The sequence below is a fragment of the Streptomyces sp. DSM 106670 genome (assembly GCF_055792845.1).
The window spans coordinates 1,426,361-1,482,865 of sequence record NZ_CM147704.1; the positions used below are offsets into that span (position 1 = coordinate 1,426,361).

Consider the following 56,505-nt stretch of genomic DNA (forward strand, 5'->3'; position numbering starts at 1 on the left):
GAGCTGTCGCCGTCGGGCAACTGGGCGCTGCTGGCCCGTGCGGTCCTGGAGGAGCTGGCCTCGGTCGGGGTGCCGGTGCTGCTCGGCGTACGGCCCGTGGAGGGGCGGGTTCCGCTGCTGCTGGGGCTGCGTTCGGAGGGCGAGCGCACGGCGGTCGCGGACCGGGTGGCGGCGGCGCTGCGGGCGGGCGTGGAGCGGGCCGGTCTCGACCGGGCCGGTTCGCAGCCGCCGGTGGTCGTGGTCGGCGTACCGGGCGGCTGGGCCGCGGCGGGCGCGGGGCTGCGGCACGCGTCGGAGACGGCGACGGCCGCGCAGGGCCTGGACGACCGGCCCTGGTACGACGCCCGGCGGCTCGACATCGACCTGCTGCTGTGGCGGCTGCGGGACCATCCGGACCTGGCGGCGTTCGTGAACCGGGCGATCGGCCCGCTGCGCGAGCACGACCGCACCTCGCGCCCGCCGTTGCTCCCGACGCTCCAGGCGTATCTGGCGCACGCGGGCCGCAAGGCGGAGACCGCCCGCGAGCTGCACCTCAACCGCCAGACGCTCTACAACCGCCTCGCCCGGATCGGCGAGCTGCTGGGCACGGACCTGGACGACCCGCAGACGGTGCTGGCGCTGAGCCTGGCGCTGCGGGCCCGCCGCCACACGACCTGACGGCCGGCCGGGGCACGCAACGGCTCAGCGCGCCCGCCCCGTCGCCAGTGGCTGCGCCAACTCGTCGTAGACGCTGAGCACATGGGCGATCGTGTCGTCCTCGGTTGGCCAGCCCGCCGCCTGCACCCGTCCGGCCTCGGCGAGCCGGGCGCGCGCCGCCGGGTCGCCGAGCAGCCGCACGACCGTACGGGCGAGGGCCTCGGCATTGCCGTACGGCACCAACTCGGCCGCGCTGCCGACCAGTTCGGGCACACCGCCGACCGCGGTGGCGACCAGCGGCACCCCGGCCCGCAGTGCCTCCTGCGCCAGCAGGGAGCGGCCCTCCCAGCGGCTCGGCAGCAGGGCCAGATCGGCGGCGGCCAGCAACTCCCCCACACCGTCCCGGCGTCCGATGAGGGTGACCGGCAACTCCTCGTCCCTGATCCGCCGTTGCAGGGCGCCCCGGTCGCGCCCCTCCCCCGCGATGACGAGCAGCGGCACGGGGTCCAGACGCCGCAGGACGCGGGCCGCGTCCAGCAGGGTGTCGAAGCCGTGATGCGGTACGAGACTGCCGACGGCCATCAGCAACGGCCGGTCCACCGCGCCCAGTTCCGCCCGCACCTTGCCTTCGTCGCCGGCGGCGGAGGCGTCGGCCGGGCGCGGCGGCGGGACGGCGACCGGGGCGAACCGGGCATCGCGCGCACCGCGCTCGCGCGCCCGGTCCACCAGGTCGGAGGAGGGCGCGAGGACCACGGACGCCGCCCGTGCGGCGCGCCGTTCCAGCAGATGCAGGATCTGGCGGCGGGCGCCTTCCGCGTACCGCCGCGTGTGCCAGGTCATCACCAGGGGCACGGTGCGCCCGCTGAGCGCGAGGGCGGTGCGGGCGGCGGCGTGGAGCCCGTGGGCGTGGACGACGTCCGCGCCCGTGCAGGCCGCCCGCAGCGCGGCGACGGCGGCCGGGTCGCTGCGCCGGGGCACCGGAAGGAAGCGGGCGCCGGTCGCCGTGAAGTCGTAGGCGCGGTCCACGGCGGACGGGGCGCAGACGGTCACCTGCACTCCTCGCGCCACCAGCCCGGCGGCCAGCGAACCGACGTGCGCGCTGCTGCCCGCACTTCCGCCGCCCAGGACTTGGACCGTACGCAGCTGTGACACGTTGATTGGCTCCCCGGGGCTCCGGAGTCGGCGGTAAGGACAGCGCCAAGGATGCCAGTCCGTACGCACGTTCCGGGACCGCCGTAACGTTGCTGCCCCACACGCGGCGACAACCGACCGCACCGCACCACCCTCACGGGTGAACCAAAAGGCGCAAAGTTGCCGCCAGGCGGTCGTCCGCCGACCTCACCCGACCCGCTTCCCGCGCCCCCGCCGCCACGCCGGATCGGGTCGGCGCGGCGCGGCGGCGCAGGAGGCCCTGCCATCCCGGCGGCCACACCGAGCCGCCGGCTCACGGCCTCACCCGTCCGCGCGGGCCGTGGCCAGCAGCTCCTCCGCGTGCGCTCGGGCCGTCTCGGAGTCCTCCTGGCCCGCCAGCATCCGGGACAGCTCCCGGACCCGGTCCTCGCCCTCCAGGACGGTGACCCCGCTGCGGGTCACCGAGCCGTCCACGGTCTTCTCGACCAGCAACTGCCGGTCGGCGAAGGCCGCCACCTGCGGCAGATGGGTCACGACGACCACCTGCGCGGACTTGGCGAGCTTGGCGAGCCGGCGGCCGACCTCGACGGCCGCCTTGCCGCCGACGCCCGCGTCGACCTCGTCGAAGAGATACGTCGGTACGGGGTCGGAGCCCGCGAAGACGACCTCGACCGCGAGCATCACCCGGGACAGCTCACCGCCCGACGCGCCCTTGGCGATCGGCCGGGGCTGGGCGCCCGGGTGCGGGGCGAGCAGCAGTTCCACCTCGTCCGCGCCCGAGGGGCCGTAGACGACGCTCCGCCCGCCGATGTCGATGCCGGACGCCTCGTCCGCCGCCTCGGTCTGCCGGATGGCGAAGGAGACCCGGGCGTGCGGCATGGCGAGCGAGGCCAGCTCCTCGGTCACCGCCTCCGCGAACCGGGCGGCCGCCTCCGTACGCGCGTCGGTCAACGCCTGCCCGAGCACGGACAGTTCGGCGCGCAACGCGTCACGCTCGACGGTCAGCTCGCCGATCCGCTCGTCGTCGCCCTCCAGCTCGGTGAGCCGGCCCGCGCCCTCCTGGGCCCAGGCCAGCACGGCCGCGATGTCCTCGCCGTACTTACGGGTCAGGGCGGTCAGCGCGGCCCGGCGCTCCTCCACGGCGGCCAGCCGCAGCGGATCGGCCTCCAGCTGATCGGCGTACCCGGCCAGCTCGCCGGACACATCGGCGATCAGGATGGAGATCTCCCCGATCCGGTCCGCCAGCGCGGCCAGCGCCGGGTCATGGGCCCGGACCCCGTCCAGGGCCTGCCCGGCGGCGGCGACCACGGTGGTGGCGTCGACGCTCTCCGGATCCTCCGGGTTCCCCGCCAGCGCGGTGTGCGCGAGGGAGGCGGCGGAGGCGAGGGACTCGGCGTGCCCGAGCCGCTCCGCCTCGGCGGCCAGCTCGACGTCCTCGCCCGGCAACGGCTCCACGGCCGCGACCTCGTTCAGGCCGAACCGCAGCAGATCCGCCTCCTGGGCCCGCTCCCGGGCCCGGGTGGTCAGCTCCTCCAGCTCCGTGGCGACGGCGCGCAGCCGCCGGTAGGCCGCCGCGTATTTGGCGTGCGGAACCTCCACCCCGTCCCCGGCGTACCGGTCCAGGGCGCCCCGCTGCCGCGCGGGCTTGAGCAGCCCCTGCTGGTCGGTCTGGCCGTGCACGGCGACGAGTTCGTCCGCCAGCTCGGTCAGGACCCCCACCGGCACGGATCTGCCGCCGAGATGGGCCCGTGAGCGCCCTTCGGCCGAAACGGTACGGCTGATGAGCAGCGCACCGTCGTCGAGTTCCGCCCCGGCCTCCTCGGCCCGCAGCGCCGCCGGGTCGCCCTCGGACACCGTGATCCGGCCCTCGACGACCGCGGCCTTGGCCCCGACCCGTACGAGAGCGGGATCCGCACGTCCGCCGAGCAGCAGCCCGAGGCTCGTGACGACCATGGTCTTGCCCGCGCCGGTCTCACCCGTGACCGCGGTGAAACCGGGTGACAGCTCCACCACCGCGTCGTCGATGACTCCGAGCGACCGTATCCGCATCTCCTCCAACACGGACATGACCTTACGAGGTCCCGGGCCGGACGCGCGACGGCCCCCGCTCCCGGATTCACTCTCCCGGGTAGGACGGGGGCCTCCGGCGCTCCCGGTGACCGTCAGTGGGGCGCGCCCCGCCACCCCGATACGGGCAGTGCGAACTTCGCCACCAGACGGTCGGTGAACGAGGCCTGGTGCAGCCGCGCCAGCCGTACGGGCACCGCACCGCGCCGCACCTCGACCCGGGCGCCGGCGGGCAGCTCCACGGTCCGCCGGCCGTCGCACCACAGCACCCCGTGCGGGGTGTGCGGCTGGACCTCGACCGCGAGGACGGACCTGGGCGAGGTCACCAGCGGCTTGGCGAACAGCGCGTGGGCGCTGATCGGGACCATCAGCAGCGCCTCGACCTCGGGCCAGACGACGGGCCCGCCCGCCGAGAAGGCGTACGCCGTCGAACCGGTCGGGGTCGCGCAGACGATCCCGTCACAGCCGAACCCGGTCACCGGACGGCCGTCGATCTCCAGGACGACTTCGAGCATCCGCTCGGGCGACACCTTCTGCACGGCCGCCTCGTTGAGCGCCCAGTCGGTGTGCACGACGTCGCCGTTGCTGTGCACCAGGACGTCGATCGTCATGCGTTCCTCGACCTCGTAGTCGCGGGTGACGACCCGGGAGACCACCTTGTCGAGGTCGTCGCGCTCCGCCTCGGCGAGGAAGCCGACGCGTCCGAGGTTGACGCCGAGCATCGGCACCCCGGAGGCGCGGGAGAACTCCGCGCCGCGCAGCAGGGTGCCGTCACCGCCGAGGACGATCAGCAGCTCGCAGCCGTCCACGGCGGCGGGGCTGGTGTCCGTGACGGTCTCCACGGTGTCCGGCAGCGGCAGATCGGCCGCCTCGGTCGCCAGGACCCGTACGCCGAGCCCGTTGCGCAGCAGACCCTGCACGACGAGCTCCGCGCTGCGGATCGCGGCCGGACGGCCGGTGTGCGCCAGAAGGAAGACTGTTCGTGCCGTATCGGTCGTCACATTCGTCGTCACATTCGTCGTCAACGAGGCCCCTCCGCCACTGCACGGTCGACATCCGCGGGATCCGGCTCGGGTGCGCCGGCCCGCAGCCACAGAAAGTACTCGACGTTGCCCGAGGGTCCGGGCAGCGGACTGGCCGTCACCCCGCGTACGCCGAGCCCGAGCGCCCAGGCCCGGCGCGCCACCTCCCGTACCGCTTCGGCGCGCAGCTCCGGGCTCCGCACCACTCCGCCGCTGCCGAGCCGCTCCTTGCCCACCTCGAACTGCGGCTTGACCATGAGGACCAGGTCCGCGTCGGGCGCGGCGCACCGGGCGAGGGCGGGCAGCACGAGGCCCAGCGGAATGAAGGACAGATCCCCCACCACCAGGTCGACCGCCTCCCCGTCGATGTCCTCCAAGGTCAACTCCCGTACGTTGGTACGGTCCTTGACGACGACCCGTTCATCGGACCGCAGCGACCAGGCGAGCTGCCCGTAGCCGACGTCCACGGCGACGACCTGCCGGGCCCCGGCCCGCAGCAGCACATCGGTGAACCCGCCGGTCGACGCCCCGGCGTCCAGCGCCCGCCGCCCCTCGACGGCCAGCCCGAGCGGCACGAAGGCGGCGAGCGCCCCGGCCAGCTTGTGACCGCCGCGCGAGACGTAGTCGGGGTCGTCGTCGTCCTTCGTGACGACGATCGCGGCGGCCGTCTCGACCTGGGTGGCGGGTTTGGTCGCGGTGGTCCGGCCCACGGTGACCCGCCCCGCGGCGATCAGCTGGCTCGCGTGCTCTCGCGAGCGGGCGAGCTTGCGGCGTACCAGCTCGGCGTCGAGGCGGCGACGTGCCACTCCTGCCACGTTGGGTTCAGCTCCTGTTGTCGTGACGCGTGTCGTGCGTGCGGTGCGAAGGCGTGGGTACGGGCCCGGGTACGGCCGCCGGACGTTCGTCCAGCGAGGTCAGCTCGGACCGCAGCCCACGGTGTACATCCTCGTACACCTCGACGTGCCCGTCCGCCGGGAGGTGGTCCGCATCGGCCAGCCGCTCCAGCCGGGCGTCCACCGCGGCGTGACCGGTGGGGGTGCGCACGACACCGAGGGGCGTGGGCTCGGCGGGCTCGAAGGAGGGCCCATCGGCGGCCGGCTCCACGGTCACCGGCTCATCGGGCGTGCTCGCGGGCGGTGTCCCCGCCTCCGGTGTCCAGTCGCTCATGCCGAAACGCTACATCGACAGGCCGGTGTACCGTCGAGCACGATGGCGACCATGGCGGAGTGCCGCAGCGCACTCGACGAACTCTCCGACAACCTCGCGGCGGCCGAGGGCGATGTGCGCGGCGCCGCCGCCCTCGACCGCTCGCTGAGCTGTCACATCAGGGATCTGGACATCACCTTCACCGGCCGGCTGACCGACGGCCGGATCACGGTGCGGGACACGGTCGAGGGACCGCCCCGGGAGAAGGCCGAGATCAGACTCGCGATGACGAGCGACGACCTGGTGGCACTGGTGAACGGCGACCTGAACTTCGCGAAGGCGTGGGCATCGGGCCGCGTACGCCTGGAGGCAGGCTTCAGGGACCTGCTGAAACTGAGATCACTGCTGTAGGAAATCAAGCCCGGCCACATCAAGCCCGTCCGGCGATTGAGGACAAAGCCTTTCAGGCGGCGACCTTCCGCGCCTTGCGCGCGGCCGGCACGACGAGCGGCGTCCCCGTCTCCGGATCATCGATCACCTGGCACCGCATCCCGAACACCCGCTCCACCAGCTCCGCGTCCACGACCTCCGAAGGCGGCCCCTCCGCGACGATCGCCCCGTCCCGCATCGCGATGAGATGCGTGGCGTACCGCGCGGCGTGGTTCAGGTCGTGGAGCACGGCGACCAGCGTCCGCCCCTGCGTCTCGTGCAGCTCCGCGCACAGGTCGAGGACGTCGATCTGGTGCTGGATGTCGAGGTACGTCGTCGGCTCGTCGAGCAGCAGCAACGGCGTCTGCTGGGCCAGCGCCATGGCGATCCAGACCCGCTGACGCTGACCGCCGGACAGCTCGTCGACATAGCGGTCGGCCAGCTCGGCGACGCCCGTGGACTCCATGGACTCGTCGACCACCCGCTCGTCCTCCGGCGACCACTGCCGCAGCAGCCCCTGGTGGGGGTACCGGCCGCGGGCGACGAGGTCGGCGACGGTGATCCCGTCCGGGGCTATGGAGGACTGCGGCAGCAGCCCCAGCGTCCGGGCGACCTTCTTCGCCGGCAGCTGGTGGATGGTCTGCCCGTCCAGCAGCACCTGCCCGTGGCTCGGCTTCAGCATCCGGGCGAGCGCCCGCAGCAGGGTCGACTTGCCGCAGGCGTTGGGACCGACGATCACGGTGAAGGAGTTGTCGGGAATCTCCACCGAGAGATTCTCGGTGATGACCCGCTGGTCGTAGCCGAGGGTCACCGATTCTGCGGTGAGGCGCTGCATGGTCGTACTCCCGGAGTCGGTGAGGTGGAGCGGCACGGCGCGGGGCACGGGCAGACCACCGAGCAGCACCAGGTTAGGTTAACCTATCTTCCTCTTGACGCCACGGGTCCCGGTTCGCCGCCCCACGCTTCCAGGACCCTCAACACCCTCGCGGGCAAAGGGCGTCGGGCGGCGCCGGGACCGTCTCAGAGCCCGAGCCCGGCGAGGGCCTTCCCCGCCTTCAGCTCGCACACACCCGCGCCGGCGAAGCTCCAGGCGGCCGCGCAGAGCGCCCGCAGCCCGTCGAGCGCGTCGCCCTCGCCCTCGCCCTCGCCCTCCAGGGTCAGCGCGTCCGCACGCACGGCGGCCGTCCAGCCCCCGCACCGGTACGCCTCACCGGCCGGCACCACCTCGGGCTGCCCGGTCAGCAGCCCCCGCAGATCCCGGTCCACATAGGTCGGCCGGTGCTGCGGCGGAGCGGCGAGGAGCTGGGCCGCGTCGGTCACCCCGGTCAGCACCAGCAGCGAGTCCACGCCGCCGTTGAACGCGCCCTCGATGTCCGTGTCCAGCCGGTCGCCGACGACGATCGGCCGCTTCGCCCCGGTCCGCAGCACGGTCTCGCGGTGCATCGGCGGCAACGGCTTCCCGGCGACCTGCGGCTCGGCGCCGGTGGCGATCCGTACGACCTCGACGGCGGCCCCGTTGCCGGGCGCGATGCCCCGGGCGCCGGGAATGGTCAGGTCGGTGTTGGACGCGAACCACGGCAGCCCGCGCCGGATCGCGTAGCTCGCCTCGGCGAACCGCCCCCAGGTCATGTCCGGCCCGCCGTACCCCTGGACCACGGCGGCCGGGTCGTCGTCCGCCGACTCCACGGGCACCAGCCCGCGCTCGCGCAGCGCGACCCGCAGCCCCTCGCCGCCGATCGCCAGCACCCGTGCCCCGGGCGGCAGTTGATCGGCCACCAGCCGGGCGACGGCCTGGGCGGAGGTGATCACGTCGGAGGGTTCCGCGGGCACCCCGAGCTCCGTCAGGTGCTCGGCCACCGCGTCCGGCGTCCGCAGCGCGTTGTTGGTGACATAGGCGAGGTGCATGCCCCCGGCCCGTGCCTCGGCCAGCGATTCCACGGCGTGGGCGATGGCCTCGCCGCCCGCGTACACGACCCCGTCGAGGTCGAGGAGAGCCGTGTCGTACGCCTCGCTCAGGGCCGTACCGCTTCCCGCCGGCCGGACCCTGTCCTGCTGGTGGCTCATATGACTCGCTCCTCTTTGCTCTGCATCTGCCCCGATCATCGCGTATGCCCCCTGCACACATACGATGCCCTGATGAACACTTCAGGTCCCGTCGACCAGGGGCTGCGGCTGATCCCGTTCCGCGGACTGCGTTACGTCCCCGAGCGGGTCGGCAGCCTTGCCGCCGTGACCTCGCCCCCGTACGACGTGGTCGTCCGGCCCGACGGGCTGCACCACCTGGAGTCCGCGGATCCGCACAACATCGTGCGCCTCATCCTCCCTCAGGCCGACACCGCGCGGGACCGGCACCGGCAGGCGGCCGCCACCCTGGAGCGCTGGCAGGCCGAGGGGATCATCGCCCCGGACCCGGAACCGGTGCTGTACGTCTACGAGCAGCGCAACGACGAGATCCTCCAGCGGGGCCTGATCGGCGCCCTGGCCCTCTCCCCCGCCGCCGAAGGCATCGTGCTGCCCCACGAGGACGTGATGGACGACGTCGTCGCGGACCGCGCGGAGCTGATGCGTACGACGGAGGCCCATCTGGAACCGCTGCTGCTGACCTACCGCGGCGACGAGGGTGCGCCGACGGGGGCGGCAGCGGTGATCGAGCGCACGGTTCTGCGGGAGCCGCTGCTCGCCACCACGACGGAGGACGGCTTCCGGCACCGGCTCTGGGCCGTGACGGACCCGGCCGAACGCAGCGAGATCGAGACAGACCTCGCCCGGCACCAGGCGCTCATCGCGGACGGCCACCACCGCTGGGCCACCTATCTCCGGCTCCAGCGGGAACGGACCGCCCCCGGGCCGTGGGACTACGGCCTCGTCCTCCTCGTCGACACGGCCCGCCACCCGCTCCAGGTCCGCGCCATCCACCGGCTCCTGCGCGGCCTGCCGGTCGCCCGGGCCCTGGAGGCGCTGACCGGCCTCTTCCGCGTCCGGCCGGTCGAAGGGCCACTCGCCAAGGCCCTCGAAGCGCTGGCGGAGGCCGCGGCCGGGGGCAACGCGTTCCTCCTCGCCGGCGACGGCGGCTTCCACCTGGTGGACCGCCCCGACCCGGCCCTGCTGGCCCGCACCGTCCGGGCGGACCGCCCCGACGCCTGGCGCACCCTGGACGCGACGGTCCTGCACTCCGCGCTGCTCGACGAGGTGTGGAAGATCCCCGACGCGCCCGAGCACATCGGCTACATCCACGACACCGCGGCCGCCGTCGAACAGGCGGAACGCCTCGACGCCACGGCGGTCCTGATGCATCCCGTACACGAAGAGGTCGTCCGGGACCTGGCCCGGCAGGGCGTCACCATGCCCCGCAAGTCGACGTCGTTCGGCCCGAAGCCGGCCACGGGCCTGGTCATGCGGAGCCTCACCCTCGACTGAGCCGTCGGGCGGAAGCCCCGGACACGAAAAAGAAAAGAGGGGCGGCACTCCGGTTGGAGTGCCGCCCCTCTTCGTCAGCAGCTAGGCCTTGGCGGAACCGTCCGCCGGACCGTCCCGGTCGACGTCGTCCTCGTCGTCACGCACATCGGACCGGTCCTCGGCACGGGGCGCGACCTCGTCGGCCGCGTCCGTGTCGTCGTCACCGAGGACGTCGACGAACTCGACGCCGTCGAGCTCGGCGAGCCGGTCCGACGCGTCGGTGGAACCGTCCTTGTCGGCCTCCAGCGCCTTCCCGAACCACTCCCGCGCCTCGTCCTCGCGGCCCGCCTCCAGCAGGGCGTCCGCGTACGCGTAGCGAAGACGCGGCGTCCACGGCTGTACGGAGTTGGAGGCCAGCTCGGAGCTCTGGAGCGTCACGATGGCGGCGTCGATCTGACCCATGTCACGACGTGCCCCGGCGGCCACCAGCCGCATCTCGACCTGCCCGGCCTTGTCCAGCTTCTGCACCTCGGGGTCTCCGGCCATGGCCATCGCCCGCTCGGGCCGCCCGAGCCCGCGCTCGCAGTCCGCCATGACGGGCCACAGGTCCACGGACCCGGTCATCCGCCGGGCCGCCCGGAACTCGGCGAGCGCCTCGGCGTACTTCTGCGTCGCGTACGCCGCGAACCCGGCCGCCTCACGCACGGCGGCGACACGGGACGCGAGCCGAAGGGCGATCCGGGAGTACGCGTACGCCTCCTCGGGGTCCTCGTCGATCAGCCGGGCCACCATGACGAGGTTGCGCGCGACATCCTCGGCAAGGGTCTTCGGCAGGCTCATGAGCTCCTGGCGCACGTCCTTGTCGATCTCGTCGCCCGTGACGTCGTCCGGGATCGGCAGCCGCTTGATCGGCTCACGGTCGCGGTCCCGGTCCCGGTCGTCACGACGGAACCCACCACGGTCCCGGTCGTCACGCTGACCGCCGCGGTATCCACCCCGGTTGTCGTCACGACGGAAACCACCGCCGGAGCCACCACCACGGTTGTCATCGCGACGGAAGCCACCACCGGAGGGCCGGTCGTCGTCGCGACGCGGGCCACGGGGCCGGTCGTCGCGCCGCTCGAAGCCACCGCTGGGACGGCCGCCGCGGTCGTCACGCTGCTGACCACCCCGGTACCCACCACGGTCGTCATCACGACGCGGCCCACGATCACGATCCCGGTCATCACGACGGAACCCACCACCGGAACCACCGCCCCGGTTGTCATCACGACGGAAACCACCACCGGAGCCACCGCCCCGGTTGTCATCACGACGGAACCCGCCACCGGTCGGCCGGTCGTCGTCGCGACGCGGACCGCGCGGCCGGTCGTCGCGCCGCTCGAAGCCACCACTGGGACGGCCGCCGCGGTCGTCACGCTGCTGACCACCCCGGTACCCACCACGGTCGTCATCACGACGCGGCCCACGATCACGATCCCGATCACGGTCATCACGACGGAACCCACCACCGGACGGCCGGTCGTCGTCACGACGCGGACCGCGCGGCCGGTCGTCACGCCGCTCGAAGCCACCGCCGCGGTTGTCGTCACGACGGAAGCCACCGCCACCGCGGTTGTCATCGCGCCGGAAGCCACCACCGGAGGGCCGGCTGTCGTCACGACGGAACCCGCCACCGGAGGGCCGGTCGTCATCGCGACGCGGGCCACGGGGCCGGTCGTCGCGCCGCTCGAAGCCACCACTGGGACGGCCACCGCGGTCGTCACGCTGCTGACCACCCCGGTACCCACCACGGTCGTCATCACGACGCGGCCCACGATCACGATCCCGATCACGGTCATCACGACGGAACCCACCACCGGAGCCACCGCCCCGGTTGTCATCACGACGGAACCCACCGCCGGAGCCACCACCACGGTTGTCATCACGACGGAAACCACCACCGGTCGGCCGGCTGTCGTCACGGCGGAAACCGCCGCCGGTGCCACCGCCGGAAGGCCTGTTGTCGTCGCGACGGAAGCCGCCACGGTCGTTGTCGCGTCGAGGTGCGCCGGAACCGGACCGGTCGTCACGACCACCGCGGTAACCGCCCCTGTCACCGCCGTCCCGGCGACGCGGCTCGCGCTCCGGACGATCGTCGGGAGAGTTGGTGGACATGGGTGTGACTCCTGTCTTCGGGTACCACAGACATTCTCGCGCAGCCGACCATCCGACGCGCTTCGGGAAAAACAAAAGGACCCCTGGTCCCAGCATGAACGCTGGGACCAGGGGTCCTTGAAAGATTGTTCGGCGGCGTCCTACTCTCCCACAGGGTCCCCCCTGCAGTACCATCGGCGCTGAAAGGCTTAGCTTCCGGGTTCGGAATGTAACCGGGCGTTTCCCTAACGCAATGACCACCGAAACCCTATCGGGTTCTAGCGAACAAGCACACTCTTCAATTAAGTAGTGAAACTGTTCAACCGGTGCGATAACTGTTCGCAACCCGGGAACAACACAGTGGACGCGAGCAACTGAGGACAAGCCCTCGGCCTATTAGTACCAGTCAGCTCCACCCGTTACCGGGCTTCCACATCTGGCCTATCAACCCAGTCGTCTACTGGGAGCCTTAACCCCTCAAAGGAGGTGGGAATACTCATCTCGAAGCAGGCTTCCCGCTTAGATGCTTTCAGCGGTTATCCTTTCCGAACGTAGCCAACCAGCCATGCCCTTGGCAGGACAACTGGCACACCAGAGGTTCGTCCGTCCCGGTCCTCTCGTACTAGGGACAGCCCTTCTCAATATTCCTACGCGCACAGCGGATAGGGACCGAACTGTCTCACGACGTTCTAAACCCAGCTCGCGTACCGCTTTAATGGGCGAACAGCCCAACCCTTGGGACCGACTCCAGCCCCAGGATGCGACGAGCCGACATCGAGGTGCCAAACCATCCCGTCGATATGGACTCTTGGGGAAGATCAGCCTGTTATCCCCGGGGTACCTTTTATCCGTTGAGCGACAGCGCTTCCACAAGCCACTGCCGGATCACTAGTCCCGACTTTCGTCCCTGCTCGACCCGTCGGTCTCACAGTCAAGCTCCCTTGTGCACTTACACTCAACACCTGATTACCAACCAGGCTGAGGGAACCTTTGGGCGCCTCCGTTACTCTTTAGGAGGCAACCGCCCCAGTTAAACTACCCATCAGACACTGTCCCTGATCCGGATCACGGACCCAGGTTAGACATCCAGCACGACCAGAGTGGTATTTCAACGACGACTCCACAACCACTGGCGTGGCCGCTTCAAAGTCTCCCACCTATCCTACACAAGCCGAACCGAACACCAATATCAAACTATAGTAAAGGTCCCGGGGTCTTTCCGTCCTGCTGCGCGAAACGAGCATCTTTACTCGTAGTGCAATTTCACCGGGCCTATGGTTGAGACAGTCGAGAAGTCGTTACGCCATTCGTGCAGGTCGGAACTTACCCGACAAGGAATTTCGCTACCTTAGGATGGTTATAGTTACCACCGCCGTTTACTGGCGCTTAAGTTCTCAGCTTCGCCAACCCGAAAGTCAGCTAACCGGTCCCCTTAACGTTCCAGCACCGGGCAGGCGTCAGTCCGTATACATCGCCTTACGGCTTCGCACGGACCTGTGTTTTTAGTAAACAGTCGCTTCTCGCTGGTCTCTGCGGCCACCCCCAGCTCAAGCAGCAAGTGCTATCACCAGTGATGGCCCCCCTTCTCCCGAAGTTACGGGGGCATTTTGCCGAGTTCCTTAACCATAGTTCACCCGAACGCCTCGGTATTCTCTACCTGACCACCTGAGTCGGTTTAGGGTACGGGCCGCCATGAAACTCGCTAGAGGCTTTTCTCGACAGCATAGGATCATCCACTTCACCACAATCGGCTCGGCATCAGGTCTCAGACTATATGCACGACGGATTTACCTACCGTGCGTCCTACACCCTTACCCCGGGACAACCACCGCCCGGGCTGGACTACCTTCCTGCGTCACCCCATCGCTTACCTACTACAAGTCTGGTTCATCGGCTCCACCACTACCCTCAACTCCGAAGAGATCGGGCCGGCTTCACGGACTTAGCATCGCCTGATTCAGTACTGGGCGTTTCAAAGCGGGTACCGGAATATCAACCGGTTGTCCATCGACTACGCCTGTCGGCCTCGCCTTAGGTCCCGACTTACCCTGGGCAGATCAGCTTGACCCAGGAACCCTTAGTCAATCGGCGCACACGTTTCTCACGTGTGTATCGCTACTCATGCCTGCATTCTCACTCGTGAACCGTCCACAACTCGCTTCCGCGGCTGCTTCACCCGGCACACGACGCTCCCCTACCCATCCACACAGGCGTTGGCCCTATATGTGTGAATGACACGACTTCGGCGGTACGCTTGAGCCCCGCTACATTGTCGGCGCGGAATCACTTGACCAGTGAGCTATTACGCACTCTTTCAAGGGTGGCTGCTTCTAAGCCAACCTCCTGGTTGTCTCTGCGACTCCACATCCTTTCCCACTTAGCGTACGCTTAGGGGCCTTAGTCGATGCTCTGGGCTGTTTCCCTCTCGACCATGGAGCTTATCCCCCACAGTCTCACTGCCGCGCTCTCACTTACCGGCATTCGGAGTTTGGCTAAGGTCAGTAACCCGGTAGGGCCCATCGCCTATCCAGTGCTCTACCTCCGGCAAGAAACACACGACGCTGCACCTAAATGCATTTCGGGGAGAACCAGCTATCACGGAGTTTGATTGGCCTTTCACCCCTAACCACAGGTCATCCCCCAGGTTTTCAACCCTGGTGGGTTCGGTCCTCCACGAAGTCTTACCTCCGCTTCAACCTGCCCATGGCTAGATCACTCCGCTTCGGGTCTAGAGCGTGCAACTCAAACGCCCTATTCGGACTCGCTTTCGCTACGGCTTCCCCACACGGGTTAACCTCGCTACACACCGCTAACTCGCAGGCTCATTCTTCAAAAGGCACGCAGTCACGACTGACAGCACAAGTGCTGCCAGCGACGCTCCCACGGCTTGTAGGCACACGGTTTCAGGTACTATTTCACTCCGCTCCCGCGGTACTTTTCACCATTCCCTCACGGTACTATCCGCTATCGGTCACCAGGGAATATTTAGGCTTAGCGGGTGGTCCCGCCAGATTCACACGGGATTTCTCGGGCCCCGTGCTACTTGGGTGTCTCTCAAACGAGCCGTTAATGTTTCAGCTACGGGGGTCTTACCCTCTACGCCGGACCTTTCGCATGTCCTTCGCCTACATCAACGGTTTCTGACTCGTCTCACAGCCGGCAGACTATAAAAGAGAGATCCCACAACCCCGCATGCGCAACCCCTGCCGGGTATCACACGCATACGGTTTGGCCTCATCCAGTTTCGCTCGCCACTACTCCCGGAATCACGGTTGTTTTCTCTTCCTGAGGGTACTGAGATGTTTCACTTCCCCTCGTTCCCTCCACACTGCCTATGTGTTCAGCAGCGAGTGACAGCCCATGACGACTGCCGGGTTTCCCCATTCGGAAACCCCCGGATCAAAGCTTGGTTGACAGCTCCCCGGGGACTATCGTGGCCTCCCACGTCCTTCATCGGTTCCTGGTGCCAAGGCATCCACCGTGCGCCCTTAAAAACTTGGCCACAGATGCTCGCGTCCACTGTGCAGTTCTCAAGCAACGACCAGCCACCCATCACCCCGTCCTTACAGACGAGTTCACTGGGGCCGGCGTCGAAGGCAGCCTTTCGGCCGTACCTTCAGACACCCAACAGCGCGCCCAGTACCCGGAATTCATTCGGTTCGCTTTCCACGCTCCGAGGAGCAGTACTCACGTCCCGGCTGAACCACCAGGTACTGAATAGTCAACGTTCCACCCATGAGCTGACCACCGTCGAACATTTGCCGACGTAGTGGCTCTGGATTCCTTGCGGAATCTAGATGCTCCTTAGAAAGGAGGTGATCCAGCCGCACCTTCCGGTACGGCTACCTTGTTACGACTTCGTCCCAATCGCCAGTCCCACCTTCGACAGCTCCCTCCCACAAGGGGTTGGGCCACCGGCTTCGGGTGTTACCGACTTTCGTGACGTGACGGGCGGTGTGTACAAGGCCCGGGAACGTATTCACCGCAGCAATGCTGATCTGCGATTACTAGCAACTCCGACTTCATGGGGTCGAGTTGCAGACCCCAATCCGAACTGAGACCGGCTTTTTGAGATTCGCTCCGCCTCGCGGCATCGCAGCTCATTGTACCGGCCATTGTAGCACGTGTGCAGCCCAAGACATAAGGGGCATGATGACTTGACGTCGTCCCCACCTTCCTCCGAGTTGACCCCGGCAGTCTCCTGTGAGTCCCCATCACCCCGAAGGGCATGCTGGCAACACAGAACAAGGGTTGCGCTCGTTGCGGGACTTAACCCAACATCTCACGACACGAGCTGACGACAGCCATGCACCACCTGTATACCGACCACAAGGGGGGCACCATCTCTGATGCTTTCCGGTATATGTCAAGCCTTGGTAAGGTTCTTCGCGTTGCGTCGAATTAAGCCACATGCTCCGCTGCTTGTGCGGGCCCCCGTCAATTCCTTTGAGTTTTAGCCTTGCGGCCGTACTCCCCAGGCGGGGAACTTAATGCGTTAGCTGCGGCACCGACGACGTGGAATGTCGCCAACACCTAGTTCCCAACGTTTACGGCGTGGACTACCAGGGTATCTAATCCTGTTCGCTCCCCACGCTTTCGCTCCTCAGCGTCAGTAATGGCCCAGAGATCCGCCTTCGCCACCGGTGTTCCTCCTGATATCTGCGCATTTCACCGCTACACCAGGAATTCCGATCTCCCCTACCACACTCTAGCTAGCCCGTATCGAATGCAGACCCGGGGTTAAGCCCCGGGCTTTCACATCCGACGTGACAAGCCGCCTACGAGCTCTTTACGCCCAATAATTCCGGACAACGCTTGCGCCCTACGTATTACCGCGGCTGCTGGCACGTAGTTAGCCGGCGCTTCTTCTGCAGGTACCGTCACTTTCGCTTCTTCCCTGCTGAAAGAGGTTTACAACCCGAAGGCCGTCATCCCTCACGCGGCGTCGCTGCATCAGGCTTTCGCCCATTGTGCAATATTCCCCACTGCTGCCTCCCGTAGGAGTCTGGGCCGTGTCTCAGTCCCAGTGTGGCCGGTCGCCCTCTCAGGCCGGCTACCCGTCGTCGCCTTGGTAGGCCATTACCCCACCAACAAGCTGATAGGCCGCGGGCTCATCCTTCACCGCCGGAGCTTTTAACCCCGTCCCATGCGGGACAGAGTGTTATCCGGTATTAGACCCCGTTTCCAGGGCTTGTCCCAGAGTGAAGGGCAGATTGCCCACGTGTTACTCACCCGTTCGCCACTAATCCACCCCGAAAGGCTTCATCGTTCGACTTGCATGTGTTAAGCACGCCGCCAGCGTTCGTCCTGAGCCAGGATCAAACTCTCCGTGAATGTTTACCCGTAATCGGGTGCACACATCACGAGAGCGGAACAACCGGTCGGAATAAGACCCGTTGTTCACAGCGTCCTCGCTGTGTTATTGCCTACCGCCACCCACAAGGAGCGGAACGGCAGGACTTTCAAAGGAACCACCAACCTGCCGAAGCAGGCCGGGGTATCAACATATCTGGCGTTGACTTTTGGCACGCTGTTGAGTTCTCAAGGAACGGACGCTTCCTTCGGTCCCGTTTCACCGGGGCCCTCCGGGCGCTTCCCTTCGTTCTTGCGTTTCCGACTCTATCAGACTCTTTCGTGTCCGATTCCCGGTCGAAGCGGGGTGCTTTCGAGGTTCTTCGCTTTCGCGTTTTCCCTTTCCGGCGGTTCCAACTTTACCAGACTCTTTTTCGTTCCGTTTCCGGTCCGAATTCGATTTCCGGTGGCCTGTGGAGTGGCCTTGCCTTTCGGCGTGTTCACTACGTTAGCCGATTCCCTTGGCAGCTCATAATCGAGCCGATGAGGCGAATTACGGGCATGCCGAATTCGCACCCGCCAGGGTGAGTCGTAGGTAGTGGTTTGGCCACTTCGGGTGGCTCGGTGCGGTCCGATGGACCGTGCCGACAGCGGTACCCGTGTCAAGCGGCTCGGACTACATTAGGCGTCCGCCGAAGGTGCGTCAAGTCGTCTTGCGGCTCGGCCGACGGCGCGGTGCGTGGGCACGGTACGGGCTGACGGTGGGGTCGCCCTCGATCCAGAAGCGCCACGGCTGGTGGGCCCCGTCGCCGCCCACCCCGGTGCGGGGGCCGCTGCGTACGAGGGCACGGGGTGGCGGGGTGCCGTGCAGTACGGACAGCGCCGGGGCGGGGCCGTCGAAGAGGTCGCTGCCGTTCAGCTCGCGGTCGACGTCGAGAGCGGTGGCGAGCCGGGCCGGGCCCTTGGCCAGTTCCTTGTCGTTGCGGGCCGAGACGCGTCGGTGGCGGGCCAGGCCGGCGCCGACCTCGATCTCACCGGCCCGGAGCAGGACCCCGCTCGCTCGGCCTTCCGGGCCGCAGACCAGGTTGAGGCAGTGCCACATCCCGTACGTGAAGTAGACGTACGTATGACCGGGCGGTCCGAACATCACGCCGTTGCGGGCAGTACGGCCCCGGAAGGCGTGCGAGCCCGGGTCGACCTCGCCCGCGTACGCCTCCACCTCGGTCAGGCGCAGCTCGATCGTGCCCTCCTCGGTGCGTCGTACGAGCGTGCGGCCCAGGAGGTCGGGGGCGACTTCCAGTACGGAGCGGTCGAAGAAGTCGCGTGTCAGTGGGGTGCGGTCCGGGCGGTTGGTCATGGCGCCCGAGGGTACTGGGATCGCCCGGACGGGAACCGGCTACCGTCGTGGCGCGTATGTAGGGGTCAGGACCTAGAAGGAGTGACTATGGGCTTCAAGCGACTGCTCGCGAGCATGGGTGCCGGCGGTGCCTCGGTGGAGACCGAGCTCACCGAGGTGAACGTCGTCCCCGGTGGGGTCGTCCAGGGCGAGGTGCGGATCCAGGGCGGGTCGGTCGCCCAGCAGATCGAGGGGCTGAACGTCGGGCTCCAGGCGCGGGTCGAGGTCGAGAGCGGGGACCAGGAGACCAAGCAGGACATCGAGTTCACCAAGCTGAACCTCGGCGGCGCGTTCGAGGTGCAGGCGGGCGCGGTGCACGTGGTGCCGTTCGGCCTGGAGATTCCGTGGGAGACGCCGATCACGATGTTCGGCGGCCACCAGCTGCGCGGGATGAACATCGGGGTGACCACCGAGCTGGAGATCGCCCGCGCGCTGGACTCCGGTGACCTGGACCCGATCAACGTGCACCCGCTGCCGGCGCAGGAGGCCATCCTGAACGCCTTCGGCCAGCTGGGCTTCGGCTTCCGCAGCGCGGACATGGAGCGCGGTCACATCCGCGGTACGCGTCAGCGGCTGCCGTTCTACCAGGAGATCGAGTTCATTCCGCCGACGCAGTACCGCGGGCTGAACCAGGTGGAGCTGACGTTCGTCGCCGACGACCGCGAGATGGACGTCATCCTGGAGATGGACAAGAAGCCGGGACTGTTCAGCGAGGGCAGCGACTCCTACCGCGCGTTCAAGGTGGGGCTGCACGACTACCAGCAGACCGACTGGGCGGCGTACCTCAACCAGTGGCTCGCCCAGGTCGGCGGACAGCGCAACTGGCTCTAGCGAGTGGCCGCCGCCCCCTAGAGTCGGGCGGGAAGGCAGACGAACCGATCAGGAGAGGTGCGAGACGTGACCGAGCCGAAGAGGGCCCCGCTGCCGCACGACTTCCATCCGGAGGTTCCGGCGTTCACGGTGGTGAGCGACGATCTCGCGCCGGGGGCGGTGCTGGGCGATGCCCAGGTGCTTGCGGGTGGGAACGTTTCGCCGCAGCTGCGGTGGGAGGGTTTCCCCGAGGGGACCAAGAGCTTCGCCGTGACGTGTTTCGACCCGGACGCCCCCACGGGCAGCGGGTTCTGGCACTGGGTGCTCTTCGATCTCCCGGTGTCGGTGACCGAGCTGCCGGCGGGTGCGGGCAGCGGCGCGTTCACGGGGCTGCCGGAGGGGGCCGTTCAGGCCCGTAACGACTACGGCTCCAAGGAGTTCGGCGGTGCGGCGCCGCCGGCCGGGGAGCGGCACCGGTATGTGTTCACCGTGTACGCGGTGGACACCGAGAAGCTCGGGATCGACAGCGATGTGTCTCCCGCGGTGGCCGGATTCAATCTCCGGTTCCACACGTTGGGGCGTGCGCAGCTGATCGGTGAGTACCAGGCTCCCGCCGACGATTAGTTCGTTTGCTGTTTGCCCTGCTCTGGTCTTGGAGAGATCAGAGCAGGGCATTTTTTATTGCGTTGTCCATCGCGGCCTGCCCAGCCAGAGTTGATCCGGGCCTGCCAGGGGGCGGGCGGCACACGGGAGGTGGGCAGGATGCGTGACACGCTGGTTCTCAACGCGAGCTTCGAGCCGCTGTCGACAGTGACGCTCAACCGTGCGGTGGTCCTGATCCTGACGGACAAGGCCGTCGTCGAGCAGTCGCATCCCGAGCTCCGTATGCGTGGTGCCGCCGTGGACATTCCGGCGCCCCGGGTGATCAGGCTCTGCCGGTACGTACGGGTGCCGTTCCGAAGACAGGCGCCGTGGTCCAGAAGGGGTGTGCTGATACGGGACCAGCACCGGTGCGCGTACTGCGGGCGGCGGGCGTCCACCGTCGACCACGTGGTGCCGCGTGCCCAGGGCGGGCAGGACACCTGGCTGAACACGGTGGCCTCCTGCGCCGAGGACAACCACCGCAAGGCCGCCCGGACGCCGGAGCAGGCGGGGATGCCGCTGCTGAAGCAGCCGTTCGTCCCCTCCCCCGCCGAGGCGATGCTGCTGGCGATGGGGGCCGGCGACCGCTCGGCGCTGCCCGAGTGGCTGGACCGGGCAGCGGCCGCGTAGGGCGTGGCGGCGGTCCTGCGATGCGGCCGCGGGGAGCCGTGACGTAGTCGGCGTACGTCTGGTGATGTATGCGTGGGCCCGTCCCTGTGAGGGGGCGGGCCCACGTGTGTCAGCGGAGCAGCAGCTGGACGATGGCCACCGTGCCGACGGCCACGATGAGGGTGCGCAGGACGGTGGGGCTGAGGCGGCGGCCGACCTTGGCGCCTATCTGGCCGCCGATGGCCGAGCCGACCGCGATGAGGAGGACGGCCGTCCAGTCGAAGTGGGCGACGAAGAGGAAGAACAGCGCGGCGATGGTGTTGACCACGGCGGCCAGGACGTTCTTGACGGCGTTGAGGCGCTGCATCGTGTCGTCGAGCAGCATGCCCATCAGGGAGAGGTAGATGATTCCCTGGGCGGCGGTGAAGTAGCCGCCGTAGACGCTGGCGAGCATCAGGCCGACGAAGAGGAGCGGGCCGCCGTCGGTGCGGGGCGAGGTGCCGGTGTGTTCACGGCGGCGCTGGACGGCTTTGCTGATGCGTGGTTGCAGGATCACCAGGACGAGCGCCAGGGCGACCAGGACCGGGACGATCGTCTCGAAGGCCGTGGAGGGCAGCGCGAGCAGGAGGGTGGCTCCGGTGAGGCCGCCGATGGCGGCCCCGATGCTCAGTTTGACGATGCGGCGGCGCTGGCCGGCCAGTTCCTTGCGGTAGCCGATGGCTCCGCTGATGGAGCCGGGGATGAGGCCCAGGGCGTTCGACACGGTCGCGGTGACCGGGGGGAGGCCGGTGGCGAGCAGGACGGGGAAGGTGATCAGGGTGCCGGAGCCGACGATCGTGTTGATCGTGCCCGCTCCGACTCCGGCCGCGAAGACGGCGAGTATTTCCCAGATGGACAACGCCATCTCCTTCGGTGGTCAGTGATGCCTCCCCGCCATGAAGGTCGAGGGGCCTCACTGATCATGCACGAAGGGGATCGGGGGTCAGTAGACCGGGGGTTCCTCGCGTCGTTCCACCGGGGCCGGGATGCTGCCCTTGCCTCCCCCGCCATTGCCGCCATTGCCGCCGTTGCCCCCGTTTCCGCCGTCGCCGCCGGTGTTGAAGCCGGGCATGCCGCCGCCGAGGTTGCCGAAGGCTCCGCTGAGGCCCTTGAGGGCGTCGCCGATCTCGCTGGGCACGATCCAGAGCTTGTTGGCGTCGCCCTCGGCGATCTTCGGGAGCATCTGGAGGTACTGGTACGAGAGGAGCTTCTGGTCCGGGTCTCCGGCGTGGATGGCCTCGAAGACCGTGCGGACGGCCTGGGCTTCACCCTCGGCGCGCAGGGCGGCGGCCTTGGCCTCACCTTCGGCGCGCAGGATCGCGGACTGCTTCTCACCTTCGGCGGTGAGGATCTGGGACTGCCGGATGCCTTCGGCGGTGAGGATCGCGGCGCGCTTGTCGCGGTCGGCGCGCATCTGCTTCTCCATCGAGTCCTGGATGGAGGTCGGCGGCTCGATCGCCTTGAGCTCGACGCGGTTGACGCGGATGCCCCACTTGCCGGTCGCTTCGTCGAGGACGCCGCGCAGGGCCGCGTTGATCTCCTCACGGGAGGTGAGGGTCCGCTCCAGGTCCATGCCGCCGATGATGTTGCGGAGGGTGGTGACGGTGAGCTGCTCGATCGCCTGGATGTAGCTGGCGACTTCGTAGGTCGCGGCGCGGGCGTCGGTCACCTGGTAGTAGATGACGGTGTCGATGTTGACGACCAGGTTGTCCTGGGTGATCACCGGCTGCGGCGGGAAGGGCACCACCTGTTCACGGAGGTCGATCCGGTTGCGGATCGAGTCGATGAACGGGACGACGATGTTCAGGCCCGCGTTCAGGGTGCGGGTGTAGCGGCCGAATCGCTCGACGATGGCGGCGCTGGCCTGCGGGATGACCTGAATCGTCTTGATCAGGGCGATGAAGACGAGCACCACCAGAATGATCAGAACGATGATGATCGGTTGCATCGTGTCTCTCGTGCCCTTCGGTTGGCCGGTGGATCGCGGTGATCGGGGTCGGTCCTCAGATGCGGGCGGTGGCCGGGGAGTTGTGGGCCGGGCCGGGTTCCTCTGATGATCGACATGATCGACTTCGAGTCTGGCAGACTGCGGCCCGCCTCGTGCGCGCTTCGGTCACATGACCACGGCCGTCGCTCCGTCGATGTCCACGACATCGACCTGGCTGCCGGGCTCGAAGACCTGGTCGGCGTCGAGCGAACGGGCCGACCAGACCTCGCCGGCGAGCTTGATACGGCCGCCGTCGGCCGATACCCGCTCCAGCACGACCGCTTGACGGCCCTTCAGGGCGTCGATTCCGCTGGCCTGCCCGGTCTGTCCGGCCCGGTGTCTGGCGGCGATCGGGCGCACGACGGCGATCAGCGCGACCGAGACCACGACGAAGACCAGCACCTGGGCGACGATTCCGCCGCCGAGGGCGGCGACGGCCGATGCGGCCACCGCCCCGACGGCGAACATCCCGAACTCGGGCATCGCGGTCAGGACGAGGGGGATGCCCAGTCCCACCGCGCCGATCAGCCACCACACCCATGCGTCGATGTCCACATGGTCATCGTAGGACTGTCGGTGCGTCACCGACAGGGCGCACGGGGGTCAACTGCGGTGAACGGCTTGTGGATCGGGGGGCGGCGGCCGGTTTCGGCGGCCCGGTCAGGAGAGCGGGAGGCCGTGGGCGGTGTAGCGGTCGCCGGTGTGCTCGACGATGAGCGGCAGGCCGAAGCAGAGGGAGAGGTTACGGGAGCTGAGCTCGGTCTCCATGGGGCCGGCCGCGAGGATCTTGCCCTGGCGGATCATGAGGACGTGGGTGAACCCGGGCGCGATCTCCTCGACGTGGTGGGTCACCATGATCATGGAGGGGGCGAACGGGTCGCGGGCGAGGCGGCCGAGGCGGCGGACGAGGTCCTCGCGCCCGCCGAGGTCGAGTCCGGCGGCGGGCTCGTCCAGCAGCAGCAGTTCGGGGTCGGTCATCATGGCGCGGGCGATGAGCGTGCGCTTGCGCTCCCCTTCGGAGAGCGTGCCGAACTTGCGGTCCAGGTACTCGGTCATGCCGAGGCGGTCGAGGAAGGCGCGGGCGCGCTCCTCGTCGACGGCCTCGTAGTTCTCGTGCCAGGTGGCGGTCATGCCGTACGCGGCGGTGAGGACCGTCTGCAGCACCGTCTGGCGCTTGGGCAGCTTGTCGGCCATCGCCACGCCGGCCATGCCGATGCGGGGGCGGAGCTCGAAGACGTCGGTGCCGACGCCGCCGAGCTGCTCACCGAGGATGGTGGCCGTTCCCTTGCTGGGGAAGAGGTAGCTGGAGGCGAGGTTGAGGAGGGTCGTCTTGCCGGCGCCGTTGGGGCCCAGGATGACCCAGCGCTCCCCCTCCTTGACCGACCAGGAGACATCGTCCACCAGAGCGCGTCCGTCGCGGACCACGGATACGTCCACCAGCTCCAACACATCGCTCATGGCGCGTTGTCTCCCCAAGCAGTCTCGTCGATCTTCGCGTGCCGGTGGGCACGGCTCCCAAGGAAAACCTACGCCACCGCGCGAGTGCTTCAGGCGTGAGGGCCGTTCCCGGCCGTTGCCTAGGCTGTCGGCATGCTTGTCGAACCACGTTCAGGGTTGTTGGCCGCTTGGGGAAACGCGCTTCTGGCGGGACTCGTCTCGCCGGACGAGGCGGCCCTCGCGATTGTCGGACAGGACGCGGTGCACCGCGTCGAGGGGCTGCCGGGTGAGGCGGGGCCGGTCGGGCTCACGCTGGCGCTCGGCCGGCTGAGGAGGCTCGGGGCGACCGGGTTCCGGGTGGCGCTGCCGGTGCCGGGGCATCCGCTGGGGCTGAGCGGTCCGCCCGATTTCAATGCGCGGGCGCTGGAGGCCGAGGAGGCGGTGGTCGCGTACGGGGTGCCGTACGGGCTGGTGCCCGAGGTGAGCGAGGTGGGGCCGGAGGGGGATCTGCACGTCGAGGTGGTGTGGCGGGTGCTGCCGGTACGGGAGGCGCCGCCCGCGGATGTGCCGTCGCTGGGCGAGGCGGAGCGGGAGCTGGCGGAGGCGTTGCGGGATGCGACGGCGGTGCTGTCGCGGCTGGACGTGGCCGGGTCCGGTCCGGTGGCGGAGGCGGCGGTGGACGCGTACCGGGCGCGGGCGGAGCGGAGTCGGGGGCGCGAGGTGCTGGCGCCCGGGTATCCGCCGCGGGCGGTGCGGGTGCTGGAGATGGCGCAGCGGGTGGGGCTGCTGGTCTCGGTGGCGTACGAGAACGGGCACGGCGGTGCGGTGAGCGCGTCGGAGATCGCGGCGCGGGGGGAGGCGTTGCGGCCGGTGGAGCGGGTGGCTCGGCGGGCGTTGGTGGCGGCGTACAACGCGTATGTGGAGGGCGGGGAGGTTCGGCGGTAGGGCCCCGCGGGCCCTTTGTCCTCAAGCGCCGGACGGGCTGGGGTGTGCGTCCGGTGCTTGGTCCGGTGGGCTCGGGGTGCCGTGGCCGAGGGTTCCGTCCTCAAGCGCCGGACGGGCTGAGAATGGGGCGCGTTGGGCTCGGGGTGTCCTGGCCCAGGGTTCCGTCCTCAAACGCCGGACGGGCTGGAAGCGGGTGCGCGGGCGGGGTGTGCGAAAGCCGGGCGGGGCCTTGGGGGATGGGAGGCGCCGTCCGGCTTTCGGGGTGGGGCTCGGGTCAGTGGTTGACGCCGAGGTTGCCGAAGGCCGGGTTGAGCAGGCCCACCACGTTGACCGTGTTGCCGACCACGTTCACCGGGACGGCGACGGGAACCTGCACGAGGTTGCCGCTGGCGACGCCCGGGGAGTGGGTGGCCAGGCCCTCGGCGCCGGCACCGCTGTGGCCGGTGGCGGAGGCGGCTCCGGCACCGGCGGCGATGAGCCCGCCCGCGATCATGGTGACGGCGGCGGCCTTCTTCAGGTTCTTCACTTCAGGTTCCTCCTAGAGAGGCTGCGGCGAGCCGCCGCAGCACGTCCTGGAGAACGCCGCGCACTCCGGAAGGATGCGCCGTACGGGTGACATACACCCGACAGTATGAATCTCGGTCCGGACGGGAACCCGCGGCGGCGTTGTCAGCCCGCCGCTCCGTGGCGTACCGCCCAGAGCGCGGCCTGGGTCCGGTCGGACAGGTCGAGCTTCATCAGGATGTTCGAGACGTGCGTCTTGACCGTCTTCTCCGAGAGCACGAGAGCGCGGGCGATCTCGCGGTTGGAACGGCCGTCCGCGATGAGGCCGAGGACTTCGCGTTCCCGTTCGGTGAGCGTGCTCCCCCGGCCCGTGCCGGTGCCCGCGTCGTCCTGGGCGAGGAGTGCCCCGGCGACCTCCGGCTGGAGCAGGACATGACCGGCGTGGACCGAGCGGATGGCGCCGGCCAGGGCGTCCGGGTCGACGTCCTTGTAGACGTACCCGGAGGCTCCGGCGCGCAGGGCGGGTACCACCGTGCGCTGTTCGGTGAAGCTGGTGACGATGAGGACCTTCGCCGGGTTGTCGAGCTCGCGCAGGCGGCGCAGCGCCTCGATGCCGTCGGTGCCGGGCATCTTGATGTCCATCAGCACGACGTCGGGGCGGAGCTCCTCGGTCCGGGCCACGCCCTCCGCGCCGTCGGACGCCTCGCCGACGACCTCTATGTCCTCCTGGATCTCCAGGAACGTACGCAGTCCTCGGCGGACCACCTGATGGTCGTCGACCAGCAGCACCCTGATGATCTTGTCAGCCACCGGGAACCTCCATCTCGATCGTGGCGCCCTTGCCGGGCTCCGAGGCAACGGTGAGTCGGCCGCCGACGCTGCTCGCCCGGTGGCGCATCGAGACGAGGCCGAGGTGACGGCCCGCCCGCCGGACGGCGGTGGGGTCGAACCCGACGCCGTCGTCGGTGACGCGCAGGACGGTGGCGGCGCCGCGCCGGGCCAGGGTGACGCTCACCCGCTCCGCACGGGAGTGGCGCAGGGCGTTGTGCAGGGCCTCCTGGGCGACGCGGAGCAGCGCTTCCTCCTGGGCGGCGGGCAGTGCGCGTACGCCGCAGCTCTCGAAGGCGACCTCGGCGGTGTGCGCCCGGTCCAGGACCTGGATCTGGGTACGGAGGGTGGCGATCAGACCGTCCTCGTCGAGGGCGGCCGGGCGCAGCTCCACGACCGCTGCCCGCAGCTCGTCGACCGCCTCGGCGGCGAGGACGGCGACCTGCTGGAGTTCGCCCTTGGCGCGGGCGGGGTCGCGGTCGACGAGGGCGGTGGCGGCCTGCGCGGTGAGGCGGAGCGAGAACAGCTTCTGGCTGACCGCGTCGTGCAGCTCATGGGCCAGCCGGGAGCGTTCCTCGGCGATGGTCAGCTCGCGGCTGCGCTCGTAGAGACGGGCGTTGGTGAGGGCGATGGCGGCGTGCTGGGCGAGGATCTGGAGCAGTTCCTCGTCCTCGGCGGTGAAGCCGCAGCCGCCCTCGGGCTTGGGGCACATCTTGTTGGCGAGGAACAGCGCTCCGATGATCTCGTCGCCGTCCGTGATGGGCAGGCCGAGGAAGTCGGACATGTCGGGGTGGGCGTCGGGCCAGCCCTCGAAGCGGGGGTCCTTGCGGACGTCGGCGAGGCGTTCGGGCTTCGCCTGGTGCAGCATCGCGGCGAGGATGCCGTGCTGGCGGGGCAGGGGGCCGATGGCCTTCCACTGTTCGTCGCTGACGCCGTCGACCACGAACTGGGCGAAGCCGCCGTGGTCGTCCGGGACGCCGAGGGCCGCGTACTGGGCGTCGAGCAGCTCGCGGGCGGAGGCGACGATCGTCTTCAGGACGTCGCCCACTTCGAGGTGCCGGCTCATGGCGAGCAGTGCGGCACTCACCGCGGCGAGGCCCGACGGTGGGCGATGACTCATGGGATCACCGTACCGGCGGGGGCCGCGCGGCCGTATCGGGCCGGGGGTGGTGTCGGGCGGGCGGGGGCCTAGGTCCGGGCCCGCGGGGCTCTCGGCCGGAGGTCGTAGGACCGGTCGTAGGACCGCCCGGACCTGTCGTCGGGCTGCCGTCGTCGCCCGGCGGACGGCAGTCGGCGACAGGTCCCGGGACCTACGTCGAAGTGCCGGGTACGGGTGCGGCTCGCGGGCGAGGCGCGGTGCGGTCCGGGCTTCCTACGTTGGGAGCGCCGGGGTCTCCCGGTGGAAGCCGAGGGCAAGAAGGGGACGGTCGTCATGCCGGTCGCGATGATCACGGGTGGTTCGAAGGGGCTGGGGCGCGCGCTGGCCGCGGCGCTGGCCGGGCAGGGGTGGGACCTGGTGCTGGACGCCCGGACCGCCGGGGTGCTGGCGGACACGGCCCGGGAGCTGCGCGGGCGGTACGGGACGCGGGTGGTGGCGGTGCCGGGTGATGTCACGGACGCGGCGCACCGGGCGGAGCTGGTGGCGGCCGCCGGATCGCTGGGCGGTCTCGACCTGTTGGTGAGCAACGCGAGCGTGCTGGGCGCGGAGCCGCTGGTCCGGCTGGACGCGCTGCCGCTGGACGGGCTGCGGTGGGCGCTGGAGACGAATGTGGTGGCGGCGCTCGGTCTCGTACAGGAGGCGTTGCCGCTGCTGCGGGCCTCTGAGGCGGGGTCGGTGGTGGTGATCAGCTCGGACGCGGCGGCGGAGCCGTATCCGACGTGGGGCGGTTACGGGGCGTCGAAGGCGGCTCTCGACCAGCTGGCGGCGGTGCTGGGCGAGGAGGAGCCGGGGCTGCGGGTGTGGGCCGTCGACCCGGGTGACATGGCGACGGATCTGTTCGCCGCGGCGGTCCCGGAGGAGGCGGACGAGCCGCGGCCGTCGCCGGAGAGCGTGGCGCCCGCGTTCCTGCGGCTGCTGCGGGAGCGGCCGGCCGGCGGACGGTTCGCCGCCCCGGCGCTGCTGGCGGAACCGGCCGGCCCGGGCGGGGGCCGGCGATGACCGCGCCGGGGCGGCGCCCGGGCGGGGTGCGGACGGAAGCGGACCGCGCGGGTGCCCCCGGTCCGGGCAGGGCCGGAACGGGCCGGGGGGACACCGGGCCCGGGACGACCGGCCCGCCCCGTCCCGGCGGTGCGCGAGCGGCCGCTTCGGGCGCCCGGGCCCCGGGGCCCGGCTCAGCGGGAATGGGAGCGGGCGACGGGCACACCGGTGAGGCTGCGGGCCGGCGGGGCGGGGGTGGCGGTGCCGGGGGGCTGGAAGGGCTGGAGGCGTTGCGGGTGCCGGACGATCTGTCGGCCCGGGTGCCGGCCGAGCAGCGGGGTGCGGGGCGTGACGACGTACGGCTGCTCGTGTCGCGGGGGCGGGCAGTCTCGCACCGTGCGTTCCGGGAGCTGCCCGGGGAGCTGCGGGCCGGGGACGTGCTGGTGGTGAACACGTCCATGACGCTGCCCGCCGCGGTGAACGGGCGGGTCGGCGGGGAGCGGGTCGTCGTGCACTTCTCGACGCGGGGTGCGGACGGGCGGTGGGCGGTGGAGCTGCGGGCGCCCGGCGCGGCGGGGGTCACCGGGCCGCGGCCCGGCGGTCCGGCGGGGGCGGTGGTGCGGCTGCCGGGCGGGCGGACCCTGGTGATCGAGGAGCCGCTGGGGCCGGCGTCGGGGGCGCGGCTGTGGTGGGCGCGGGTGCCGGAGCCGATGCCGATGCCGGGGGCGGGGGCTGGGTCGGTGCCGGGGGCGGCATCGGTGCCGCGGCCGGAGTGGAGGCCGACGTCCGTGCCGGAACGGGATTCGATGCCGGAGTCGGTGCCAGGGGCGGGGTCGGTGCCGGGGGCGGAGGCGGAGTCGGCGCGGGGGCTGGCGCCGGAGGCCGAACCGGTGCACGGGCCGGTGCAGGAATCGGGGGCGGCGCACGGGCCGGTGCCGGAGGCGGCGGCGAAGGCGGTGCGGGGGCCCGTGTCCGTACCCGTGCCGGACTCCGTGCCCGAGTTCCTGCGGCGGTACGGGCGGCCGATCCGGTACGGGTACACGGAGCGGGATCAGCCGCTGTCCGCGTACCAAACGGTGTTCGCGGCGCCCTCGCCCGACGGGAGCGGTTCGGCGGAGATGCCGAGTGCCGCGCGGCCCTTCACCGCCGAGCTGGTGGCGGAGCTCGTGCGCCGGGGCGTGCTGTTCGCTCCGCTGTCCCTGCATACGGGGGTGGCGTCGGCGGAGGCGCACGAGCCGCCGTACCCGGAGCGGTTCTCGGTGCCGGCGGCGACGGCGTGGCTGGTGAACGCCGTACGGGCGGCGCGCGGCGGCGACCGTGCGGCGGGCGGGCGGGTGATCGCGGTGGGGACGACGGCCGTGCGGGCGCTGGAGTCGGCGGCGGGGGCGGACGGGGTGGTGCGGCCGGTGGCGGGGTGGACGGATCTGGTGGTGACGCCGCGCCGGGGCGTGCGGGTGGTGGACGGGCTGCTGACCGGGCTGCACGAGCCCCGGGCCTCGCATCTGCTGATGCTGGAGGCGGTGGCGGGGCGCGAGGCGCTGCGCCTCGGGTACGAGGCGGCGCTCCAGGAGCGGTACCTCTGGCACGAGTTCGGGGACGTCCACCTCGTCCTGCAGGATGAGGAACGTAACGCTCCGGATTGCTTCAGCAACGAGTGGTGAGACTGTTACCTCGCCGATGTGAGCCCAGGCATAGGGCCTACATCACTTACGAACGTCCCTAGTGGGCCAATAAGGGCGATTTGAGCAGGCCCGAGCAGGGATCATTTCGGGCGAACAGGACCCTCTTCCACTACCCGGCTTCGTACGTCACACCTTTGCCACAGCATTTTGCTGCCGCTAAGAATTGCTCTCGTCCCCGACGGAGGTACGCATCACCGCCTCCGGTCTCGTCCTCCGTGAGGACACCTGAGCATTCGAAGAGGTAGCCCTACATGTCTGCGATTCGCATCCCCGATCGACTCCGTCGTCTGAACAAGGTCCAGAAGATCTCCGTGGCCGGTGTGTCGGCCCTGGCCGTCGCCTCCCTGACCTTCTCGCTCGTCCCGTCGAACGCCGAGGCCGAGGTCTCCCCGCAGGCAGCCGGTGCTGCCGCCCCCGTCGTCTTCACCGGCGGCTCCGCCCAGGCCAAGACCGTGCAGAACAGCATGATCGAGCAGCACTCCACCGCCGAGAAGCTGGTGAAGGCCGCCGACGCCGCCAAGGCGAAGGCCGCCGCCGAGACCAAGGCCAAGGCCGCCAAGGCGAAGGCCGCGGCCGAGGCGAAGGCCAAGGCCGCCGCCGACGCCAAGGACAAGGCCGAGAAGGCCGCCAAGGCCAAGGCGGACGCGAAGAAGCGCGCGACCGAGAAGGCCAACCGCTCCACCGCGCGCAAGCCCGTCTACGCGAACAACCTGGACGGCTGGATCCGCGAGGCCATGTCGATCATGAAGAAGGAAGGCATCCCCGGCTCCTACGAGGGGATCCACCGCAACATCATCCGTGAGTCCAGCGGTAACCGCTGGGCCATCAACAACTGGGACATCAACGCCCGGAACGGCATCCCCTCCAAGGGTCTGCTCCAGGTGATCCAGCCCACCTTCGACCGCTACCACGTGGCGGGCACCAAGAAGGACCTGTACGACCCGGTCGCCAACATCGTCGCCGCCTGCAACTACGCGGCCGACCGCTACGGCTCCATGGACAACGTGAACAGCGCGTACTGAGCACCGATGCGCTGAGCCGCTGAGCCCAGCCGCCGTACACATGCCGGAGGCCGGCACCCCGCGGGGTGCCGGCCTCGGCGTCGTTCCGTACGTGGTTCCGTACGTGTCCTACTTGCGCATGACCTCGGGCTCGTGGCGCCGCAGCAGTCGCGCGACCGCGATGCCGCAGATCACGCCGAGCGCGAGCAGGACCGTGATGTTGATGCCCCACTGGCCCGCGGTGTGCTCCCACAGCGGGTCGAGGTCGGTGGGGTTCTCCGGGTCCCACGGCGGCGTCAGACGCCCCAGGTCCAGCGTGGCGCCGGCCGCCGCCATCGCCCAGCGGGACGGCATCAGCCAGGCGAACTGCTCCAGGCCGGGCGACCCGTACACCTGGAAGAGCACGCCGGTGAAGACGACCTGGACGATCGCGAACATCACCAGCAGCGGCATGGTCTTCTCGGCGGTCTTCACCAGCGAGGAGATCACCAGGCCCACCATCATCGAGGTGAAGCCCAGCGCGATGATCGAGAGGCAGACCTCGACGGCCGGGGGCATGATCAGGCCCTCGTCCGGCAGCTGGCGGGTGGCGAAGCCGATGCCGCAGATGATCACGCCCTGGAAGGCGGTGATCACGCCGAGGACGATCACCTTGGACATCAGGTACGCGGAGCGGGACAGGCCGGTGGCCCGTTCGCGCTCGTAGATGACCCGTTCCTTGATCAGCTCTCGTACGGAGTTGGCGGCGCCGGAGAAGCACATGCCGACCGCGAGGATCAGCATGATCGTTCCGGCCTTGCCGTTGAACCGGGACGGCGGGGTGGGATCGCCCAGTCCGAACTCGGCCGGGATGACCACGCTGACCACGCCCAGCACGGCGGGCAGGATCAGCATCAGGCCCATGAAGCCCTTGTCGGACGCGATGACGGAGGCGTACCTCCGGATCAGCGTCCACAGCTGCGCCATCCAGCCCTGCGGCTTCGGCGGGCGCATCTGCTGCGGGGGCGGCATGTTGACCGGCTGGGCCGCGACCGCGTCGATGTCGGCGGCGTACATCTGGTAGTGCTGCGAACCGCGCCAGCGGCCCGCCCAGTCGTAGTCGCGGTAGTTCTCGAAGGCGGAGAAGACGTCGGCCCAGCTGGTGTAGCCGAAGAAGTTCAGCGCTTCCTCCGGCGGACCGAAGTAGGCGACGGAACCGCCGGGCGCCATCACGAGGAGCTTGTCGCAGATCGCCAGCTCGGCGACCGAGTGCGTGACCACGAGCACGGTGCGGCCGTCGTCGGCGAGGCCGCGCAGCAGCTGCATGACATCGCGGTCCATGCCCGGGTCGAGGCCGGAGGTCGGCTCGTCCAGGAAGATCAGCGAGGGCTTGGTGAGCAGCTCCAGGGCGACCGAGACGCGCTTGCGCTGGCCGCCGGAGAGCGAGGTGATCTTCTTGTCCTTGTGGATGTCGAGCTTGAGCTCGGCGAGGACCTCGGTGATCCGGGACTGGCGCTCGGCCTCGGTGGTGTCCGCGGGGAAGCGGAGCTTGGCCGCGTACTTGAGGGCCTTGGTGACGGTCAGTTCCTTGTGCAGGATGTCGTCCTGCGGGACCAGACCGATGCGCTGGCGCAGCTCGGCGAACTGCTTGTACAGGTTTCGGTTGTCGTAGAGGACGTCACCCTGGTTGGCGGGCCGGTAGCCGGTGAGCGCCTTGAGCAGGGTGGACTTTCCGGAACCGGACGGGCCGATGACCGCGATCAGCGACTTCTCGGGAACGCCGAAGGAGACGTCCTTGAGGATCTGCTTCCCGCCGTCGACCGTCACCGTGAGGTGGCGGGCGGAGAAGGAGACCTCACCGGTGTCGACGAACTCTTCCAGCCGGTCGCCGACCAGCCGGAACGTCGAGTGACCGACACCGACGATGTCGTTCGGGCCGATGAGGGCCGAGCCGGACTTGTGGAGCGGCAGACCGTTGACGTACGTGCCGTTGTGCGAGCCGAGGTCGCGGATCTCGAAGCGGCCGTCGGGCGTCGCGTGGAACTCGGCGTGGTTGCGGGAGACCTGGAGGTCGGAGACGACCAGCTCGTTCTCCAGCGCACGACCGATGCGCATGACCCGGCCGAGGGCCAGCTGGTGGAACGTGGTCGGGCTGCGGTCGCCGTAGACCGGCGGCGCCCCCGCGGCACCGCCCTGCCCCGGACCGCCCGGCTGCCCGGGGCCCTGCTGGTGCGGCACCTTCTGTTGCGGAGGCTGCTGGTGCTGCGGAGGCTGCTGGTGCGGGGCCTGCTGCTGGGGCGCCTGCGGCTGCTGCCAGGCCTGCTGCGGGGCAGGGGCCTGGTGCTGGGCCGGGGCCTGGTGTGCGGGTGCCTGCTGTCCGTGCCAGCCCGCGCCGGCGCCCTGGGGCTGCTGGTGGGGCTGCTGCACGGGAGCCTGCTGGGCGCCGGCCGCCTGGCCGCCGGCGACACCCGCGCCCGCGCTGAGGCTCACCCGGGGCCCGTCGGTGGCGTTGCCCAGGTGCAGCACCGAGCCGGGGCCGATCTCCACCTGCTGGATCCGCCGGCCCTGCACATAGGTGCCGTTGGTGCTGCCGTGGTCCTCGATGAGCCAACTGCGGCCGCTCCAGCTGATCGTGGCATGCCGCCACGAGACCCTGGCGTCGTCGATCGCCAGGTCGCCCTGCGGATCACGTCCAAGGGTGTACGACCTGGACGGATCGAGCGTCCAGGTGCTGCCATTCAATTCCAGTACGAGTTCCGGCACTCCGCGCCCCACTAGTTGTCCCCCGTGTTACCCCCGTCGCAGGGAGTCTAGGGATGCTGAACATCGTGGGGAACTATTCCAGGACCAGTCCCCGATCGGAAAGTCGGGCGGGTGAAGACCGCGCGGAGACCTGCGCGAACACCCCGATACCGGGGGTCGAAACCTGAGCGCAACGGGCGAAGTGCGGATGAAGAGCCGGTTACCGCCCAGAGAATGTTCAGCGACGCCATAGCGGGTGATACGGGACAGCCGACATGGCTGTGCGCAAGACCCGTACCGGCCAGATCCTCGCAGTGCCGGAAGCGGTGCCCGGATGATTCCGTCCGGCACTCGGGACGGGCGACCGGAGGAGGTCCCGGGACCGATACGGTGGGAGCACCATGAGCGCATCTCAGCCACCTCAGCCCCTCTCGTCTCCTGAGCCCTCTGAGCCCCCTGAGCCCCGTCGGGTCGACGGGACCGGTGACGCGACTCCTCCGGGCGGCGACGCACCCACCCTTCTCGTCAAGATCTTCGGCAAGGACCGTCCGGGCATCACCGCCGGACTCTTCGACACCCTCGCCGCGTACGCGGTGGACGTCGTGGACATCGAGCAGGTCGTCACCCGGGGCCGCATCGTGCTGTGCGCCCTGGTGACCGCTCCCACCGCGGGCGGCAGCACCGAGGGCGACCTGCGGGCGACCGTGCACAGCTGGGCCGACTCCCTGAAGCTGCAGGCCGAGATCATCTCCGGCATCGGCGATAACCGCCCCCGCGGTGACGGCCGTTCCCATGTGACGGTGCTGGGACACCCGCTCACCGCGGAGTCGACCGCCGCCATAGCGGCCACCATCACCTCGACCGGCGGAAACATCGACCGGGTCTTCCGGCTGGCGAAGTACCCGGTCACCGCCGTCGAGTTCGCGGTGTCGGGGACCGGGACCGAGGAGCTGCGGACCGCGCTGGCCACGGAGGCCGCGGAGATCGGCGTGGACGTCGCGGTGGTCTCGGCGGGGCTGAGCCGGCGGGCCCAGCGGCTGGTGGTCATGGACGTCGACTCCACGCTGATCCAGGACGAGGTGATCGAGCTCTTCGCGGCGCACGCGGGCTGCGAGGACAAGGTCGCCGAGGTGACCGAGCAGGCGATGCGCGGCGAGCTGGACTTCGAGCAGTCGCTGCACGCCCGGGTCGCGCTGCTGGCCGGTCTGGACGCCTCGGTGGTGGACAAGGTGCGCGCCGAGGTACGGCTCACCCCCGGCGCCCGCACCCTGATCCGTACGCTGAAGCGGCTCGGCTATCAGGTCGGCGTGGTCTCCGGCGGCTTCACCCAGGTCACGGACGACCTGAAGGAGCGGCTCGGCCTCGACTTCGCCTCGGCCAACACCCTGGAGGTGGTGGACGGGAAGTTCACCGGCCGGGTCGTCGGCGAGGTGGTGGACCGGGCGGGCAAGGCGCGGCTGCTGCGGAGCTTCGCCGAGCAGGCGGGGGTGCCGCTGGCCCAGACGGTGGCGATCGGCGACGGGGCGAACGACCTGGACATGCTGAACACCGCCGGGCTCGGCGTCGCGTTCAACGCCAAGCCGGTGGTCCGTGAGGCGGCGCACACCGCGGTGAACGTGCCGTTCCTGGACACCGTGCTCTATCTGCTCGGCATCACCCGCGAAGAGGTCGAGGCGGCGGACGGCCTCGTCGACTGACCCCGGACAGGTGGCAGGGCCCCGGCACCGCGGTGGTGCCGGGGCCCTGTGCGTGCGCTCAGTCGTTCGGCGTCCAGTACTCGGTGAGCTTGCCGGCCCCGTGCTCCACGCTCTTCCAGGAGCCGGGGAACTCCACCACGGCGTACGCGGCGGTGGGGAAGCCGTCCCGGGTCATCCGGGCCAGGGTGTCGCCGTCGGCCGAGCCGGAGAGGGCGTCGGCGGCCCCGTGCATCCCGGGGTTGTGGCCGATGACCAGGAGGTTGCGCACCTCGTCCGGGGTCTCGTTGAACAGGGCGATCAGTTCGCCGAGGGAGGCCTCGTACAGCCTCTCCTCGTAGACGGTGCGGGGGCGCTGGGAGAATTCATGGACCGCCAGCTTCCAGGTCTCCCGTGTCCTGGCGGCACTGGAGCAGAGGGCCAGATCGAAATCGATGCCGGAATCGGCGAGCCTGCGGCCGGCCACGGGCGCGTCCTTTCGGCCGCGCTCGGCCAGCGGGCGCTCATGATCGGAAGCCTGTGACCATTCCGCCTTGGCATGCCGGAGAAGGACGATCCTGCGAGGTGTCTCGACGCTCATACACCTCAGCTTCGCATGAAACGCGGCCTCGGGCGCAGGGTGTTGACGTGCTCGTCCGGGGAGTTGGCGGGCTGGTCCGGGGCGGGTTCGCCTCAGCGTGCCAGCAGCTGGAGGGTGCGCTCGATCAGCTGTCCGAGCGCGGGGTCGCCGGTGGCGGCATGGGCCTGCCCGGGGCTGAGGATCATCAGCAGCAGGGCGGCGAAGGCGACGGCGGGCAGGGCCACGGCCCACCAGGGCAGCCGGATCTCGACACCGTCCGCGGCCGGTCGGTGGGACCTGGTGTGCGTCGGTGCCGGCATGTCCGCCTCCGTGGGTCATCGGGTCGATACCGAAGAACCTACGGACCGGAGGCGGCCGGCCCCATCCGGTGATCCACCCACTTCACCCTGACCCTGGCCCCCTAGGGGAAGGTGGGGCTAGCACCACCCCTGTGGGGTCCACCGGGCCCTCGGGCGTCAGGGGGAGGCGATCGTGGCGATCACACCGATGACGACGGTGATGAGGAGCATCGCCCCGAACACGAGGAGAAGCTTCTTCTGGCCGTTCTGGGGATTCGGATCGAGCACTGGCATGACGCCAGTGTCGCATCTCAGCATTCGTCCTCGATCGTCCGGTCCCGGCCCGCCAGGATCCCGGCCACCATCTGGGGAATCATCAGGCCCGCCATCAGGGCGATCGGCAGCCCCCAGCCGCCGCTGTGCTGGTAGAGCACGCCGACGAGCAGCGGGCCGGGGATCGAGAGCAGATAGCCGGTGGACTGGGCGAAGGCGGAGAGCCGGACCACGCCCGCGCCGGACCGGGCCCGCATGCCGATCATGGTGAGGGCGAGCGGGAAGGCGCAGTTGGCCACGCCGAGGAGCACGGCCCAGGCCCAGGCGCCGGCGGCGGGGGCGAGGTAGAGCCCGCCGTAGCCGATCAGGCCGCAGAGGCCGAGGACGACGACGATGGGGCCCTGCTGCTTGAGCCGGGAGGCGACCCGGGGGATGACGAAGGCGAGCGGGACGCCCATCGCCATGGTGACCGCGAGCAGGACTCCGGCCGTGCCGGCGGAGACCCCGGCGTCGCGGAAGATCTGCGGCATCCAGCCCATGGTGATGTACGCGGCGGTGGCCTGGAGCCCGAAGAAGCAGGCGAGGCCCCAGGCGGTGCGACTGCGGGTGATCCGGAGGGCGGGCGCCTCGGCGGCGTTCGCGACCGCCGGGCCCGGCTGGCCGGGGGCCGGGGTGCGATCGCGTACGAGGACGATCCAGGGCAGCACGGCGACGGCGGCGAGCACGGCCCAGACGGCGAGGCCGGTCCGCCAGTTGCCGCCCAGCGCCCCGGTGACGGGGACGGTGACGGCGGCGGCCAGGGCGGTGCCGAGGGCCAGGGCCATGGAGTAGAGGCCGGTCATGGTGCCGACGCGGTCGGGGAACCAGCGCTTGACGATCACCGGCATCAGGATGTTGCTGACGGCGATGCCCATCAGGGCCAGGGCGCTGGCGGCCAGGAATCCGGCGGTGGAGCCGATGTACGGGCGGATGATCAGGCCGGCCGCGATGGCGGCCATGCCCGCGCAGACGACGGCTCCCGCGCCGAAGCGGCGGGCGAGACGCGGCGCCATGACGCCGAAGACGGCGAAGCAGAGCGGCGGCACGGAGGTGAGGACGCCGGCCACGCTGCCGCTCATGTGCAGCCCCTCGCGGACCTCTTCGAGGAGGGCGCCGAGGCTGGTGATGGCGGGGCGGAGGTTCAGGGCGGCCAGGACGAGCCCGACGGCGATGAGGCGCAGCAGCCAGGGCGCGGGCGCCCCGTCCGTACCGGGGAGCCGCTCGGCGCGGGGGTCGTGGGAGGTGCGCGCGGCGGGGCCGCGGTTCAGGGTCGGGGTCTGCGTCTCGTCGTCCGGCATGGAGCCATCATAGAATCATGGGATGATTGATTGTCCAATCCGTTTCGTCCTCCGTTCCGCCCTCCGGTCTCCCCTGATCTCCCCGGCTTCCTGAGAGAATCCGGGCCGGACCCGACCAGCTCACGAACTAGGAGCATCATGGCGCTGACGTCTCCGCGGCGTTCGGCACTCGCCGACCAGGTGATCGCCCAGCTGAGGAACCAGATCACCTCGGGCGAGTGGCCGGTCGGCTCACGGATTCCGACCGAACCCGAGCTGGTCGAGCAGCTCGGGGTGGCCCGTAACACCGTGCGCGAAGCCGTGCGGGCCCTCGCGCACAACGGGCTGCTGGACATCCGGCAGGGCTCCGGCACCTATGTGATCGCCACGAGCGAGCTGGCCGGGGTGATGCACCGCAGGTTCGCGGCCGCCGACCCCCGGCACATCGCGGAGCTGCGCTCGACGCTGGAGTCGTCGGCGGCCCGGCTGGCGGCGGCCCGGCGCACCGACCGGGACCTGCGGCAGCTGGACAGCCTGATGGCGCGCCGGGAGGAGGCCTGGTCCTCGGGCGACGCGGAGGCGTTCGTGGCGGCGGACGCGACGCTGCACCTGGCGGTGGTCGCGGCCTCGCACAACGACGTCCTGACGGAGCTGTACGCCGACCTCGGGGATCTGCTGCGCGACTATCTGCGCGGTGACGTGGGGCCCGAGCTGCGGCCGGAGAACCACATGGACCACGGCCGGCTGGTCGAGGCGATCCGGGCCGGGGACGCGGAGACGGCGGCGGCCGAGGCGGCGAGCCATGCGCTGAACTGCCTGGCGGACCGGGTCTGACCCTCTCCCCCGGGCTCGCTCACAGGGGCGCGGGGCGGTGGCTGACCCAGGCCGTGGCCACCTCTTTCCAGCAGCGGTCCTCCAGCCGTACGGTCCGGCCGGGCTCCACCGCGACCGTCGCGCCGTCCGCGTCGACGTCCCACCAGCGGTCGCACTCGGTGTGCAGCCGCACGAGGTCGGTGGAGGGGTAGGGGTTGTGGCAGTACGCGACGACCCGGGAGCCCTCTATGGACGTACGGCACTCGGAGCCGGCCGGTTCGGGCTTCGGGGGCTCCTCCCCCGTACCGGAGTCGGCCCCTCTGGCGGCATGGACGCCCAGGGGTACGGCGAGGGCGGCGACGACCACCGGGGCGGCCAGCAGGAGACGGGTTCGGCGGCGCGTGGGACGCACGGCGATCTCCCTCCCGCAGCCTGACAAGAAGTCCGGTTCCTCCCCATTCTGCGGTGGATCGGCCGACTTTTCGACCGGAGCGGCAGCGGGCGGCCACGGACCGTGAACGGCCCCCGGCCGCGTACCGCATCCGGAGGGACCGGGGGTACGCAGCCGGGGGCCGTCTCGCAGGGGTGGTGCGCGGTCAGGCGCCCATCATGTGCACGCCGCTGTCGACGTGGATGATCTCGCCCGTCGTGCGCGGGAAGAAGTCGGAGAGCAGGGCGACGATGCCGCGGCCGGCCGGCTCCGGGTCGGACATGTCCCAGGCGAGCGGGGCACGGTGGTTCCAGACGTCGGCCAGCTCCGAGAAGCCCGGGATGGACTTGGCGGCCATCGAGCCGATCGGGCCGGCGGAGATCAGGTTGCAGCGCAGCCCGTCCTTGCCCAGGTCACGGGCGAGGTAGCGGGAGGTGGCCTCCAGCGCGGCCTTGGCCGGGCCCATCCAGTCGTACTGCGGCCAGGCGTACTGGGCGTCGAAGGTGAGGCCGACGATCGAGCCGCCCTCGCTCATCAGCGGCTTGCAGGCCATGGCCAGCGACTTCAGCGAGAACGCCGAGACGTGCATCGCGGTGGCGACGGACTCGAACGGCGTGTTGAGGAAGTTGCCGCCGAGCGCGTCCTGCGGCGCGAAGCCGATGGAGTGGACGACGCCGTCCAGCGAGCCGAGCTCCTCGCGGACCAGGTCCGCCAGGCGGTCCAGGTGCTCCTGGTTGGTCACGTCCAGCTCGATGACCTTGGCCGGCTTCGGCAGCTTCTTGGCGATGCGCTCGGTCAGGGTGGGGCGGGGGAAGGCCGTCAGGATGACCTCGGCACCCTGCTCCTGGGCCACCTTGGCGGCGTGGAACGCGATGGACGACTCCATCAGCACCCCGGTGATCAGGATGCGCTTGCCGTCGAGAATTCCGCTCATGGTGATCAGTGACCCATGCCCAATCCGCCGTCAACGGGAATGACGGCTCCAGTGATGTACGACGCGTCGTCGGAGGCGAGGAAGCGCACCGCGGCGGCGATCTCCTCGGGCTGCGCGTAGCGGCCGAGCGGCACCTGGGACACGATGCCCTTGCGCTGCTCCTCGGTGAGCACCTGGGTCATGTCGGTGTCGACGAAACCGGGGGCGACGACGTTGAAGGTGATGTTCCGCGAGCCGAGTTCACGGGCCAGCGACCGGGCGAAGCCGACCAGCCCGGCCTTGGAGGCGGCGTAGTTGGCCTGACCGGCCGAGCCGAGGAGGCCGACGACGGAGGAGATCAGGACGACGCGGCCCTTCTTGGCGCGCAGCATGCCGCGGTTGGCGCGCTTGACGACCCGGAAGGTGCCGGTGAGGTTGGTGTCGACGACGGAGGTGAAGTCGTCCTCCGACATCCGCATCAGCAACTGGTCCTTGGTGATGCCGGCGTTGGCGACCAGCACCTCCACGGGACCGTGCTTCTCCTCGATCTCCTTGTAGGCCTGCTCCACCTGCTCGGCGTCCGTGATGTCGCAGCGGACCGCGAGGACACCGGCCTCGGCGAGGGCCTGGGGCGGCTCTCCGGAACGGTAGGTGATCGCGACCTGGTCGCCGTTGTCGGCGAAGGCGCGGGCGATGGCGAGGCCGATGCCCCGGTTTCCTCCGGTGACGAGAACCGAGCGGCTCAACGGATCACCCTTTCCTTGGCTGTGTGGTACCTCGAAAACCTATCGGTACCGTGCTCCGATCGAGGAATCGGGCCCTGACAGTGGCTTGTCCGGGGTGCTGTCGGGTTCCTACAGTCCGCGGGCTTACGTGGTCGGCGCACGCGTCCGCGATATCCCCCGGTGCGGTCACCCTCAGGCGTGGTTCACTGCCGTGGTGTATCGAGAAGGGAACTCCCTGTGCCCCACGAGGTAGATCAGTCATTCCTGGCCCTGCCGTCACGAGCGCTGGCCGACGCGGCGCTCGCCCGAGCACGGGCGCTCGGCGCGACGCACGCCGACTTCCGGCTGGAGCGGGTGCGCAGCGCCTCCTGGCGGCTGCGGGACGCGCGGCCGGCCGGGGCGTCGGACAGCACGGACCTCGGTTACGCGGTGCGGGTGGTGCACGGCGGGGCATGGGGGTTCGCCTCGGGCGTGGACCTGACGATGGACGCGGCCGCGAAGGTGGCCTCGCAGGCCGTCGCGATGGCCAAGCTGTCGGCGAAGGTGATCGCGGCCGCCGGCTCCGACGAGCTGGTGGAGCTGGCGGACGAGCCGTCGCACGGTGAGCGGACCTGGGTCTCGGCGTACGACGTCGACCCCTTCTCCGTACCGGACGAGGAGAAGGCGGCGCTGCTCGCCGAGTGGAGCGGGCGGCTGCTGGGCGCGGAGGGCGTCGCGCATGTGGACGCGTCGCTGATGACCGTGCACGAGAACAAGTTCTACGCGGACACGGCGGGCACCGTCACCACGCAGCAACGGGTGCGGATCCACCCGCAGTTCACCGCTGTCGCGGTGGACGGCACGACCGGTGAGTTCGACTCGATGCGCACGATCGCGCCGCCGGTGGGCCGGGGCTGGGAGTATCTGACCGGCACCGGCTGGGACTGGAACGCCGAGCTGGAGGAGATTCCCGGGCTGCTCGCGGAGAAGATGCGCGCGCCGAGCGTCGAGGCGGGCGCGTACGACCTGGTCGTCGACCCGTCGAACCTGTGGCTGACCATCCACGAGTCGATCGGCCACGCCACCGAGCTGGACCGGGCGCTGGGGTACGAGGCGGCGTACGCCGGGACCTCGTTCGCCACCTTCGACCAGCTGGGCAAGCTGGCGTACGGCTCCCCCGTGATGAACGTGACGGGCGACCGCACCGCCGAGCACGGCCTCGCGACGGTCGGGTACGACGACGAGGGCGTCGAGGCGCAGTCGTGGGACCTGGTGAAGGACGGCACGCTGGTCGGCTACCAGCTGGACCGCCGGATCGCGAAGCTGACGGGCCTCGGCCGTTCCAACGGCTGCGCGTTCGCGGACTCGCCGGGCCATGTGCCCGTACAGCGCATGGCGAACGTGTCGTTGCAGCCGGATCCGGGCGGGCTCTCCACGGAGGACCTGATCGGCGGGGTCGAGCGCGGGATCTACGTGGTCGGTGACCGGTCCTGGTCGATCGACATGCAGCGCTACAACTTCCAGTTCACCGGGCAGCGGTTCTTCCGCATCGAGAACGGCCGGCTCGCCGGGCAGCTGCGCGATGTGGCGTACCAGGCGACGACCACGGACTTCTGGGGCTCGATGGAGAAGGTCGGCGGCCCCCAGACGTATGTCCTCGGCGGCGCGTTCAACTGCGGCAAGGCCCAGCCGGGCCAGGTCGCGGCGGTCTCGCACGGCTGCCCCTCCGCCCTCTTCCGGGGCGTCAACATCCTCAACACGACGCAGGAGGCCGGACGATGAGCCGCGTCAGCAAGCCGTACGAGATCGTCGAGCGGGCTCTGGAGCTGTCCACCACGGACGGCCTGGTGGTCATCGCCGACGAGGAGTCCTCCGCCAATCTGCGCTGGGCGGGCAACGCGCTCACCACGAACGGGGTGACCCGGGGGCGGACCCTGACCGTCATCGCGACCGTCGACGGCGCGCAGGGCACGGCATCCGGCGTCGTCTCCCGGTCCGCCGTGACCACCGACGACCTGGAGCCGCTGGTGCGCGCCGCCGAGGCCGCCGCCCGGGGCGCGGGGCCGGCCGAGGACGCGCAGCCGCTGGTGAGCGGGGTGCCCTCCTCCCCCGATTTCACGGACGCGCCCGCCGAGACCGGTTCGGAGGTCTTCGCGGACTTCGCCCCGGCGCTCGGCGACGCCTTCGCCCGCGCCCGCTCCGGGGGCCGCGAGCTGTACGGCTTCGCGAACCACGAGCTGACCTCCACCTACCTGGGTACGTCGACGGGGCTGCGGCTGCGCCACGACCAGCCGAACGGGACGCTGGAGCTGAACGCGAAGTCGCCGGACCGTACCCGCTCGGCGTGGGCGGGCCGGGCGACCCGGGACTTCAAGGACGTCGACCCTGCGGCGATGGACGCGGAGCTGGCGCGGCGGCTGCGCTGGGCTGAGCGGCGCATCGAGCTGCCGGCCGGCCGGTACGAGACGCTGCTGCCGCCGACCGCGGTCGCCGACCTGCTGATCTACCAGCTCTGGTCGTCCACCGCGCGGGACGCGGTCGAGGGCCGGACGGTGTTCTCGACGCCGGGCGGCGGTACGCGCCTGGGCGAGCGGCTCGCCCCGCTTCCGCTGACCCTGCGCAGCGACCCGCACGCCCCGGGTCTGGAGTCGGCGCCGTTCGTGATCGCCCACTCCTCCGGCGACAGCGGTTCCGTCTTCGACAACGGGCTGCCGCTGGCCCCGACGGACTGGGTCCGGGAGGGAAGGCTGGAGCGGCTGACGACCACCCGGCACACGGCGGACCTGACCGGCCTGCCGGTCGCCCCGGGCATCGACAACCTGGTGCTGGACGGGGGCGGCGAGCGGTCGCTGGAGGAGATGGTGGCCGCGACGACCGGGCGGGCGCTGCTGCTGACCTGCCTCTGGTACATCCGCGAGGTGGACCCGGCGACGCTGCTGCTGACCGGGCTGACCCGGGACGGCGTCTATCTGGTCGAGGACGGCCAGGTCGTCGGCGAGGTGAACAACTTCCGGTTCAACGAGTCGCCGGTGGACCTGCTGTCCCGGGCCTCGGAGGCGGGGCGTACGGAGAAGACGCTGCCGCGCGAGTGGGGCGACTGGTTCACCCGGGCCGCGATGCCCGCGCTGCGCATCCCGGACTTCAACATGAGCTCGGTCAGCCCGGGCGTATGACCCGCCTAGACTGACTCTTAAACCTCTACACCTGCAAGGAGCACCGGAACCGTGACGGACATCGTCGACGAGCTGAAGTGGCGCGGGCTGTTCGCCCAGTCCACTGACGAGGACGCATTGCGCAAGGCTCTCGCGGACGGTCCCGTCACCTTCTATTGCGGCTTCGACCCGACCGCCGCGAGCCTGCACGTGGGACACCTCGTGCAGGTGCTCACCATGCGGCGGCTCCAGCAGGCGGGCCTGAAGCCGCTCGCCCTGGTCGGCGGGGCCACGGGGCAGATCGGCGACCCGCGGCCCACCGCCGAGCGGACGCTGAACGACCCGGAGACCATCGCCGCCTGGGTGCAGCGGCTGCGGGGGCAGATCGAGCCCTTCCTCACCTTCGAGGGCCCGAACGCGGCGACGATGGTCAACAACCTGGACTGGACCGCGGGCCTGTCCGCGATCGAGTTCCTGCGGGACATCGGCAAGCACTTCCGGGTCAACAAGATGCTCACCAAGGACTCGGTCGCCCGGCGGCTGGAGTCGCAGGAGGGCATCAGCTACACCGAGTTCAGCTACCAGCTGCTCCAGGGCATGGACTTCCTGGAGCTGTACCGCCGGTACGGCTGCACCCTCCAGCAGGGCGGCAGCGACCAGTGGGGCAACCTCACCGCGGGCATCGACCTGATCCACCGGCTGGAGCCGGGCGCGGGCGTGCACGCGCTGGCGACGCCGCTGATGACGAAGGCGGACGGGACGAAGTTCGGCAAGTCCGAGAGCGGCGCGGTCTGGCTCGACCCGGAGATGACCACGCCGTACGCGTTCTACCAGTTCTGGCTGAACGTGGACGACCGGGACGTCTCCCGCTACCTGCGCATCCTCAGCTTCAAGAGCCGGGCGGAGCTGGAGGAGCTGGAGAAGCTGACCGAGGAGCGGCCGCAGGCGCGTTCCGCGCAGCGGGCGCTGGCCGAGGAGCTGACGACGCTGGTGCACGGCGGTGCGCAGTGCGCGGCCGTCATCGCGGCGTCGAAGGCGCTGTTCGGGCAGGGTGATCTGGCCGAGCTGGACGAGGCGACGCTGAGCGCCGCCCTGTCCGAGGTGCCGCACGCCACCGTCGCCGAGCTGGGTCCGCTGGTGGACCTGCTGGTGGAGGTCGGTCTCGCGCCCAGCAAGTCGGGGGCGCGTCGCACGGTCAAGGAGGGCGGCGCCTACGTGAACAACGTGAAGGTCGCCGACGGTGAGGCCGCGCCGGACGCCGGGGAGCTGCTGCACGGGCGCTGGCTGGTGCTGCGCCGGGGCAAGAAGAACCTGGCGGCCGTGGAGGTCCGTCCGGCGGTCTGACCCCTCCCGCTCAGCACGACGCCGCGGCCGGACACGCTGTTTCTCGCGTGTCCGGCCGCGGCGTTCCGGGTGGCCTCTGTACCGGTCAGGTTCTCTGTTTCCGGTTGCCCCGGATCGCCTGCCAGGCCATGTCGCCGACGGCGACGACCGCCACGGCGCCCGCCAGCTGCAGCACATGACGGATCCAGTCGATGCCCTTGGTGTCCTCGACACCGATCCAGCCGGCCACGGCGTTGCCGAGGATGCTGCCGAGGATGCCGAACACGGCCGTCAGCCAGAGCGGGATGTCCTGCTTACCGGGCAGGATCGCTCTGGCGATGACACCGAGCACCAATCCCACGATGATTGCCCACAACCAGCTCATTTCGCCTCCTCGTACGGCGCGGAGTGCGCGTTCGCCCAGTCTTGGCCCGCCGCCCGGCCGCCGCATGCCCGGTTGGGCCGTACGGGGGACCGGGCCCGTTGCGCCGAACGCGCCCCGGTCTCCTGCTCGGCGGAGGCCGGGCGTACCGTGGATGCGGCCCGGTCCGGGGAGCGTCCGGCGACGAGATCTGGTGGTGGAGCATGCTGCGGAGGAACGCGGGTCCGGAGGTCATCCGGATCACGGGCGCCCGTCAGGGACTCACGGACGACGTCCGCGGCCGACAGCGGCGGTATGTGATCTCGATGTCGGTGCGCACGGTGTCGGTGGTGCTGGCCGCGGTGCTGTGGAACGTGGAGCGGCATGTGGCGATCGTGGCGCTCGTGCTGGGCGTGCTGCTGCCGTATGTGGCGGTGGTCATCGCCAACGCGGGCCGGGAGAACGCGACTTCGCTCCCGACGACGTTCGTGCAGATGCCGATGCGGCCCGCTCTGGAGGCCGCTCCGGTGGCCGGTTCCGCGGAGTCCGGGGCCGCCGACGGGGCGTCCGGCCGGGTCCCGCCGCCGCAGGAGCACACCTGACCTCGCGGGTACCGCGAAGCTCACGAAAAGCTCAGATCAATCATGACGTTCCGGTGCACCGCACCCCGGTCCCCGTGACATACTTCGAGTGCGCTCCGCATCCCCCGTCGGAGCGACGGACCGACGCCGGGCAGCTCCCCCCGTGGCTGCTCGGCGTCGCCCTTTCTCCGGCCGGGGATGCGTCAGGAAGCTCGCGGAGCACCTGACTTAGGCTGGGTGGCGTGATCTTTCCCGAGACGTCCGCCGAGAGTTCCACCGGTGCCCCGCTCTGTTCCGCCAAGGGCTGCCGGGCCGCCGCCGTGTGGGTGCTCGCCTGGAACAACCCGAAACTGCACACGCCCGAGCGGCGCAAGACCTGGCTGGCCTGCGACGAGCACCGGGAGCACCTGTCCTCGTTCCTCGATGTACGGGGTTTCCTCAAGGACGTCGTGGCGCTGAAGGACTGGGAGTCCGACCCCAAGGGCCCCGAGGGCTCCGGGGGCTCCGGGGGCTCCGGGGGCTCGCGGGACGCCTGAGCGTCAGCCGCCGATCGCCGACATCGGGCGGTCGGGCTGCAGGAAGGACGGGTCGTCCAGTCCGGAGCCCGCCTTCTTGCCCCACATCGCCGTCTTCCAGAGCTGGGCGATCTCCTCGTCGGGTGCGTCGCCGCGCAGCGCCCCGCGCAGATCCGTCTCCTCGCGGGCGAAGAGGCAGGTGCGGACCTGGCCGTCGGCGGTGAGCCGCGTACGGTCGCAGGCGCGGCAGAACGGGCGGGTGACCGAGGCGATCACGCCGACGCGGTGCGGGCCGCCGTCGACGGTCCAGCGCTCGGCGGGGGCGGAGCCGCGGGAGGCGTCGCTCTCGGCGGTGAGGGTGAAGCGGGTGCGCAGCGAGGCGAGGATGTCGCCGGCGGTGATCATGCCGTCGCGCTTCCAGCCGTGCTGGGCGTCGAGCGGCATCTGCTCGATGAAGCGGAGCTCGTAGTCGTGGGCCACGGCCCAGGCGAGCAGCTCGGGGGCCTCGTCGTCGTTGAGTCCCGGCATCAGGACGGAGTTGACCTTCACCGGGGTGAGCCCGGCCTCGCGGGCGGCCTCCAGGCCGTCCAGCACGTCCTGGTGGCGGTCACGGCGGGTGAGGGTCTTGAAGACGTCGGGGCGCAGGGTGTCCAGAGAGACGTTGACCCGGTCGAGGCCGGCGGCCTTGAGGGCGGTGGCGGTCCGCTTGAGTCCGATGCCGTTGGTGGTGAGCGACATGCGGGGGCGCGGGGAGAGCGCGGCGCACTGCTCGACGATGGAGACGAGGCCGGGGCGCAGCAGGGGCTCGCCGCCGGTGAAGCGGACCTCGGTGATGCCGAGCGAGGTGACGGCGATGCGGATCAGGCGCACGATCTCGTCGTCGGAGAGCAGCTCGCTCTTGCCGAGCCACTGGAGGCCCTCTTCGGGCATGCAGTAGGTGCAGCGCAGGTTGCACTTGTCGGTGAGTGACACGCGCAGGTCGGTGGCGACCCGGTCGTAGGTGTCGATGAGCACGGTGGGTCCCTCCCCCGGGGTGGTGCGGTCGCTCTTCTGCGGCTACCGGTACTTCCGAGCCTACGTGAGACGTGTGACAACGGCGTGGCCCGTTTGCCACGAGGTGCGGCCGGGCCGCGTCGTAGGACTCTACGACGCGGCCCGGCCGCGGGTGGTGGGTGATGGGCCGAACGGGCCCGCCCGCTCCGGTGTGGTCAGTGGGCTCCGACGCCGGTGAGGGACTTGACCTCCAGTTCGGCGTACTTGTCCGTGTCGGGCTTCTCCTTGGAGATCAGCGAGCCGACCCAGCCGAGCAGGAAGCCGAGCGGAATCGAGATCAGGCCGGGGTTCTCCAGCGGGAACCAGGCGAAGTCGACGCCCGGGAACATCGAGGTCGGCTTGGAGGAGACGACCGGCGAGAACAGCACCAGCAGGACGGAGGAGGCGAGACCGCCGTAGATGGACCACAGGGCCCCCTGGGTGGTGAAGCGCTTCCAGAAGAGGCTGTAGAGGATCGTCGGCAGGTTGGCGGAGGCGGCGACCGCGAAGGCCAGGGCGACGAGCCCGGCGACGTTGAGGTCGCGGGCGAGTGCGCCGAGTGCGATGGAGACGATGCCGATGGCGACGGTGGCCCAGCGTGCGGCGCGGACCTCCTCCTTCTCGGTGGCCTGTCCCTTGCGGATGACGTTGGCGTAGATGTCGTGCGCGAAGGACGAGGAGGAGGCGAGGGTGAGTCCGGCGACGACGGCCAGGATGGTGGCGAAGGCGACGGCGGAGATCACCGCGAGGAGGATGGCGCCGCCGGTGGATCCGGAGCCGCCGCCGATCTCCAGTGCGGCGAGTGGCGCCGCGGTGTTGCCCGCCTTGTTGGAGGCGATGATGTCGCCCGGCTTGAGGATCGCGGCGGCGCCGAAGCCGAGCACGATCGTCATCAGGTAGAAGGCGCCGATGATGCCGATCGCCCAGTTCACGGACTTACGGGCGGCCTTGGCGGTGGGCACCGTGTAGAAGCGGATCAGGATGTGCGGCAGGCCGGCGGTGCCGAGGACCAGGGCGATGCCGAGCGAGATGAAGTCCAGCTTCGAGACGCCGGTGGCGCCGTACTTCAGGCCGGGCTCCAGGAAGGCCGCGCCCTTGCCGCTGTTGCTGGCGGCGGTGCCGAGCAGGTCGGAGATGTTGAAGTTGAACTTCAGCAGGATCAGGAAGGTGATGAGCAGGGTGCCCGCGATGAGCAGGACGGCCTTGACCATCTGCACCCAGGTGGTGCCCTTCATGCCGCCGATGGTGACGTAGAGGATCATGAGCACGCCGACCAGGGCGACGATGAGGATCTTCCCGGCGTCGCTGGTGATGCCGAGCAGCAGCGAGACGAGGACGCCCGCGCCGGCCATCTGGGCCAGCAGGTAGAAGATCGAGACGACGATCGTGGACGTACCTGCGGCGGTGCGGACGGGGCGCTGGCGCATCCGGTAGGCGAGGACGTCGCCCATGGTGTAGCGGCCGGAGTTGCGCAGCGGTTCGGCGACCAGGAGCAGGGCGACGAGCCAGGCGACGAGGAAGCCGATGGAGTACAGGAAGCCGTCGTATCCGAAGAGCGCGATGGCTCCGGCGATGCCGAGGAAGGACGCGGCGGACATGTAGTCGCCGGAGACCGCGAGTCCGTTCTGGAATCCGGTGAACTGGCGGCCGCCCGCGTAGAAGTCGGCGGCGCTCTTGGTCTGCCGGCCCGCCCACACGGTGATGAAGAGGGTCGCCACGACGAAGGCGGCGAACAGCGTGATGATCAGCGGCCGGTGCTCGCTCGCCCCCTCGGTGGCGGCGAGCTGGACGGTGGGATAGAGGGCGTGGGCGGCGCTCATACGTCGGCCTCCATACGGGACTTGATCGCTTCGGCCTTGGGGTCGAGCTTGGTGGCGGCGTGCCGGGAGTAGAGCCAGGCGATGAGGAAGGTGGTGGCGAACTGGGCGAGTCCGAGGACGAGCGCCACGTTGATGTTGCCGACGACCTTGGTGGCCATGAATCCGCCCGCGTAGTTGCAGAGCAGGACGTACAGCAGGTACCAGGTCACGAAGGCGATGGTCAGCGGGAAGGCGAAGGAGCGGTGGGAGCGGCGCAGGTCGGCGAAGTCCGGGCTCGCCTGCATCGCGATGAAGGCCTCGGTGGTGGGCTGGTGGGGTCCGGCGGGCGATGTGCCCTCGGGCGGCGGTGCATCGGTAGCCACGGAATCTCCTCGCGACGCGGGTGCGGTGATCTGGGGGACGGTGGGTGTCATGGGAGGCCTCGTTACCGGCGGGGACGGTGATGTACCTCCTGGACAACGGCACGGAGGGCGCGACGAAGCGGTTCACCGCGTCTTTCGCCTTCTCGTTCGCCTTCTCGGACGCGTCCGCGCGGGTCGTGCTGCCCGGAAGCCGCCCGTCCACATTCGGCCGCATCGGTCACTCTTCGAACTCACTTGCCCGGAAACGTTGATGCGCCGGGATGATCAGCGATAGCTTCACTCGTCATGTACGCGACCGAACACGCCAGGTGTCCGGTCGTTCGGCACGGATGATGTGGAGAACCCATGGCTCATCTGGCATCGAGACGGACCCGCGCACTCGCGGTGCCCGTCGGACTCGCGCTGACCGCCTCGCTCGGCTTCCTGCCGACGGCGACGGCCACGGCGGCGCCCACCGGCGAGCAGGCCGCCGCGAGCGTCCGGACCGACGGGCCGAAGCTGTCCTACGTGGTCAACACCCGGGGCGGCCACGGCACCGTCAAGGACGTCAAGAAGGCGATCGCCAAGGCCGGCGGCACCGTCGTCGTCGCCTATGAGCAGATCGGCGTCATCGTCGTCCACTCGCAGAACCCGGCCTTCGGCGAAACGATCCGCCGGGCACGTGGTGTGGAGTCGGCGGGCGCCACCCGCACCAACCCGATCGTTCCGCAGGCCACCAAGGACGTCGGCTCGATCGCGCAGCCGCTCACCGCCGAGCAGGCGGCGGCCGCCGCCGCGAAGGCGACGGCCGACGAGGACCCGCTGGAGCCCCTCCAGTGGTCGCTGCCCGCGATCAAGGCGGACAAGGCGCACCAGAAGTCGCTGGGCTCGAAGAAGGTGACGGTCGCCGTCATCGACACCGGCGTCGACGACACCCACCCGGACCTGGCCCCGAACTTCGACAGCCGCGCCTCGGTCAACTGTGTGTCGGGCGCTCCGGACACCACCGCCGGCTCCTGGCGTCCGGCGGCGGGCGAGAGCGACCACGGCACCCATGTGGCGGGCACCATCGCCGCCGCGAAGAACGGCGTCGGGGTCACCGGTGTCGCCCCGGGCGTGAAGGTGTCGGGCATCAAGGTGTCGAACCCGGACGGGTTCTTCTACACCGAGGCCGTCGTCTGCGGGTTCCTCTGGGCCGCCGAGCGCGGCGTCGACGTGACCAACAACAGCTACTACACCGACCCGTGGCTGTTCAACTGCAAGAACGACCCGGACCAGGGCGCCCTGGTCGACGCGCTGACCCGCGCCGTGAAGTACGCGGAGCGCAAGGGCACGGTCAACGTCGCGGCGGCGGGCAACTCCCGCCAGGACCTGGCGTCCTCCGCGATCGAGGACACGACCAGCCCGAACGACTCCGAGACGGTCACGCGGACGGTCGACCCGAAGCTGTGCCCGGACATCCCGACCATGCTGCCGGGCGTCGTGACGGTCTCCGCGACGGGTGCGAAGGGCCTGAAGTCCTCGTACTCGAACTACGGCAGGGGCATCATCGACGTGGCGGCCCCGGGCGGTGACTCGACGGTCTACCAGACCCCCGAGCCGCCGGCCGTCAACGGGCTGATCCTGTCGACCCTGCCGGACGGCAAGTTCGGCTACAAGGCCGGTACGTCGATGGCGTCCCCGCATGTCGCGGGCGTCGTGGCGCTGATCAAGTCCAAGCACCCCTACGCCTCGCCCGCCGCGGTGAAGGCGCTGCTGACGCTGGAGGCGGACGCGAAGGCGTGCGGCGAGCCGTACGACATCAACGGTGACGGTGTCATCGACGCGGTCTGCGAGGGCGGCAAGAGCTACAACGGCTTCTACGGGGCCGGAGTGGTGGACGCCCTGGACGCGGTGCGCTGGTAGGCATCCGACCGAGCGATGAGCGAGGGCCCGGGGAGGACGTTCTCCCCGGGCCCTCGCCCTGTGCCGTGGCGCTACGGCGTGATGAGCACCTTCAGCGCGGTCCGCTCGTCCATCTCCCGGTAGCCGACGGGCACCTCGTCCAGGCCGACGGACCGGTCGAAGACGGGCGACGGGTCGATCGTGCCGTCCAGCACGTCGGGAAGCAGCTCCGGTATGTACGTGCGTACGGGGGCGACGCCGCCGCGCAGCGCGATGTTCCGGTCGAACATCACACCGAGGTCCACGCCCGTCCCGCTGCCGTGCGGGACGCCGACGTAACCGATGGAGCCGCCGTCGCGGACGATGCCGAGGGCGGTGCGCATCGACTGCTCGGTGCCGACGGCCTCGATGACGCTGTGCGCGCCCTCGCCCCGGGTCAGCTCACGGACGGCGGCGAGGGCGGCCTCACCGCGTTCGGCGACCACGTCGGTCGCGCCGAAGCGGCGGGCGATGTCGGTGCGCGCGGGGTGGCGGCCGAGCGCGATGACGCGCTCCGCGCCGAGCCGCTTGGCGGCGAGCACCCCGCACAGGCCGACCGCGCCGTCACCGACGACCGCGACGGTGGAGCCCTGGGTCACGCCCGCGCCGACGGCGGCGTGGTGGCCGGTGCCCAGCACGTCGGAGAGCGCCAGCAGGCCGGTGAGGAGGCGGTCGTCGGACGCGGCGGCGGCCGGGAGCTTGACGAGGGTGCCGTCGGCGTGGGGGACGCGGACGGCCTCGCCCTGCCCGCCGTCCGACTGCGCGCCGTCGGAGCCGACCGAGCCCCAGAAGCCGCCTTCGGGGCAGGAGGTGGTGAGCCCCTCGGCGCAGTAGGTGCAGGTGCCGTCGGACCAGACGAACGGGGCGACTGCCAGGTCGCCGACCGCGAAGCCGCGGACGCCGGGGCCGGCCTCCTCGACGACGCCGAGGAACTCGTGGCCGATGCGCTGTCCGGGCCGCCGGGCCGACTCGCCCCGGTAGGCCCACAGGTCGCTGCCGCAGATGCAGGCCCGCAGGACCCTCAGCACCACGTCGGTGGGTCGCTGGATCCTCGGGTCCGGCACCTCCTCCACCCGGATGTCGTGGGGGGCGTGGATGACGGTGGCGCGCATACGTTCGGGGTCCTTGCCGGTCTCAGCTGCTGGTACCCCGCTCACGGTACGCCCCCGCCGGGCGAGCCCCGAGCGCCCCGAGGGTCAGCAGGGCTTGTGCGGCGATGTAGGTGAGCATCACCCAGAAGTCGGGGGCGGGCGCCTGCGGCCAGTCGGCGATGCCGGTGGCGATGAGGGCGTCGGAGAGCAGGAAGAGCGCCCCGCCGGCCGCCGCGTACCGCCCGAGCACGCCCGCCCGCCAGGCCATGGCGGTGAGCAGCAGGCTGTAGCCGGTCAGCGGGATCCGCAGGTCCGCCGGGAGGTCCGGCCAGATCAGCACGAGGAAGACGACGAGGACGACGGCGTACCCGGCCCCGGTGACCAGCGGGGCGGGACCGCGGCCCCGCCCCTCCCCCCGCCCGAAGAACGTCAGGTAGCAGACGTGGCCGACGGCGAAGGAGCCCATGCCGACGAGGAAGGCCAGGTCGTTGTCGGCGAGCAGGAAGACATCGCCGCCCCACCCGAACAGCAGGGCCGCGACGAGCAGCCGGGGTCCGCCGCGCAGTGCCGCGTACCCGGCGAGCAGCGGCATCAGCAGCGGCTTGGCGACCAGGTGGACGGTCCCGGCCCCGGCGAGGAGCCCGGCCAGGTCGACGGCGGCGGCGAGAAGGAAGGCGAGCAGCACGGGCCGGGCGAAGCGCTCGGCGCGCCCGTGCTGTCCGGTGGAGCCGGGGCGGGAGGCGGTGGCGGTCACCGGGTGCCTTCCGGGGCGGGGGCGGGGGCGGCTGCCTGGGCGGGTACGGGAGCGGCGGCCTGCACGGATTCGGAGGCGGCGGCCCGGACTGATTCGGAAGCCGCCGCTCCCCCGGCCGCCTTCGCCGCCGGCTGCCAGCCCGGTCCCCGGAAGACCCGCCCGGCCCGCTCGCTCCAGGTGTCGGCGGCCCGGACGTCCCGGGCGATGGCGGCGTACTCGTGGGTCGCGACGCGCAGCGGGTTGTGGGTGGAGATGTTCTTGGTGAGCCCGTAGACGGGCCGCTCGGTCTCCGCCGCGAAGGAGCCGAACATCCGGTCCCAGACGATCAGGATCCCACCGTAGTTACGGTCCAGGTAGCTGCCCTGCGAGGCGTGGTGGACACGGTGGTGGGAGGGCGTGTTGAGGACGTACTCGAAGGGGCGCGGGAGCTTCCCGACGCGCTCGGTGTGCACCCAGAACTGGTAGACCAGGTTGGCCGACTGGCAGAACGCGAGCGCCGCCGGGTGCACCCCGCAGGCGATCAGCGGCAGGTAGAACGGCCAGACGGTCGCGGAGGTCCAGGGCTGGCGCAGCGCGGTGGTGAGGTTGAACTTCCGGCTGGAGTGGTGGACCACATGGCAGGCCCACAGGATCCGGATCACATGGTGGCCGCGGTGGGACCAGTAGTAGAAGAAGTCCTGCGCGAGGAGCATCAGCAGGACGGTCCACCACAGCACGGGCACCCGCAGCGGCGTCAGCTCGTAGACCCCCATGTAGATGGCCAGGATGGGGATCTTCCACAGCAGGTCGAAGCCCAGGCTGCCGAGGCCCATGGTGAGGCTGGTGGCGGCGTCCTTGGTCTCGTACCCGGCGGCGTCCTCGTCCGGGTGGAGGCGGTAGCTGACCATCTCGATCACGGTGAGCAGGACGAAGGCCGGTATCGACCACAGCACGACATCGGGCAGGTTCGGCTCCATGCGAGCACCGTAGGGCCGCCGGTCGGCGAGGGCTAGACGTTGTTACCCACAAGTATGCGAGACCTGCTGTCAGCAGTCTTTGGCACCTTCTGCCAATGGACCGGCCGTAGGATTTGCGGCACGCGTGTCGCCGAGGGGGAGGAACGCTCGTGTCGGGTACGGAAGTTGCGGTGTTACGGCTGGCCACGACGGTGCTCGGCGCGGCCGCGAAGGCGCTGCTGACCCCGAAGCCCGGCGCGCGCCTGGTCCCGGCCCCGGTCCGCCCCCTCCCCCGCCCCGCGAAGCCGGACCGGCTGGCCGAGGTGCTCGCGGGCCGTCTGGCCGGCTCCTTCGCCGACCTGCCCGAGCACGAGCGGCTGGCCGCGCTCACCTCCGTACAGGACACGTTCGCGGCGGCGGGCGAACCGGACGCCGGGCGGCTGTTCGCGCTGGACCTGGATCCGGACCGGCTCAGCGCCGAGCTCTCGGCTCCGGCCGCCGGGCTCTCGGAACGGGCTGTGGACCTGTACGAGCACCTGCTCGGCGACTGCTGCGCGCACCTGGTGGAACAGCTCACGGCCCATCCGTCGTTCGCGGCACGGGCGGCGGTGGAGCAGGTCCGCGCGACGAGCCGGACACGGGAGCTGGTGGAGGACGTCCGGGCCCGGGTCGGTCCGCGCCCGGACGCGGCGGATCTGGACTTCGAGCGGCGGTACGCGGAGTTCATGGCGACGGCCAACAGCCGGATGGGCCTGTTCGGGCTGACGCTCGGCCGGTCGGCGAGCGAATGGCCGCTGGAGACGGCCTACATCAGTCTCTCGGTGAGCGGTTACGAGGCGGCCGGCCCGCCCGGTCTCGGCGGGCCGGTCCGGACATCGGTCAGCGGTTACGAGGGCAGCCACGCGCACGGACCGGACGAGCCGGTACGGACCACGGCCAGGATCGAGGAGGCGCTCGGCGAGCGGACCCGGCTGCTGCTGCGCGGCCCGGCCGGTTCGGGCAAGACCACGCTGGTGCAGTGGCTGGCGTTGAACGCCGCGCGGCGGACGTTCGGCACCGAGCTGGCGGACTGGAACCGGTGCGTCCCGTTCGTCCTGCGCCTGCGGGCCTTCACCGCCCGCGACGCACTGCCCGCCCCGGCGGACTTCCTGCGCGCGGCCGGCGTACCGCTGCACGGCTCGGCCCCGGACGGCTGGGCGGACCGGCTGATGCTGGAGGGCCGGGCGCTGGTCCTGGTGGACGGTGTCGACGAGGTGCCGGACCGGCTGCGCAGGCGCACGGAGCGCTGGCTGAAGGACCTGATCACCGCCTATCCCCGGGCCAGGTACGTGGTGACGACCCGTCCTTCGGCGGTCCCGGAGAGCTGGCTGTCCGGCTCCGGCTTCGAACCGCACACGCTGCTGGCCATGCGCCGCGACGACATCCACGCCTTCATCGGCCACTGGCACCGGGCGGCCCGCTCCGAGTGCCGGTCGGACGAGGAGCGCGTCGAGCTGGAGACGTACGAGAGCGCGCTCCGCCGGGCGGTCGGCACCCGCCGGGATCTGGCGCGGCTGGCCACGAATCCGCTGATGTGCGCACTGCTCTGCGCGCTGAACCGGGACCGCCGGATGCAACTGCCGCGAGCACGCAAGGAGCTGTACGACGCGGCGCTGGACATGCTGCTGGTGCGGCGCGACAACG

Annotated in this window: 51 protein-coding genes and 3 rRNA genes (2 of these 54 only partly in view); 19 read left to right on the top strand and 35 right to left on the bottom strand. The window is 70.3% G+C overall.

Annotated elements, in window-relative coordinates; genetic code table 11:
- On the top strand, positions 1-657 hold the end of the coding sequence (locus tag ACSMXR_RS06165) for a PucR family transcriptional regulator (RefSeq protein WP_473171387.1). 969 nt of this gene lie to the left of the window's left edge; only the last 657 of its 1,626 coding nucleotides appear in the window; the start codon falls outside the window, past its left edge; its stop codon occupies positions 655-657.
- A gap of 24 nt (positions 658-681) precedes the next feature.
- On the opposite strand, the gene ACSMXR_RS06170 is transcribed toward ACSMXR_RS06165, so the two are convergent.
- The 5 genes from ACSMXR_RS06170 to ACSMXR_RS06190 form a co-directional block, all read right to left on the bottom strand.
- Entirely contained in the window at positions 682-1,788 is a 1,107-nt protein-coding gene (locus ACSMXR_RS06170; RefSeq protein WP_137232063.1) for a glycosyltransferase family 4 protein, read from the bottom strand.
- 300 nt (positions 1,789-2,088) lie between these two features.
- On the bottom strand, positions 2,089-3,834 hold the full coding sequence (gene recN, locus ACSMXR_RS06175) for a DNA repair protein RecN (RefSeq protein WP_473171388.1): 1,746 nt from the start codon (positions 3,832-3,834) through the stop codon (positions 2,089-2,091).
- Positions 3,835-3,929: 95 nt separating this feature from the next.
- Positions 3,930-4,835 (bottom strand): NAD kinase, encoded by a 906-nt coding sequence (locus ACSMXR_RS06180; protein ID WP_030085850.1) that lies wholly within the window; start codon positions 4,833-4,835, stop codon positions 3,930-3,932.
- A 20-nt stretch (positions 4,836-4,855) separates the two neighbouring features.
- Positions 4,856-5,671, bottom strand: coding sequence for a TlyA family RNA methyltransferase (locus ACSMXR_RS06185; protein WP_137232061.1), 816 nt, complete (start codon positions 5,669-5,671; stop codon positions 4,856-4,858).
- Between the two features lie 7 nt (positions 5,672-5,678).
- The gene (locus ACSMXR_RS06190) at positions 5,679-6,023 is read right to left on the bottom strand and encodes a hypothetical protein (protein ID WP_137232060.1); all 345 of its coding nucleotides are present in this window, start codon (positions 6,021-6,023) and stop codon (positions 5,679-5,681) included.
- Positions 6,024-6,065: 42 nt separating this feature from the next.
- Between ACSMXR_RS06190 and ACSMXR_RS06195 the strand changes: the two genes are divergently transcribed.
- Positions 6,066-6,413: an SCP2 sterol-binding domain-containing protein gene (locus tag ACSMXR_RS06195; protein WP_381797064.1), complete on the top strand. Its 348-nt coding sequence runs from the start codon at positions 6,066-6,068 to the stop codon at positions 6,411-6,413.
- A 52-nt stretch (positions 6,414-6,465) separates the two neighbouring features.
- Here ACSMXR_RS06195 and ACSMXR_RS06200 read toward each other — a convergent pair whose 3' ends face one another.
- On the bottom strand, positions 6,466-7,266 hold the full coding sequence (locus ACSMXR_RS06200; protein ID WP_137232329.1) for an ABC transporter ATP-binding protein: 801 nt from the start codon (positions 7,264-7,266) through the stop codon (positions 6,466-6,468).
- A 185-nt stretch (positions 7,267-7,451) separates the two neighbouring features.
- Positions 7,452-8,495 carry an HAD-IIA family hydrolase gene (locus ACSMXR_RS06205; protein ID WP_473171389.1) on the bottom strand — a complete coding sequence of 348 codons (1,044 nt, stop codon included), beginning with the start codon at positions 8,493-8,495 and terminating at the stop codon, positions 7,452-7,454.
- A gap of 72 nt (positions 8,496-8,567) precedes the next feature.
- On the opposite strand from ACSMXR_RS06205, the gene ACSMXR_RS06210 reads away from it, so the two are divergent.
- The gene (locus ACSMXR_RS06210) at positions 8,568-9,848 is read left to right on the top strand and encodes a DUF1015 domain-containing protein (RefSeq protein ID WP_473171390.1); all 1,281 of its coding nucleotides are present in this window, start codon (positions 8,568-8,570) and stop codon (positions 9,846-9,848) included.
- A gap of 81 nt (positions 9,849-9,929) precedes the next feature.
- Here ACSMXR_RS06210 and ACSMXR_RS06215 read toward each other — a convergent pair whose 3' ends face one another.
- The 6 genes from ACSMXR_RS06215 to ACSMXR_RS06240 all read right to left on the bottom strand — a co-directional run bounded on the left by ACSMXR_RS06215 (position 9,930) and on the right by ACSMXR_RS06240 (position 18,612).
- Positions 9,930-10,667: a tetratricopeptide repeat protein gene (locus ACSMXR_RS06215; RefSeq protein WP_376188377.1), complete on the bottom strand. Its 738-nt coding sequence runs from the start codon at positions 10,665-10,667 to the stop codon at positions 9,930-9,932.
- Positions 10,664-11,899: a hypothetical protein gene (locus ACSMXR_RS06220; protein ID WP_473171391.1), complete on the bottom strand. Its 1,236-nt coding sequence runs from the start codon at positions 11,897-11,899 to the stop codon at positions 10,664-10,666. The genes ACSMXR_RS06215 and ACSMXR_RS06220 overlap by 4 nt, the downstream gene beginning before the upstream one ends.
- 212 nt (positions 11,900-12,111) lie before the next feature.
- A 5S ribosomal RNA gene (gene rrf / locus ACSMXR_RS06225) occupies positions 12,112-12,228 on the bottom strand.
- 111 nt (positions 12,229-12,339) lie between these two features.
- A 23S ribosomal RNA gene (locus ACSMXR_RS06230) occupies positions 12,340-15,465 on the bottom strand.
- A 306-nt stretch (positions 15,466-15,771) separates the two neighbouring features.
- A 16S ribosomal RNA gene (locus tag ACSMXR_RS06235) occupies positions 15,772-17,297 on the bottom strand.
- Together the 16S, 23S and 5S rRNA genes form the textbook arrangement of a ribosomal RNA operon.
- Before the next feature lie 661 nt (positions 17,298-17,958).
- Entirely contained in the window at positions 17,959-18,612 is a 654-nt protein-coding gene (locus ACSMXR_RS06240) for a DNA-3-methyladenine glycosylase (protein ID WP_137233926.1), read from the bottom strand.
- 87 nt (positions 18,613-18,699) lie between these two features.
- On the opposite strand from ACSMXR_RS06240, the gene ACSMXR_RS06245 reads away from it, so the two are divergent.
- From ACSMXR_RS06245 to ACSMXR_RS06255, 3 genes are all read left to right on the top strand, one after another.
- Positions 18,700-19,482, top strand: coding sequence for a sporulation protein (locus ACSMXR_RS06245; RefSeq protein ID WP_137233925.1), 783 nt, complete (start codon positions 18,700-18,702; stop codon positions 19,480-19,482).
- Positions 19,483-19,548: 66 nt separating this feature from the next.
- A complete protein-coding gene (locus ACSMXR_RS06250; RefSeq protein ID WP_364890425.1) occupies positions 19,549-20,085 on the top strand; it encodes a YbhB/YbcL family Raf kinase inhibitor-like protein in 537 nt (178 codons plus the stop codon).
- Positions 20,086-20,223: 138 nt separating this feature from the next.
- Positions 20,224-20,733 (top strand): HNH endonuclease, encoded by a 510-nt coding sequence (locus tag ACSMXR_RS06255; protein WP_069756287.1) that lies wholly within the window; start codon positions 20,224-20,226, stop codon positions 20,731-20,733.
- 109 nt (positions 20,734-20,842) lie between these two features.
- On the opposite strand, the gene ACSMXR_RS06260 is transcribed toward ACSMXR_RS06255, so the two are convergent.
- The 4 genes from ACSMXR_RS06260 to ACSMXR_RS06275 all read right to left on the bottom strand — a co-directional run bounded on the left by ACSMXR_RS06260 (position 20,843) and on the right by ACSMXR_RS06275 (position 24,196).
- Positions 20,843-21,610 carry a sulfite exporter TauE/SafE family protein gene (locus ACSMXR_RS06260; RefSeq protein WP_218527994.1) on the bottom strand — a complete coding sequence of 256 codons (768 nt, stop codon included), beginning with the start codon at positions 21,608-21,610 and terminating at the stop codon, positions 20,843-20,845.
- An 84-nt stretch (positions 21,611-21,694) separates the two neighbouring features.
- Positions 21,695-22,699, bottom strand: coding sequence for an SPFH domain-containing protein (locus ACSMXR_RS06265; protein WP_218527993.1), 1,005 nt, complete (start codon positions 22,697-22,699; stop codon positions 21,695-21,697).
- Between the two features lie 165 nt (positions 22,700-22,864).
- A complete protein-coding gene (locus ACSMXR_RS06270; protein ID WP_030088552.1) occupies positions 22,865-23,293 on the bottom strand; it encodes an NfeD family protein in 429 nt (142 codons plus the stop codon).
- Between the two features lie 105 nt (positions 23,294-23,398).
- Complete coding sequence (locus ACSMXR_RS06275; protein WP_137233921.1) at positions 23,399-24,196, bottom strand: ABC transporter ATP-binding protein; 798 nt, start codon at positions 24,194-24,196, stop codon at positions 23,399-23,401.
- A gap of 132 nt (positions 24,197-24,328) precedes the next feature.
- Between ACSMXR_RS06275 and ACSMXR_RS06280 the strand changes: the two genes are divergently transcribed.
- Positions 24,329-25,120 (top strand): hypothetical protein, encoded by a 792-nt coding sequence (locus tag ACSMXR_RS06280; protein WP_137233920.1) that lies wholly within the window; start codon positions 24,329-24,331, stop codon positions 25,118-25,120.
- Positions 25,121-25,394: 274 nt separating this feature from the next.
- On the opposite strand, the gene ACSMXR_RS06285 is transcribed toward ACSMXR_RS06280, so the two are convergent.
- The 3 genes from ACSMXR_RS06285 to ACSMXR_RS06295 all read right to left on the bottom strand — a co-directional run bounded on the left by ACSMXR_RS06285 (position 25,395) and on the right by ACSMXR_RS06295 (position 27,572).
- Positions 25,395-25,646 (bottom strand): chaplin, encoded by a 252-nt coding sequence (locus tag ACSMXR_RS06285; protein WP_137233919.1) that lies wholly within the window; start codon positions 25,644-25,646, stop codon positions 25,395-25,397.
- Between the two features lie 143 nt (positions 25,647-25,789).
- Positions 25,790-26,434, bottom strand: a complete 645-nt coding sequence (locus ACSMXR_RS06290; protein ID WP_030088560.1) for a response regulator — start codon at positions 26,432-26,434, stop codon at positions 25,790-25,792.
- Positions 26,427-27,572, bottom strand: coding sequence for a GAF domain-containing sensor histidine kinase (locus ACSMXR_RS06295; protein WP_137233918.1), 1,146 nt, complete (start codon positions 27,570-27,572; stop codon positions 26,427-26,429). The genes ACSMXR_RS06290 and ACSMXR_RS06295 overlap by 8 nt, the downstream gene beginning before the upstream one ends.
- 312 nt (positions 27,573-27,884) lie before the next feature.
- Between ACSMXR_RS06295 and ACSMXR_RS06300 the strand changes: the two genes are divergently transcribed.
- The 3 genes from ACSMXR_RS06300 to ACSMXR_RS06310 all read left to right on the top strand — a co-directional run bounded on the left by ACSMXR_RS06300 (position 27,885) and on the right by ACSMXR_RS06310 (position 31,293).
- Positions 27,885-28,610, top strand: coding sequence for an SDR family NAD(P)-dependent oxidoreductase (locus ACSMXR_RS06300; RefSeq protein ID WP_381907757.1), 726 nt, complete (start codon positions 27,885-27,887; stop codon positions 28,608-28,610).
- Between the two features lie 269 nt (positions 28,611-28,879).
- On the top strand, positions 28,880-30,250 hold the full coding sequence (locus ACSMXR_RS06305; RefSeq protein ID WP_473172344.1) for an S-adenosylmethionine:tRNA ribosyltransferase-isomerase: 1,371 nt from the start codon (positions 28,880-28,882) through the stop codon (positions 30,248-30,250).
- Between the two features lie 272 nt (positions 30,251-30,522).
- Positions 30,523-31,293 carry a transglycosylase SLT domain-containing protein gene (locus ACSMXR_RS06310; RefSeq protein ID WP_137233915.1) on the top strand — a complete coding sequence of 257 codons (771 nt, stop codon included), beginning with the start codon at positions 30,523-30,525 and terminating at the stop codon, positions 31,291-31,293.
- Positions 31,294-31,401: 108 nt separating this feature from the next.
- Here the strand turns inward: ACSMXR_RS06310 and ACSMXR_RS06315 are convergent, their stop codons facing one another.
- Complete coding sequence (locus ACSMXR_RS06315; protein ID WP_381794658.1) at positions 31,402-34,026, bottom strand: ABC transporter ATP-binding protein/permease; 2,625 nt, start codon at positions 34,024-34,026, stop codon at positions 31,402-31,404.
- Between the two features lie 368 nt (positions 34,027-34,394).
- Here ACSMXR_RS06315 and serB point away from each other — a divergent pair, with 368 nt between their 5' ends.
- On the top strand, positions 34,395-35,690 hold the full coding sequence (gene serB, locus ACSMXR_RS06320; protein WP_137233913.1) for a phosphoserine phosphatase SerB: 1,296 nt from the start codon (positions 34,395-34,397) through the stop codon (positions 35,688-35,690).
- 58 nt (positions 35,691-35,748) lie between these two features.
- Here the strand turns inward: serB and ACSMXR_RS06325 are convergent, their stop codons facing one another.
- From ACSMXR_RS06325 to ACSMXR_RS06340, 4 genes are all read right to left on the bottom strand, one after another.
- Positions 35,749-36,267 (bottom strand): SixA phosphatase family protein, encoded by a 519-nt coding sequence (locus tag ACSMXR_RS06325; RefSeq protein ID WP_030088573.1) that lies wholly within the window; start codon positions 36,265-36,267, stop codon positions 35,749-35,751.
- A gap of 92 nt (positions 36,268-36,359) precedes the next feature.
- Positions 36,360-36,566 carry a hypothetical protein gene (locus ACSMXR_RS06330; RefSeq protein ID WP_103511023.1) on the bottom strand — a complete coding sequence of 69 codons (207 nt, stop codon included), beginning with the start codon at positions 36,564-36,566 and terminating at the stop codon, positions 36,360-36,362.
- A gap of 156 nt (positions 36,567-36,722) precedes the next feature.
- On the bottom strand, positions 36,723-36,839 hold the full coding sequence (locus ACSMXR_RS06335) for an SGM_5486 family transporter-associated protein (RefSeq protein WP_007446146.1): 117 nt from the start codon (positions 36,837-36,839) through the stop codon (positions 36,723-36,725).
- A 17-nt stretch (positions 36,840-36,856) separates the two neighbouring features.
- Entirely contained in the window at positions 36,857-38,155 is a 1,299-nt protein-coding gene (locus ACSMXR_RS06340) for a CynX/NimT family MFS transporter (protein ID WP_218527987.1), read from the bottom strand.
- 138 nt (positions 38,156-38,293) lie between these two features.
- Here ACSMXR_RS06340 and ACSMXR_RS06345 point away from each other — a divergent pair, with 138 nt between their 5' ends.
- Entirely contained in the window at positions 38,294-38,968 is a 675-nt protein-coding gene (locus ACSMXR_RS06345; RefSeq protein WP_137233911.1) for a FadR/GntR family transcriptional regulator, read from the top strand.
- Between the two features lie 19 nt (positions 38,969-38,987).
- Here ACSMXR_RS06345 and ACSMXR_RS06350 read toward each other — a convergent pair whose 3' ends face one another.
- The 3 genes from ACSMXR_RS06350 to fabG form a co-directional block, all read right to left on the bottom strand.
- Entirely contained in the window at positions 38,988-39,359 is a 372-nt protein-coding gene (locus ACSMXR_RS06350) for a hypothetical protein (protein ID WP_030088581.1), read from the bottom strand.
- Between the two features lie 184 nt (positions 39,360-39,543).
- Positions 39,544-40,311, bottom strand: coding sequence for an enoyl-ACP reductase FabI (fabI, locus tag ACSMXR_RS06355; protein ID WP_030088583.1), 768 nt, complete (start codon positions 40,309-40,311; stop codon positions 39,544-39,546).
- Between the two features lie 5 nt (positions 40,312-40,316).
- Positions 40,317-41,036: a 3-oxoacyl-[acyl-carrier-protein] reductase gene (fabG, locus tag ACSMXR_RS06360; RefSeq protein ID WP_137233909.1), complete on the bottom strand. Its 720-nt coding sequence runs from the start codon at positions 41,034-41,036 to the stop codon at positions 40,317-40,319.
- Positions 41,037-41,252: 216 nt separating this feature from the next.
- Between fabG and ACSMXR_RS06365 the strand changes: the two genes are divergently transcribed.
- The 3 genes from ACSMXR_RS06365 to tyrS are packed head-to-tail and all read left to right on the top strand — an operon-like array spanning position 41,253 to position 45,490.
- Complete coding sequence (locus ACSMXR_RS06365; protein WP_137233908.1) at positions 41,253-42,776, top strand: TldD/PmbA family protein; 1,524 nt, start codon at positions 41,253-41,255, stop codon at positions 42,774-42,776.
- Entirely contained in the window at positions 42,773-44,167 is a 1,395-nt protein-coding gene (locus ACSMXR_RS06370) for a metallopeptidase TldD-related protein (protein ID WP_376188933.1), read from the top strand. Before ACSMXR_RS06365 ends, ACSMXR_RS06370 begins: the two co-directional genes overlap by 4 nt.
- A gap of 51 nt (positions 44,168-44,218) precedes the next feature.
- Positions 44,219-45,490: a tyrosine--tRNA ligase gene (tyrS, locus tag ACSMXR_RS06375; RefSeq protein ID WP_473171392.1), complete on the top strand. Its 1,272-nt coding sequence runs from the start codon at positions 44,219-44,221 to the stop codon at positions 45,488-45,490.
- A gap of 85 nt (positions 45,491-45,575) precedes the next feature.
- Here the strand turns inward: tyrS and ACSMXR_RS06380 are convergent, their stop codons facing one another.
- On the bottom strand, positions 45,576-45,854 hold the full coding sequence (locus ACSMXR_RS06380) for a GlsB/YeaQ/YmgE family stress response membrane protein (RefSeq protein ID WP_030088592.1): 279 nt from the start codon (positions 45,852-45,854) through the stop codon (positions 45,576-45,578).
- 200 nt (positions 45,855-46,054) lie between these two features.
- On the opposite strand from ACSMXR_RS06380, the gene ACSMXR_RS06385 reads away from it, so the two are divergent.
- Both ACSMXR_RS06385 and ACSMXR_RS06390 read left to right on the top strand, forming a co-directional pair.
- Positions 46,055-46,432, top strand: a complete 378-nt coding sequence (locus ACSMXR_RS06385) for a DUF3099 domain-containing protein (RefSeq protein WP_030088593.1) — start codon at positions 46,055-46,057, stop codon at positions 46,430-46,432.
- Between the two features lie 221 nt (positions 46,433-46,653).
- On the top strand, positions 46,654-46,947 hold the full coding sequence (locus tag ACSMXR_RS06390; protein ID WP_473171393.1) for a hypothetical protein: 294 nt from the start codon (positions 46,654-46,656) through the stop codon (positions 46,945-46,947).
- 3 nt (positions 46,948-46,950) lie between these two features.
- Here the strand turns inward: ACSMXR_RS06390 and moaA are convergent, their stop codons facing one another.
- The 3 genes from moaA to ACSMXR_RS06405 all read right to left on the bottom strand — a co-directional run bounded on the left by moaA (position 46,951) and on the right by ACSMXR_RS06405 (position 50,140).
- Positions 46,951-47,940: a GTP 3',8-cyclase MoaA gene (gene moaA / locus ACSMXR_RS06395; protein ID WP_473171394.1), complete on the bottom strand. Its 990-nt coding sequence runs from the start codon at positions 47,938-47,940 to the stop codon at positions 46,951-46,953.
- A 194-nt stretch (positions 47,941-48,134) separates the two neighbouring features.
- Positions 48,135-49,778: a solute symporter family protein gene (locus ACSMXR_RS06400; protein WP_137233903.1), complete on the bottom strand. Its 1,644-nt coding sequence runs from the start codon at positions 49,776-49,778 to the stop codon at positions 48,135-48,137.
- Positions 49,775-50,140: a DUF485 domain-containing protein gene (locus ACSMXR_RS06405; protein WP_381794651.1), complete on the bottom strand. Its 366-nt coding sequence runs from the start codon at positions 50,138-50,140 to the stop codon at positions 49,775-49,777. The genes ACSMXR_RS06400 and ACSMXR_RS06405 overlap by 4 nt, the downstream gene beginning before the upstream one ends.
- A gap of 345 nt (positions 50,141-50,485) precedes the next feature.
- Here ACSMXR_RS06405 and ACSMXR_RS06410 point away from each other — a divergent pair, with 345 nt between their 5' ends.
- The gene (locus ACSMXR_RS06410) at positions 50,486-52,024 is read left to right on the top strand and encodes a S8 family peptidase (protein WP_381794649.1); all 1,539 of its coding nucleotides are present in this window, start codon (positions 50,486-50,488) and stop codon (positions 52,022-52,024) included.
- Between the two features lie 71 nt (positions 52,025-52,095).
- Here ACSMXR_RS06410 and ACSMXR_RS06415 read toward each other — a convergent pair whose 3' ends face one another.
- From ACSMXR_RS06415 to ACSMXR_RS06425, 3 genes are read right to left on the bottom strand one after another with little or no spacing between them, the layout of a single operon-like run.
- A complete protein-coding gene (locus ACSMXR_RS06415; RefSeq protein WP_137233900.1) occupies positions 52,096-53,154 on the bottom strand; it encodes a zinc-dependent alcohol dehydrogenase family protein in 1,059 nt (352 codons plus the stop codon).
- Positions 53,155-53,176: 22 nt separating this feature from the next.
- Positions 53,177-53,887: a lysoplasmalogenase gene (locus tag ACSMXR_RS06420; RefSeq protein WP_473171395.1), complete on the bottom strand. Its 711-nt coding sequence runs from the start codon at positions 53,885-53,887 to the stop codon at positions 53,177-53,179.
- Positions 53,884-54,843 (bottom strand): sterol desaturase family protein, encoded by a 960-nt coding sequence (locus tag ACSMXR_RS06425; protein ID WP_473171396.1) that lies wholly within the window; start codon positions 54,841-54,843, stop codon positions 53,884-53,886. Before ACSMXR_RS06425 ends, ACSMXR_RS06420 begins: the two co-directional genes overlap by 4 nt.
- A 149-nt stretch (positions 54,844-54,992) precedes the next feature.
- Between ACSMXR_RS06425 and ACSMXR_RS06430 the strand changes: the two genes are divergently transcribed.
- Positions 54,993-56,505, top strand: partial view of an NACHT domain-containing protein gene (locus tag ACSMXR_RS06430; protein ID WP_473171397.1) — the beginning only. The gene runs 1,637 nt beyond the window's last position; 1,513 of the gene's 3,150 nt are visible here — the first part of the coding sequence; the start codon lies at positions 54,993-54,995; its stop codon lies off the right edge, out of view.

Coding starts and splice junctions, on each gene's coding strand:
- recN (WP_473171388.1), bottom strand. CDS start 3,834: ATGTCCGTGTTGGAGGAGATGCGGATACGGTCGCTCGGAGTCATCGAC.
- ACSMXR_RS06200 (WP_137232329.1), bottom strand. CDS start 7,266: ATGCAGCGCCTCACCGCAGAATCGGTGACCCTCGGCTACGACCAGCGG.
- ACSMXR_RS06275 (WP_137233921.1), bottom strand. CDS start 24,196: ATGAGCGATGTGTTGGAGCTGGTGGACGTATCCGTGGTCCGCGACGGA.
- ACSMXR_RS06215 (WP_376188377.1), bottom strand. CDS start 10,667: ATGAGCCTGCCGAAGACCCTTGCCGAGGATGTCGCGCGCAACCTCGTC.
- ACSMXR_RS06265 (WP_218527993.1), bottom strand. CDS start 22,699: ATGCAACCGATCATCATCGTTCTGATCATTCTGGTGGTGCTCGTCTTC.
- ACSMXR_RS06330 (WP_103511023.1), bottom strand. CDS start 36,566: ATGCCGGCACCGACGCACACCAGGTCCCACCGACCGGCCGCGGACGGT.
- fabI (WP_030088583.1), bottom strand. CDS start 40,311: ATGAGCGGAATTCTCGACGGCAAGCGCATCCTGATCACCGGGGTGCTG.
- ACSMXR_RS06340 (WP_218527987.1), bottom strand. CDS start 38,155: ATGCCGGACGACGAGACGCAGACCCCGACCCTGAACCGCGGCCCCGCC.
- ACSMXR_RS06245 (WP_137233925.1), top strand. CDS start 18,700: ATGGGCTTCAAGCGACTGCTCGCGAGCATGGGTGCCGGCGGTGCCTCG.
- ACSMXR_RS06410 (WP_381794649.1), top strand. CDS start 50,486: ATGGCTCATCTGGCATCGAGACGGACCCGCGCACTCGCGGTGCCCGTC.
- ACSMXR_RS06300 (WP_381907757.1), top strand. CDS start 27,885: ATGCCGGTCGCGATGATCACGGGTGGTTCGAAGGGGCTGGGGCGCGCG.
- ACSMXR_RS06335 (WP_007446146.1), bottom strand. CDS start 36,839: ATGCCAGTGCTCGATCCGAATCCCCAGAACGGCCAGAAGAAGCTTCTC.
- ACSMXR_RS06280 (WP_137233920.1), top strand. CDS start 24,329: ATGCTTGTCGAACCACGTTCAGGGTTGTTGGCCGCTTGGGGAAACGCG.
- ACSMXR_RS06205 (WP_473171389.1), bottom strand. CDS start 8,495: ATGAGCCACCAGCAGGACAGGGTCCGGCCGGCGGGAAGCGGTACGGCC.
- ACSMXR_RS06380 (WP_030088592.1), bottom strand. CDS start 45,854: ATGAGCTGGTTGTGGGCAATCATCGTGGGATTGGTGCTCGGTGTCATC.
- ACSMXR_RS06255 (WP_069756287.1), top strand. CDS start 20,224: ATGCGTGACACGCTGGTTCTCAACGCGAGCTTCGAGCCGCTGTCGACA.
- ACSMXR_RS06195 (WP_381797064.1), top strand. CDS start 6,066: ATGGCGACCATGGCGGAGTGCCGCAGCGCACTCGACGAACTCTCCGAC.
- ACSMXR_RS06310 (WP_137233915.1), top strand. CDS start 30,523: ATGTCTGCGATTCGCATCCCCGATCGACTCCGTCGTCTGAACAAGGTC.
- ACSMXR_RS06210 (WP_473171390.1), top strand. CDS start 8,568: ATGAACACTTCAGGTCCCGTCGACCAGGGGCTGCGGCTGATCCCGTTC.
- ACSMXR_RS06295 (WP_137233918.1), bottom strand. CDS start 27,572: ATGAGTCATCGCCCACCGTCGGGCCTCGCCGCGGTGAGTGCCGCACTG.
- ACSMXR_RS06240 (WP_137233926.1), bottom strand. CDS start 18,612: ATGACCAACCGCCCGGACCGCACCCCACTGACACGCGACTTCTTCGAC.
- ACSMXR_RS06425 (WP_473171396.1), bottom strand. CDS start 54,843: ATGGAGCCGAACCTGCCCGATGTCGTGCTGTGGTCGATACCGGCCTTC.
- ACSMXR_RS06325 (WP_030088573.1), bottom strand. CDS start 36,267: ATGAGCGTCGAGACACCTCGCAGGATCGTCCTTCTCCGGCATGCCAAG.
- ACSMXR_RS06385 (WP_030088593.1), top strand. CDS start 46,055: ATGCTGCGGAGGAACGCGGGTCCGGAGGTCATCCGGATCACGGGCGCC.
- ACSMXR_RS06415 (WP_137233900.1), bottom strand. CDS start 53,154: ATGCGCGCCACCGTCATCCACGCCCCCCACGACATCCGGGTGGAGGAG.
- ACSMXR_RS06370 (WP_376188933.1), top strand. CDS start 42,773: ATGAGCCGCGTCAGCAAGCCGTACGAGATCGTCGAGCGGGCTCTGGAG.
- serB (WP_137233913.1), top strand. CDS start 34,395: ATGAGCGCATCTCAGCCACCTCAGCCCCTCTCGTCTCCTGAGCCCTCT.
- ACSMXR_RS06345 (WP_137233911.1), top strand. CDS start 38,294: ATGGCGCTGACGTCTCCGCGGCGTTCGGCACTCGCCGACCAGGTGATC.
- ACSMXR_RS06400 (WP_137233903.1), bottom strand. CDS start 49,778: ATGAGCGCCGCCCACGCCCTCTATCCCACCGTCCAGCTCGCCGCCACC.
- ACSMXR_RS06190 (WP_137232060.1), bottom strand. CDS start 6,023: ATGAGCGACTGGACACCGGAGGCGGGGACACCGCCCGCGAGCACGCCC.